The 57671-nt window shown below is 41.4% G+C and carries 56 protein-coding genes and 1 other annotated feature (1 of these 57 running past the window's edge); of the genes, 3 read left to right on the forward strand and 53 right to left on the reverse strand.

Features of this window, described 5'->3' with window-relative positions:
• From L634_RS30640 to spoIIGA, 25 genes are all read right to left on the reverse strand, one after another.
• Nucleotides 1-156 (reverse strand): IS200/IS605 family transposase (locus tag L634_RS30640; protein ID WP_034262012.1); only part of this gene is annotated, 156 nt, incomplete at its 3' end.
• Nucleotides 157-357: 201 nt separating this feature from the next.
• On the reverse strand, nucleotides 358-990 hold the full coding sequence (pyrE, locus tag L634_RS0104865) for an orotate phosphoribosyltransferase (RefSeq protein ID WP_026581468.1): 633 nt from the start codon (nucleotides 988-990) through the stop codon (nucleotides 358-360).
• The gene (gene pyrF, locus L634_RS0104870; RefSeq protein WP_026581469.1) at nucleotides 980-1696 is read right to left on the reverse strand and encodes an orotidine-5'-phosphate decarboxylase; all 717 of its coding nucleotides are present in this window, start codon (nucleotides 1694-1696) and stop codon (nucleotides 980-982) included. The genes pyrE and pyrF overlap by 11 nt, the downstream gene beginning before the upstream one ends.
• Complete coding sequence (locus tag L634_RS0104875; protein ID WP_026581470.1) at nucleotides 1668-2609, reverse strand: dihydroorotate dehydrogenase; 942 nt, start codon at nucleotides 2607-2609, stop codon at nucleotides 1668-1670. Before L634_RS0104875 ends, pyrF begins: the two co-directional genes overlap by 29 nt.
• Entirely contained in the window at nucleotides 2606-3385 is a 780-nt protein-coding gene (locus L634_RS0104880; protein ID WP_026581471.1) for a dihydroorotate dehydrogenase electron transfer subunit, read from the reverse strand. Before L634_RS0104880 ends, L634_RS0104875 begins: the two co-directional genes overlap by 4 nt.
• The gene (gene carB / locus L634_RS0104885; RefSeq protein WP_026581472.1) at nucleotides 3382-6594 is read right to left on the reverse strand and encodes a carbamoyl-phosphate synthase large subunit; all 3213 of its coding nucleotides are present in this window, start codon (nucleotides 6592-6594) and stop codon (nucleotides 3382-3384) included. The genes L634_RS0104880 and carB overlap by 4 nt, the downstream gene beginning before the upstream one ends.
• A complete protein-coding gene (locus tag L634_RS0104890) occupies nucleotides 6573-7679 on the reverse strand; it encodes a carbamoyl phosphate synthase small subunit (protein WP_026581473.1) in 1107 nt (368 codons plus the stop codon). The genes carB and L634_RS0104890 overlap by 22 nt, the downstream gene beginning before the upstream one ends.
• Nucleotides 7676-8962 carry a dihydroorotase gene (locus L634_RS0104895; protein WP_026581474.1) on the reverse strand — a complete coding sequence of 429 codons (1287 nt, stop codon included), beginning with the start codon at nucleotides 8960-8962 and terminating at the stop codon, nucleotides 7676-7678. Before L634_RS0104895 ends, L634_RS0104890 begins: the two co-directional genes overlap by 4 nt.
• The gene (locus L634_RS0104900; protein ID WP_026581475.1) at nucleotides 8925-9863 is read right to left on the reverse strand and encodes an aspartate carbamoyltransferase catalytic subunit; all 939 of its coding nucleotides are present in this window, start codon (nucleotides 9861-9863) and stop codon (nucleotides 8925-8927) included. The genes L634_RS0104895 and L634_RS0104900 overlap by 38 nt, the downstream gene beginning before the upstream one ends.
• Before the next feature lie 409 nt (nucleotides 9864-10272).
• Nucleotides 10273-11577, reverse strand: a complete 1305-nt coding sequence (locus tag L634_RS0104910) for a solute carrier family 23 protein (protein WP_026581476.1) — start codon at nucleotides 11575-11577, stop codon at nucleotides 10273-10275.
• 197 nt (nucleotides 11578-11774) lie between these two features.
• Entirely contained in the window at nucleotides 11775-12317 is a 543-nt protein-coding gene (gene pyrR / locus L634_RS0104915; protein ID WP_026581477.1) for a bifunctional pyr operon transcriptional regulator/uracil phosphoribosyltransferase PyrR, read from the reverse strand.
• Between the two features lie 228 nt (nucleotides 12318-12545).
• Nucleotides 12546-13457 carry an RluA family pseudouridine synthase gene (locus L634_RS0104920; RefSeq protein WP_026581478.1) on the reverse strand — a complete coding sequence of 304 codons (912 nt, stop codon included), beginning with the start codon at nucleotides 13455-13457 and terminating at the stop codon, nucleotides 12546-12548.
• Nucleotides 13429-13926 (reverse strand): signal peptidase II, encoded by a 498-nt coding sequence (gene lspA / locus L634_RS0104925; protein ID WP_026581479.1) that lies wholly within the window; start codon nucleotides 13924-13926, stop codon nucleotides 13429-13431. The genes L634_RS0104920 and lspA overlap by 29 nt, the downstream gene beginning before the upstream one ends.
• Before the next feature lie 79 nt (nucleotides 13927-14005).
• Nucleotides 14006-14293: a hypothetical protein gene (locus L634_RS0104930; protein WP_026581480.1), complete on the reverse strand. Its 288-nt coding sequence runs from the start codon at nucleotides 14291-14293 to the stop codon at nucleotides 14006-14008.
• Nucleotides 14294-14539: 246 nt separating this feature from the next.
• On the reverse strand, nucleotides 14540-17311 hold the full coding sequence (gene ileS / locus L634_RS0104935; protein ID WP_026581481.1) for an isoleucine--tRNA ligase: 2772 nt from the start codon (nucleotides 17309-17311) through the stop codon (nucleotides 14540-14542).
• 245 nt (nucleotides 17312-17556) lie between these two features.
• Nucleotides 17557-17821: a binding site (T-box leader), on the reverse strand.
• A 51-nt stretch (nucleotides 17822-17872) separates the two neighbouring features.
• On the reverse strand, nucleotides 17873-18391 hold the full coding sequence (locus L634_RS0104945) for a DivIVA domain-containing protein (RefSeq protein ID WP_026581483.1): 519 nt from the start codon (nucleotides 18389-18391) through the stop codon (nucleotides 17873-17875).
• Between the two features lie 135 nt (nucleotides 18392-18526).
• Nucleotides 18527-19300, reverse strand: a complete 774-nt coding sequence (locus L634_RS0104950) for a YlmH family RNA-binding protein (protein WP_026581484.1) — start codon at nucleotides 19298-19300, stop codon at nucleotides 18527-18529.
• A gap of 105 nt (nucleotides 19301-19405) precedes the next feature.
• Nucleotides 19406-19669, reverse strand: coding sequence for a YggT family protein (locus L634_RS0104955; RefSeq protein ID WP_026581485.1), 264 nt, complete (start codon nucleotides 19667-19669; stop codon nucleotides 19406-19408).
• A 6-nt stretch (nucleotides 19670-19675) separates the two neighbouring features.
• Nucleotides 19676-20122: a cell division protein SepF gene (locus tag L634_RS0104960; protein ID WP_026581486.1), complete on the reverse strand. Its 447-nt coding sequence runs from the start codon at nucleotides 20120-20122 to the stop codon at nucleotides 19676-19678.
• A complete protein-coding gene (locus L634_RS0104965; RefSeq protein ID WP_026581487.1) occupies nucleotides 20123-20812 on the reverse strand; it encodes a YggS family pyridoxal phosphate-dependent enzyme in 690 nt (229 codons plus the stop codon). It lies immediately after the preceding gene.
• 6 nt (nucleotides 20813-20818) lie between these two features.
• Complete coding sequence (gene pgeF / locus L634_RS0104970) at nucleotides 20819-21640, reverse strand: peptidoglycan editing factor PgeF (RefSeq protein WP_026581488.1); 822 nt, start codon at nucleotides 21638-21640, stop codon at nucleotides 20819-20821.
• Nucleotides 21641-21709: 69 nt separating this feature from the next.
• The gene (locus tag L634_RS0104975) at nucleotides 21710-21979 is read right to left on the reverse strand and encodes a YlmC/YmxH family sporulation protein (RefSeq protein ID WP_026581489.1); all 270 of its coding nucleotides are present in this window, start codon (nucleotides 21977-21979) and stop codon (nucleotides 21710-21712) included.
• A 127-nt stretch (nucleotides 21980-22106) separates the two neighbouring features.
• A complete protein-coding gene (gene sigG, locus L634_RS0104980; protein ID WP_026581490.1) occupies nucleotides 22107-22886 on the reverse strand; it encodes an RNA polymerase sporulation sigma factor SigG in 780 nt (259 codons plus the stop codon).
• 187 nt (nucleotides 22887-23073) lie between these two features.
• On the reverse strand, nucleotides 23074-23793 hold the full coding sequence (sigE, locus tag L634_RS0104985; protein WP_026581491.1) for an RNA polymerase sporulation sigma factor SigE: 720 nt from the start codon (nucleotides 23791-23793) through the stop codon (nucleotides 23074-23076).
• Between the two features lie 44 nt (nucleotides 23794-23837).
• Entirely contained in the window at nucleotides 23838-24776 is a 939-nt protein-coding gene (gene spoIIGA / locus L634_RS0104990) for a sigma-E processing peptidase SpoIIGA (protein WP_026581492.1), read from the reverse strand.
• 281 nt (nucleotides 24777-25057) lie between these two features.
• On the opposite strand from spoIIGA, the gene hmpA reads away from it, so the two are divergent.
• Nucleotides 25058-26287, forward strand: coding sequence for an NO-inducible flavohemoprotein (gene hmpA / locus L634_RS0104995; RefSeq protein WP_026581493.1), 1230 nt, complete (start codon nucleotides 25058-25060; stop codon nucleotides 26285-26287).
• Between the two features lie 156 nt (nucleotides 26288-26443).
• Here hmpA and ftsZ read toward each other — a convergent pair whose 3' ends face one another.
• From ftsZ to L634_RS0105125, 24 genes are all read right to left on the reverse strand, one after another.
• Nucleotides 26444-27586 (reverse strand): cell division protein FtsZ, encoded by a 1143-nt coding sequence (gene ftsZ, locus L634_RS0105000; protein ID WP_026581494.1) that lies wholly within the window; start codon nucleotides 27584-27586, stop codon nucleotides 26444-26446.
• A gap of 167 nt (nucleotides 27587-27753) precedes the next feature.
• Nucleotides 27754-29040 carry a cell division protein FtsA gene (ftsA, locus tag L634_RS0105005; RefSeq protein WP_026581495.1) on the reverse strand — a complete coding sequence of 429 codons (1287 nt, stop codon included), beginning with the start codon at nucleotides 29038-29040 and terminating at the stop codon, nucleotides 27754-27756.
• Between the two features lie 120 nt (nucleotides 29041-29160).
• Nucleotides 29161-29529, reverse strand: a complete 369-nt coding sequence (locus tag L634_RS0105015; RefSeq protein ID WP_026581496.1) for a small basic family protein — start codon at nucleotides 29527-29529, stop codon at nucleotides 29161-29163.
• Nucleotides 29529-30260, reverse strand: coding sequence for a DUF881 domain-containing protein (locus L634_RS0105020; protein ID WP_026581497.1), 732 nt, complete (start codon nucleotides 30258-30260; stop codon nucleotides 29529-29531). Before L634_RS0105020 ends, L634_RS0105015 begins: the two co-directional genes overlap by 1 nt.
• A gap of 81 nt (nucleotides 30261-30341) precedes the next feature.
• Nucleotides 30342-31076, reverse strand: a complete 735-nt coding sequence (locus L634_RS0105025) for a DUF881 domain-containing protein (RefSeq protein WP_051428241.1) — start codon at nucleotides 31074-31076, stop codon at nucleotides 30342-30344.
• The gene (locus L634_RS0105030) at nucleotides 31021-31815 is read right to left on the reverse strand and encodes a cell division protein FtsQ/DivIB (protein WP_026581499.1); all 795 of its coding nucleotides are present in this window, start codon (nucleotides 31813-31815) and stop codon (nucleotides 31021-31023) included. Before L634_RS0105030 ends, L634_RS0105025 begins: the two co-directional genes overlap by 56 nt.
• 495 nt (nucleotides 31816-32310) lie before the next feature.
• A complete protein-coding gene (murB, locus tag L634_RS0105035; protein ID WP_026581500.1) occupies nucleotides 32311-33219 on the reverse strand; it encodes a UDP-N-acetylmuramate dehydrogenase in 909 nt (302 codons plus the stop codon).
• Nucleotides 33220-33406: 187 nt separating this feature from the next.
• Complete coding sequence (murG, locus tag L634_RS0105040) at nucleotides 33407-34510, reverse strand: undecaprenyldiphospho-muramoylpentapeptide beta-N-acetylglucosaminyltransferase (RefSeq protein WP_026581501.1); 1104 nt, start codon at nucleotides 34508-34510, stop codon at nucleotides 33407-33409.
• A 402-nt stretch (nucleotides 34511-34912) separates the two neighbouring features.
• Entirely contained in the window at nucleotides 34913-36013 is a 1101-nt protein-coding gene (gene spoVE, locus L634_RS0105050) for a stage V sporulation protein E (protein ID WP_026581502.1), read from the reverse strand.
• Nucleotides 36014-36173: 160 nt separating this feature from the next.
• Nucleotides 36174-37526, reverse strand: coding sequence for a UDP-N-acetylmuramoyl-L-alanine--D-glutamate ligase (gene murD, locus L634_RS0105055; protein WP_026581503.1), 1353 nt, complete (start codon nucleotides 37524-37526; stop codon nucleotides 36174-36176).
• Nucleotides 37527-38501 (reverse strand): phospho-N-acetylmuramoyl-pentapeptide-transferase, encoded by a 975-nt coding sequence (gene mraY / locus L634_RS0105060; RefSeq protein ID WP_026581504.1) that lies wholly within the window; start codon nucleotides 38499-38501, stop codon nucleotides 37527-37529.
• A 2-nt stretch (nucleotides 38502-38503) separates the two neighbouring features.
• A complete protein-coding gene (locus L634_RS0105065; RefSeq protein ID WP_026581505.1) occupies nucleotides 38504-38950 on the reverse strand; it encodes a hypothetical protein in 447 nt (148 codons plus the stop codon).
• Nucleotide 38951: 1 nt separating this feature from the next.
• The gene (locus L634_RS0105070; protein WP_026581506.1) at nucleotides 38952-40412 is read right to left on the reverse strand and encodes a UDP-N-acetylmuramoyl-L-alanyl-D-glutamate--2,6-diaminopimelate ligase; all 1461 of its coding nucleotides are present in this window, start codon (nucleotides 40410-40412) and stop codon (nucleotides 38952-38954) included.
• A 282-nt stretch (nucleotides 40413-40694) separates the two neighbouring features.
• A complete protein-coding gene (locus L634_RS0105075) occupies nucleotides 40695-42614 on the reverse strand; it encodes a stage V sporulation protein D (RefSeq protein WP_026581507.1) in 1920 nt (639 codons plus the stop codon).
• 94 nt (nucleotides 42615-42708) lie between these two features.
• Nucleotides 42709-44931, reverse strand: coding sequence for a penicillin-binding protein (locus L634_RS0105080; protein ID WP_084028832.1), 2223 nt, complete (start codon nucleotides 44929-44931; stop codon nucleotides 42709-42711).
• A complete protein-coding gene (gene ftsL / locus L634_RS0105085) occupies nucleotides 44931-45296 on the reverse strand; it encodes a cell division protein FtsL (RefSeq protein ID WP_026581509.1) in 366 nt (121 codons plus the stop codon). Before ftsL ends, L634_RS0105080 begins: the two co-directional genes overlap by 1 nt.
• A 54-nt stretch (nucleotides 45297-45350) precedes the next feature.
• On the reverse strand, nucleotides 45351-46283 hold the full coding sequence (rsmH, locus tag L634_RS0105090; RefSeq protein ID WP_026581510.1) for a 16S rRNA (cytosine(1402)-N(4))-methyltransferase RsmH: 933 nt from the start codon (nucleotides 46281-46283) through the stop codon (nucleotides 45351-45353).
• A gap of 124 nt (nucleotides 46284-46407) precedes the next feature.
• Nucleotides 46408-46839, reverse strand: a complete 432-nt coding sequence (gene mraZ, locus L634_RS0105095) for a division/cell wall cluster transcriptional repressor MraZ (protein WP_026581511.1) — start codon at nucleotides 46837-46839, stop codon at nucleotides 46408-46410.
• Nucleotides 46840-47127: 288 nt separating this feature from the next.
• The gene (gene bshC, locus L634_RS0105100) at nucleotides 47128-48762 is read right to left on the reverse strand and encodes a bacillithiol biosynthesis cysteine-adding enzyme BshC (protein ID WP_026581512.1); all 1635 of its coding nucleotides are present in this window, start codon (nucleotides 48760-48762) and stop codon (nucleotides 47128-47130) included.
• Nucleotides 48763-49133: 371 nt separating this feature from the next.
• Entirely contained in the window at nucleotides 49134-49529 is a 396-nt protein-coding gene (locus tag L634_RS0105105) for a DUF3397 domain-containing protein (protein ID WP_026581513.1), read from the reverse strand.
• 13 nt (nucleotides 49530-49542) lie between these two features.
• Nucleotides 49543-50427, reverse strand: a complete 885-nt coding sequence (locus tag L634_RS0105110) for a 2-dehydropantoate 2-reductase (protein WP_026581514.1) — start codon at nucleotides 50425-50427, stop codon at nucleotides 49543-49545.
• A gap of 189 nt (nucleotides 50428-50616) precedes the next feature.
• Nucleotides 50617-52158, reverse strand: coding sequence for an acyl-CoA carboxylase subunit beta (locus L634_RS0105115; RefSeq protein WP_026581515.1), 1542 nt, complete (start codon nucleotides 52156-52158; stop codon nucleotides 50617-50619).
• 58 nt (nucleotides 52159-52216) lie between these two features.
• Nucleotides 52217-52429, reverse strand: a complete 213-nt coding sequence (locus tag L634_RS0105120) for a biotin/lipoyl-binding carrier protein (RefSeq protein WP_026581516.1) — start codon at nucleotides 52427-52429, stop codon at nucleotides 52217-52219.
• Between the two features lie 15 nt (nucleotides 52430-52444).
• Nucleotides 52445-53788 carry an acetyl-CoA carboxylase biotin carboxylase subunit gene (locus L634_RS0105125; protein WP_026581517.1) on the reverse strand — a complete coding sequence of 448 codons (1344 nt, stop codon included), beginning with the start codon at nucleotides 53786-53788 and terminating at the stop codon, nucleotides 52445-52447.
• A 264-nt stretch (nucleotides 53789-54052) separates the two neighbouring features.
• Between L634_RS0105125 and L634_RS0105130 the strand changes: the two genes are divergently transcribed.
• Nucleotides 54053-54526 (forward strand): N-acetyltransferase, encoded by a 474-nt coding sequence (locus L634_RS0105130; protein ID WP_026581518.1) that lies wholly within the window; start codon nucleotides 54053-54055, stop codon nucleotides 54524-54526.
• Nucleotides 54527-54648: 122 nt separating this feature from the next.
• Here the strand turns inward: L634_RS0105130 and L634_RS0105135 are convergent, their stop codons facing one another.
• The 4 genes from L634_RS0105135 to L634_RS0105155 form a co-directional block, all read right to left on the reverse strand.
• Complete coding sequence (locus tag L634_RS0105135) at nucleotides 54649-55281, reverse strand: RsfA family transcriptional regulator (protein WP_026581519.1); 633 nt, start codon at nucleotides 55279-55281, stop codon at nucleotides 54649-54651.
• Nucleotides 55282-55418: 137 nt separating this feature from the next.
• Nucleotides 55419-56174 (reverse strand): enoyl-CoA hydratase/isomerase family protein, encoded by a 756-nt coding sequence (locus tag L634_RS0105140; protein ID WP_026581520.1) that lies wholly within the window; start codon nucleotides 56172-56174, stop codon nucleotides 55419-55421.
• A gap of 282 nt (nucleotides 56175-56456) precedes the next feature.
• A complete protein-coding gene (gene rpmF, locus L634_RS0105145; protein ID WP_009791160.1) occupies nucleotides 56457-56630 on the reverse strand; it encodes a 50S ribosomal protein L32 in 174 nt (57 codons plus the stop codon).
• Between the two features lie 118 nt (nucleotides 56631-56748).
• Nucleotides 56749-57273: a YceD family protein gene (locus L634_RS0105155; RefSeq protein WP_026581521.1), complete on the reverse strand. Its 525-nt coding sequence runs from the start codon at nucleotides 57271-57273 to the stop codon at nucleotides 56749-56751.
• A 219-nt stretch (nucleotides 57274-57492) separates the two neighbouring features.
• Between L634_RS0105155 and L634_RS0105160 the strand changes: the two genes are divergently transcribed.
• A protein-coding gene (locus L634_RS0105160) for a nucleotidyltransferase (protein WP_026581522.1) crosses the window boundary here: on the forward strand, nucleotides 57493-57671 show its start. 1039 nt of this gene lie beyond the right edge of the window; 179 of the gene's 1218 nt are visible here — the first part of the coding sequence; the start codon lies at nucleotides 57493-57495; its stop codon lies beyond the right edge, outside the window.

Here is a 57671-nt window from a genome sequence, read left to right on the forward strand (position 1 = left end):
AATGATTTCCACATCTTTCATTTCACACAGCCTTCTCAATATCGCTCCTATATCTCGTCTCAACTTTCCATAAATTACTTTTCTTCTGTATTTTGGGATGAAAACGATGTGGTACTTACAATTCCACCTGGTATGTGATAAACTATTGTCACTCATGAGTACTGCTCCTTTCGTTATATAGAAGTTGGTTTGACGGCCAGTTTCTATTATAACGATAGGAGTTTTTTTATGTCACATTACCACTCTAGAAGCTTTGTTTTCACACGTGCAGAGCACGTGGTTTTAAAACCTATAATAAAAAAAAGCAAGCTCAGCCGCTTGCTTTTTTGTTTTACTAATGAAAATTCTTTAAAAAAGTTATTGTTTAACTTTTCCCCACTCAGCAGGATCTTTGCGCCACTCCAACAATTTCTCCATATCTTCTTCCTCTATATAGCCCTTTTCAATTGAAACCTCTGTCAGCGCCTCGATATCTGTCAAAGCGAATGCCTTAATGTTCTCTTCAGCCAGCATTTCTTTTCCCTTTTCAAGCTGGTATGTAAAGATTGCTGCAACACCCAGCACCTCACAGCCTGCTTCTCTTAAGGCTTTTACAGCAGTTATGGCACTTCCGCCTGTTGAAATTAGGTCTTCTACAACAACTACCTTCTGACCTTCCTCAGCTTTTCCTTCTATTTGCTTGCCTTTGCCATGCCCTTTTGCCTTGGAACGGACATAGCACATTGGCAGGTTCATCAAATCACTGACCCAGGCTGCATGAGGAATTCCAGCTGTTGCTGTACCGGCAATTAGCTCAGCTTCGGGAAATTGTTTCTTAATAATTTCCTGAAGGCCAGCTGCAATCTCTTTCCTAACCTCAGGGTAAGATAATGTCAAACGATTATCGCAATAAATGGGTGCACGAAGTCCTGAAGACCATGTAAATGGATTGTTTGGGTTTAATGCTACTGCCTTTATGTCCAATAATCTTTCTGCTATATTACGCTTCATTTAATACACCCTCCCATGATTGCTTGCATTGTAAATATTTCTTTAATGGATTTTCAGATTTGGTAATGGAGCGCCCCATAACAATAGCAGAGGCCCCTTCTCCTCTTGCGAACTCCGGTGTGGCAACTCTCTTTTGATCCCCAGAATCATCTGATAACAGCCTGATGCCCGGCGTTACAGTTAAAAAGGATTCTCCTAAGCGGGAGACAATGTCTCTCGCTTCAAAACTTGAACATACCACCCCATCCAGCCCTGCCTCTTTTGCCAGGCTGGCATAATGCAGGACGGATTGATTCAATGTGACGGGAATTAATTGCTCTGATTGCATTTGCGGTTCGGAAGTGCTTGTCAGCTGTGTCACTGCAATACAGTATGGTCTTTTAACTGCGCTGCCCGATTCCAGGCCTTCGAGTGCTGCTTCCATCATGGCTTTTCCACCGGCTGCATGTACATTCACCATATCACAGCCCAGACGCGCAAGACCTTTCATTGCGCTTTTTACCGTATTTGGAATGTCATGGAGCTTTAGATCCAGAAAAATATCATGTCCTTGGTCTTTTAAATCGTAAACGATGGAGGGTCCCTCCTGGTAAAATAATTCCATGCCGACCTTCAAAAATAGTTTTTCATTTTCAAAGTTTGCAAGAAAACGATTTACTTCTTCTTTCCCTGCAAAATCAAGAGCAATAATAAGCGGCTTTTTCATGCTTTTTCCAGCTCCTTCCGGTACACTCAGATATATGTTCATAGCCAAGGCCTTTAATCAGTTCAGGCAGCTCATCGATAATTTTCGGACAAACAAATGGATCTACAAAATTCGCTGTGCCTACAGCCACTGCACTTGCACCTGCATAATAGTACTCTATTACGTCCTCTGCTGATTCAATTCCGCCCATGCCAATGATTGGAAGGGATACATGCTGACTGACTTCATAAATCATCCTTAGAGCCACTGGCTTAATGGCTGGGCCGGAAAGGCCGCCTGTTTTATTCGCCAAAATCGGGTTTCCGGTTTTTAGATCCATTCTCATGCCAATAAGCGTGTTTATCATGGTTAACCCGTCTGCACCGCCGTCTTCAACTGCTTTTGCCATTTCTACTATATTCGTTACGTTTGGAGACAGTTTTACATATACTGGAACCTCCGAAACTTCCTTTACTCTTTTCGTTAAGTTTTTAGCTGTTTCAGGAATGGTTCCGAAGGCAATCCCGCCTGTTTTTACGTTTGGGCAGGAGATGTTTAGTTCAAGTGCATGCACATTCTTTGCAGCTGAAATTCTTTTGGCAACAGCCACATAATCCTCTTCCTGTGATCCGGCTACATTGGCAATAATAGGTACATCGAATTGTTCGAGCCAAACGAGCTCTTCATTCACAACTTTTTCGAGTCCGGGATTCTGCAGGCCAATCGCATTCAGCATACCTGCTGATGTTTCTGCAACTCTTGGTGTAGGGTTGCCAAATCGAGGCTCATGAGTTGTTGCTTTAATCATAATCGCACCGAGCTTACTTAAATCATAAAGCTGGCTGAATTCTCTTCCGAATCCAAAACAGCCTGATGCCGGCATAATCGGATTTTTCAGATCAAGCCCTGGAAGACTAATTTTTAATGAACTCATAGGACAACCTCCCCCGCTTTAAAAACTGGGCCGTCACTGCAGACCTTTTTATAGCTGTACCCATCCGGATCATCCCCGGTATGGCAGACACAGGCAAAGCATGCACCTATACCGCAGCCCATGCGTTCTTCGAGGGATAGGTACACATTTTTATTAGGATACTGCTTTTCAAGGGCCTTTAGCATTGGTGTCGGCCCGCAGGAATATAAAATATCGAAATCAATTTCATATTCCTCTATTACATTCGTTACAAAGCCCTTTGTTCCCATACTTCCATCCACAGTGGCAATATAGGTATCACCAAGCTTTGCAAATTTTTCTTTATAAAAAACTGCATTCGCTGATTGGAAACCAAGTACATGAATAACCTTTATACCGCGGCTAACAAGCTGCTTTGACAATTCATATAGAGGGGGAACTCCGATCCCTCCGCCAACCAGAAGTGCAGTATCGCCTTTTTTAGCCTCGTTGACTGAAAATCCATTTCCAAGCGGTCCTAGAACATCGACACGATCGCCAGCATTTTTTTCAGAAAGCTTTACGGTTCCCTTTCCTTCCGCACGGTAAATCATCTTAAATTGGCTTTTTTCCGGCAATATTTCTGCTATGCTGATTGGCCTTCTGAGCATAGGGTCATATCCATCTGCTACTTTTAAATGAACAAACTGGCCTGGTTCTGTCATTTCGTACACAAGCTCACCTTGAAGGGTGAGCTCGTAAATATTACTTGCAATTTGATTTTGTGAGATAACCGTGCATAGTTCCTGTTTGATCAAGACAGAACCGCCTCCTGAACTTGTTCAGTTTTATCCATCGCATCAGCTGAGAAATTCATAGATTCAATTACTTGAAGAATTGCTTCAGCAGTATCCAGAGAAGTTAGACATGGAATGCCATTTTCAACAGATTCGCGGCGGATTCGGAAGCCATCCCGGGCTGGCTGTTTGCCTTTAGTTAAGGTATTGATTACAAATTGGGCTTCTCCGCTTCTGATAACATCAAGCAGATTTTGCCCTTCAGAGCCGATTTTCCCAGTCACTTTGACAGGTATGCCAGCAGATTGAAGGAATAAAGCCGTTCCGCTCGTTGCCATCAGCCTGTAGCCGATAGACACAAATCGTTTCGCCAGCTGCAATGCTTCTTCTTTATCTTTGTCCGCCACTGTCATAAGAACGGTACCGAATGGCTGAACTTTCATGCCGGAAGCGACAAGTCCTTTATAAAGGGCTTTTTCGAGGGTATTATCTTTCCCCATTACTTCTCCAGTTGATTTCATTTCAGGCCCTAATGTGATGTCCACTCTTCTTAATTTGGCAAATGAGAAAACCGGAACCTTTACGAAGACGCCGCTTCTTTCCGGAAGAAGGCCTGATCCGTATCCCTGCTGGGTTATTGACTGTCCTAAAATAACCTTGGTTGCTATTTTGGCCATCTGCACATTAGTGATTTTGCTTAAAAATGGTACTGTCCGGCTTGAGCGCGGATTCACTTCAAGTACGTATACCTCACCTTTGGAGACTACATACTGGATATTGAGAAGGCCGATGATCCCAAGTCCCTTAGCCATCTTTTGTGTGTACTCAACCAGTTTTTCTTTGATTCCGTCCGAGATGTTCTGCGGAGGATAAACTGCGATCGAATCACCTGAGTGAACTCCCGCTCTTTCGATATGCTCCATGATGCCTGGGATGAGCACATTTTCTCCATCCGAAATGGCATCTACTTCTATTTCTTTGCCAGTTAAATAACGGTCAATTAATACCGGGTGCTCTGGATTAACTTTCACTGCATTTTCCATATAGTGAAGAAGTTCTTCTTCCTTATACACAATTTCCATCGCTCTTCCGCCAAGGACATAAGATGGGCGGACTACCACAGGGTAACCAATTTCACTTGCAATGGTGACTGCCTGTTCAACAGATAAAGCTGTCTTTCCTTTTGGCATCGGGATGCCAAGATCTGAAAGTGCTTGCTCGAATTTATCGCGGTCTTCTGCACGATCAAGATTCTCAAGAGATGTTCCTAGAATTTTGACCCCTCTTTCTACTAGCTTAGAGGCAAGGTTAATAGCAGTCTGTCCGCCAAACTGCACCACTACTCCTTCAGGCTGCTCCAGATCAATGATGTGCATGACATCCTCAATCGTCAGTGGCTCAAAGTAAAGCTTATCGGAGATGCTGAAGTCTGTTGAAACAGTTTCAGGATTGTTATTTATAATGATCGCTTCATATCCTGCTTCCTTAATCGCCCATACCGCATGAACGGTTGAGTAGTCAAATTCCACTCCCTGGCCAATCCTTATTGGTCCTGACCCGAGAACAACCACACTCTTGCGGTCTGTTACCAGTGATTCGTTTTCATCTTCATACGTTCCATAGAAGTATGGTGTTTCTGATTCAAACTCGGCAGCACATGTATCTACCATTTTGTATACTGGGACAATGCTGTTTGCTTTTCTCCAGTTGTAGACTTCCATTTCGCTGGTTTCCCAAAGCTTCGCAATTACCGAATCGGCAAATCCCATTTCTTTGGCCGTTTGTCCAGTTTCCTGGTCAAAAGGATTTTCTGCCAGTGCTTTTTCAAAGTCTATTATTTTTTTAATCTTGTGAAGGAAGAACAGGTCAATTTTGCTCCAGTCGTGAATCGTTTCAATGCTGACTCCTCTGCGAATGGCTTCACCTATATAAAACAAGCGCTCATCGCCTGCTTTTCGAATCCTTTTTTCAATCAATTCATCCGAGATCCGGTCAGCATCTTTTAGCTCCAGATGCTGGATATTTGCTTCAAGCGAACGTACTGCTTTTAAAAGGGATTCCTCAAGTGTGCGCCCGATTGCCATCACTTCTCCAGTGGCTTTCATTTGTGTTCCAAGTGAACGGTTGGCAGATTCAAATTTATCAAATGGCCAGCGCGGAATTTTTGAAACAATATAATCCAGGGCTGGTTCAAAGCAAGCATATGTTTTTCCTGTAACAGGATTCATCATTTCATCAAGCGTAAGCCCCACTGCAATTTTTGCTGCCAATTTCGCAATCGGATATCCTGTTGCCTTTGATGCCAGAGCAGACGATCGGCTAACACGCGGGTTTACTTCTATAATGTAGTAATTGAAGCTATCCGGATCCAGGGCAAGCTGGACATTGCAGCCCCCTTCAATCTCCAGAGCACGAATGATTTTTAATGATGTGTTTCTTAGCAGCTGATATTCGCGATCACTCAAAGTTTGGCTTGGCGCTACAACAATCGAATCGCCAGTATGGATACCAACAGGATCGAAGTTTTCCATATTGCAGACCACGATTGCATTGTCGTTCGAGTCTCGCATTACTTCATACTCAATTTCCTTGTACCCGGCGATGCTTTTTTCAAGAAGACACTGGGTAACAGGGCTGTTCTTCAAACCGCTTGTCACAATTTCAATTAGTTCTTCTTCATCGTGGCAGATTCCCCCGCCTGTTCCTCCAAGTGTGAACGCAGGACGTACAATTACCGGATATCCAATCTTGCTCACAAACTCAAATGCTTCCTCAAGATTATGGATAATTTCACTTTCAGGTACCGGCTCACCAAGCTCATTCATCAAACTGCGGAAAAGGTCACGGTCTTCAGCTTTTTGAATAGCGGATAATTTAGTGCCAAGTATCTCTACACCGCATTCCTCTAAAACACCAGACTCAGCCAGCTCTACAGCCAAATTTAATCCAGTTTGTCCCCCAAGTGTCGGAACCAGTGCATCCGGACGTTCTTTGCGGATGATGCGGCTGACGAATTCAAGGGTAAGAGGTTCAATGTACACTGCGTCAGCAATCTCAGTATCGGTCATAATCGTTGCCGGGTTGGAATTCACAAGGATTACCCGGTATCCTTCCTCTTTCAGGGCAATACAGGCCTGTGTTCCGGCATAATCAAACTCCGCCGCCTGGCCGATTACAATAGGTCCTGATCCGATTACTAAAATACTTTTTATATCTGTACGCTTTGGCATGCTGCAGCACCTTCCTCTTTATGTGATTCAATCATTTGCAGGAATTGTTCAAATAATCCATTAGCATCTTCAGGGCCCGGTGAAGCTTCCGGGTGATATTGGACTGTAAATGCCGGTACTTCCTTGTGCCTTAAACCTTCGATCGTTCCATCGTTTAATGCAATATGCGTAACTTCAAGCGGAGTACCTGCAATTGAATTTTCTTCAACTGAATATCCGTGGTTCTGTGATGTTAAGGCAACCTTTCCCGTGCGCAAATCTTTTACCGGATGATTGGATCCGCGGTGGCCAAATTTCATTTTTTCTGTATTGGCACCGCATGCAAGGGCAAATAGCTGATGACCCAGGCAAATTCCGAAGACAGGCACGTTTCCTAACAGGCCTTTGATCATTGTGATGGCTTCAGGAACATCTTTTGGATCTCCAGGGCCATTGGAAAGCATGACACCATCCGGGCTCAAGCTAAGAATTTCTTCTGCGGAAGTATTGTAAGGTACTACTATTACATCACAGTCCCGTTTATTTAACTCTCTTAAAATACCGTGTTTCATGCCGAAATCCACAAGGACTACTCTGCTGCCCCGTCCTGGGCTCGGATAAGGCGTTTTAGTTGAGACCTGTTTAACCTGGTCGTTACGTAGCTTTGTTGCCCGCAGCTTTTCAATAATCGTATCCGGGCTTTCATTTATGCTGCAGATTGCCCCTTTCAAAGTTCCATGCTGCCGGATAATTCTTGTCAGTTTTCTTGTATCAATTCCGGCAATACCAGGAATGTTCTTCATTCTGAAATATGAATCGAGTGATTGCTCATTTCTCCAGTTGGAAGGATAGTCGCTTGCTTCTTTAACGATAAAACCTGAAATGGCCGGTGAGATCGATTCGAAGTCATCTCGATTGATTCCGTAGTTTCCAATTAAAGGGTAGGTCAAAGTGACAATTTGCCCGCAATAGGACGGGTCGGAAAGGATTTCCTGATACCCCGTCATTCCTGTATTGAATACAACCTCGCCGATTGAATTCACATCGCTTCCAAACCCTTCCCCAATAAAAATGGTTCCATCTTCCAGAATCAGCTGTTTTTTCATGCTTTTACACTCCCTTTGTTCCAGGCAATTTTTCCATTTACCATTGTCATTACAGGCCATCCTTTACAGTTCCATCCTGAGAATGGGGTATTTTTACCTTTTGATAAAAACTGTGCAGGATCAATTTCTTCCTGATGGTTCAAATCCAGAAGGACTAAATCAGCCTCTGCTCCGGCCGATAATTCACTAAATGGAAGTCCAAATGCTTCTGCTGGCTTAACTGTTAAGTAATCGATCAGCTGCTTTAATGTGAAGATCCCTTTCTCTACAAAATGGCTGTAGAGCAGCGGAAAGGCAGTTTCAAGGCCAACAATGCCGAAAGGCGCCAGTGCCATGCCTTCCTCTTTTTCTTCTGCTGTATGCGGAGCATGGTCGGTTGCGATAAAATCAATCGTGCCGTCCAGCAGCCCCTCAATAAGCGCGTCTCTGTCATCCGAACCCCTTAAAGGCGGATTCATTTTGAAGTTTGAATCCAGCCCAGGGATGTCTTCATCACAAAGCAGAAGGTGATGCGGAGTTACTTCAGCAGTAACCTTAATCCCCGCACGCTTTGCATCTCTTACCACCCTTACAGATTCCTTCGTGCTAATATGGCAGACATGATAATGACAGCCGGCTGCTTCAGCAAGCAGGACATCCCGTGCAATTTGTACAGATTCACAGACGGAGGGAATACCGTTCAGCCCATGCTCTCTAGCAAAAACTCCATCATGTACAGATCCTTTATTAATAAGGGTATTTTCTTCACAGTGGGCAACAATCGGCATATTGATTTCTGCTGCGTTCTTCATCGCCTCCAGCATTAAGCTTGCTGACTGTACTCCCACTCCGTCGTCTGTAAAAGCAAACGCTCCAGCCTTTTTTAACTCTTTAAAGTCCGTTAATTCCTTGCCAAGTTCACGAATCGTAATTGATGCATAAGGAAGAACTTTGACGGCTGCGGTCTCTTCAATCCGCTTGTTCAATTTTTCAAGCTGTTCTTTCGTATCAGGAACTGGCCTTGTATTCGGCATTGCTGCGACCGTTGTAAAACCGCCTTTGGCTGCAGCTTTTGTGCCAGTTTTGATTGTCTCTTTCTTTTCTCCGCCCGGTTCACGCAAATGTACATGAAGGTCTATAAAACCTGGAGAAACCAGCAAGCCTTCCGCATCAATAATTTCTTGGGCTTCTTTTTGAATATTAGTGCCTATTTGAGCGATTTTTCCTGACTCTATGTAAATGTCAGTTTTTTGGAATTCCCCTTCATTAGTAAGCAACTGGCCATTTTTGATCAATATTGACATCGTTAGTGCCCCCTTTAATTTGTTCAATGGATCTTTTTAACACTGCCATCCGGATGAATACTCCATTTTGCATCTGCTTGAATATTCTTGAACGCCCGCATTCTACTAAACTATCTGCAATTTCAACTCCGCGGTTTACCGGGGCAGGATGCATGATTATGCTTCCTGGCTTCATTCTTTTTTCCCTTTCTTCTGTTAATCCGTAAGATAGGTGATATTCTTCAGCCGTACGATTCGCTTTAGATTCATGGCGTTCATGCTGGATTCTTAAAAGCATAACGACATCAGAAGTTTCAATCGCTGTGTCTACATCTTCATACACGCCATTCTCGAGCAGTTCTTCATCAAACCATTCTTTAGGGCCTGAAAAAACAACTTTAGCTCCCAGCCTGACAAGTGCATCCGCATTTGATCTGGCCACCCGGCTATGTGCAATATCGCCGATGATTGCCACTTTTAATCCTTCAAAAGATCCGAACTCCTGCTTGATCGTCAGCAAGTCAAGCAATGATTGTGTTGGATGGTGTCCGCATCCGTCCCCTGCATTCAGGATGGAAACCCCGCTCTTGCCTGCCAATTCATCAAAATACCGGTCCTGGCTATGGCGGATGACTACTGCATGAACCCCGATGGCTTCAAGCGTTTTTACTGTATCGTATAAAGATTCGCCCTTTGATACACTTGATGTGCTTACTTCAAAAGGGATGATATCCAGCCCAAGCCGCCTTTCTGCTACTTCAAAACTGCATTTTGTTCTGGTGCTGTTTTCAAAAAAGAGGTTGGCGACAAAAACCTTATGTTCGGGTGTCCATGTCCCGCCGTTTAAAAAGTACTGTGCGTCTCCCAGAATTTCATTAATTTCTTCTATCTGTAAATCCGAGGTAGTAAGCAAATGTTTCATGATTTCCCTCCTCTTTTTTTAGGCTCTGTTAAATTCGCCTGTTGATTTTCGCTCCAGGAGCTCGCTTTCCGCGGGCGGTCCGACGCTCCTTGGCACATTCGTGCCTGTGGGGTCTCCCTTTGACACGCTCCTCCCGCAGGAGTCTCGCACCTTCCGCTCCAATCAACAGGGTGCTAATAACCAACAATCAGCTTTAACACAGCCTTTTTTTAAAGAATATAATAAGGTTCTTTCAACCTTGGGTGTTGATTATCAACAGTTAGCTTTGAAACATCTTTCCAAAAAAGCACCCTGCCGATTTGGTCAGGGTGCTGCAGTTGAGGCAATTAGGCATACGGATACACGGGTTCCGCTTAGCCTGCTTGCCGCCAACACCCTTTTAAGACTCTCTGGACTTAGTTAAAAAGTGTTATGCTACGTTATTCTTTTTTTCGTTTTCAGTTTCAAACATATCTTCCTTGGCTTCTTCTCTGCCAGGAAGAATCAGGTTCAGCAGGACGCCGCTGATTGCTGCCAGGGCCATTCCTTCCAGTTTGAATGCCCAAATTTCAATATGCGCACCGCCGATTCCCAGTACAAGGATGACTGACGCAATTACCAGATTGCGGTTGTTTCCGAAGTCTACCTTGCTGTCAACAAGCATTCTCAAACCGGATGATGCTATGATTCCAAACAGCAGGATGGAAACTCCCCCCATTACTGGGGTTGGAATTGAACTGATAAGGGCTGTAACCTTTCCGATAAATCCGAAGATGATTGCGATAACTGCCGCACCTGCGAGTACATAGACACTGTATATTTTCGTGATAGCCAATACGCCTATGTTTTCGCCATATGTTGTTTTTGGCGGTCCGCCGATTAGTGCAGAGATCATTGTTCCTGTTCCATCTGCAAGAATGGAACGGTGCAAACCAGGTTCTTTAATATAATCTTTTCCGACTACTTTTCCAAGTACAAGCTGATGACCGATATGCTCCGAGATTGTCACCACTGCCACTGGGATCATCAGAAGAGCCAGGTCAAGAGTGATCCTTACTTCATAATCCGCGAAAGGAATCAAGAATTCCGGCATTTCAAACCATGCTGCCTGCTGCACTAGTGAGAAGTCGATGAGGCCAACTGCCAGTGAGTAAACATACCCGATGATAATTCCTGCGAGAATCGGCACCATGCTGAGCATGCCTTTTGCATAGATGGAAAAGATGATTGTTGCTGCCAATGTGATAAGAGCAGCTGAGAAATGCAGCATGCTGTATTCTCCCGTTTCAGGGTTATTCATTGCCATTCCAACAGCCGTACCCGCTAACGCCAAGCCAATTACGATAATAACAGGGCCGACTACAATCGGCGGAAGCAGATTCATAATCCATCTGTATCCTGCTTTTTTAATGATTAAGGCAACAGCACCGTATACAAGACCTGCCATGAAGCTTCCGATCATGGCAGCACCAGGGCCGCCAGCTGTTTTTGCAGCGATGATCGGAGCGATAAAAGCGAACGATGATCCTAAGTAGGCTGGCACCTGCCACTTAGTAATGATTAGAAATGCAATGGTTGCAAGTCCGCTGGAAATCAGCGCAATTGCAGGATTTAGACCAACCAAGTATGGCACTAGGATTGTAGCTCCGAACATTGCGAATAAGTGCTGTAAGCTTAGTGTCAGCCAGTGGGCTGGTTTTGGGACATCTTTTATATCCAAAATAGGTTTATTCATTCCGATCTCTCCTTTTGGTTGAAATGCTAAAGCGTTTTGCTAGACAGTTTTCCAGGGCCTAAAGGCCTCTCTCTTTTTTTAAAATAAAACCCTCTTTGCCAGAGGTGCAAGAGGGTACGAGAGCACAGCAAAAGACAGACTGCTTCTGCTGGGTTCCCCTTTGTCAGCCTCTCTGGACTGCATTTAAAAAGGGCTATTTATTTTTCAAATATGCTTACTTGATCGTCTTTATCTACTTCTTTTAGCTGGACAACTATTTTCTCCGAACTGGAAGTTGGTATGTTTTTCCCAACATAATCAGCTCTAATCGGAAGTTCTCTATGCCCCCGGTCTACAAGGACAGCGAGCTGAATTTGAGACGGCCGCCCAATATCAATCAAAGCATCCAAGGCCGCTCTTACTGTTCTGCCTGTGTAGAGGACATCATCCACCAGGATAACCTTTTGGTCATTGATATCATGCTGGATATCTGAACCTTTAACAAGCGGTTCCTGATTTTCAGTTTTTTTCGTAAGATCATCTCTATATAATGTGATATCGAGCTCGCCCACTGCGATTTGTGCTCCTTCTATTTGTTCGATCCGTTCTGCCAGGCGATTTGCAAGGTAAATTCCCCTTGTCCGGATGCCAATCAGGATACAATTCTCGATTCCTTTGTTCTTTTCTATGATTTCATGGGCAATCCTTGTCAATGCTCTTCTGATTGCTTGATCGTCCAGTACAATTGCTTTTTGCTGCATTTTTGAATCACCTCTAGTAATTAAATTGCTCGGAACGCCTGTTTTTTCCGGCGGGGAAGTTATCAAAATAAAAACCCTCCCGCCGATTGGGCGAGAGGGTAAACGAGTCGTCTGACTGCAGAATAAGGATACAATCCCCTATTCTTATCCGTTTCCTTCCCAGCCTCACGGGACTGTTTTAAAGGACTTATTCAACTATAGTCATCTTATAGCAGATATCGAATATTGTCAACGATTATTTGCAAGTTTGTCTAAGAGTTCCTGAAAATATGCAGGAAGCGGTGCTTCAAATTCCAGGTACTCACCTGTTCTTGGATGGTCAAATCCCAGAACACCCGCATGAAGGGCCTGGCCTCCAAGATCCGGTGTCTTTCTTGGTCCGTATTTCGGATCTCCAGCAAGGGGGTAGCCGATATACTTCATGTGGACACGGATTTGATGGGTCCTGCCAGTTTCCAGCTGGCATTCCACCAGGGTAAAATCCTTAAATCTCTCCAGAACATGAAAGTGAGTGACTGCATGTTTCCCATTATCCACTACTGTCATGCTTTGGCGGTCCTTTGGATCCCTTGCAATCGGTGCATCAATTGTTCCATAGTCATGTGGAATCACACCGTGGACGATGGCACGATATTTACGTGTAACGGTTTTATTCATCAGCTGATTGACAAGACTTTCATGGGCCAAATCATTTTTAGCAACCATTAATAGCCCGCTTGTATCCTTATCAATCCGATGGACAATTCCGGGCCTCATTACACCATTTATACCTGAAAGATCTTTGCAATGTGCCATAAGTCCATTAACAAGGGTGCCTGTCCCATGACCTGCTGCCGGATGGACAACCATTCCTTTAGGCTTATTTACGACCAGGACATCCTGATCCTCATAATAAATATCCAAATCCATTGCTTCAGGAACAACATCCAATTCTTCAGGTTCAGGTATTGAAATTTCAATCCGGTCATTTAATGAACATTTATAATTGGTTTTTGGCTTTGTTCCATTTACAAGAACATTGCCGTCTTTAATCCATTGCTGAACTTGGGTTCTGGACCATTCAGCATTAAGTGTGGATAAAACTTTATCTATTCTTTCTCCTGCCTGTTCATCAGGAATGATGTGTTCCATTTTCTCCATAAGATTTCTCCTTCTTCTTTGCTTCTCTCTCCTCAAGCAGCATCTGGATCATCAGCATCCCTACTCCAATCACCAATGCCGAGTCAGCAATATTGAAAACGGGGAAGTCATAGCCAAAAATATAGGTGTTGATAAAATCAACTACTTCTTTCCTATATACCCTGTCAATAAAGTTTCCAATCGCTCCGCCAAGCATTAAGCCCAAAGAGACACCCAGAAGCAATTTGCCTTTAGCTGCTTTTTGAATGTAAAAAATAATTCCAATAATGACAATGACGGTTATTACATAGAAAAACCACATTTGGCCCTGCAGGATTCCCCAGGCCGCACCACGGTTTCGGTGTGATGTAATATAGAGAAAGTCTTCGATAACTTTTACACTTTCCCCCAGTTCAAAGTTCTTTACAATAAGCCATTTTGTCAGCTGGTCAAGAGCAATCACAAACAAAGCGATTATGTAATAAAACACAAAGGCAACCCCCATATCTCATATCATTACCTTTGCATTTTAGCACAAACTGAATAAAAAACACAGCACACGCTTAAACTCAATGGTAGATTGACTTTCGGTAGTACTTACCGAGCTTGGTGCAATCCTCCATCGTTTTTAAAGTTGGAATCATTTCGAGCAAGTCTGCAGGCAAAAGCTCACCTGAAATTTCACATTTCCCAAAATTTCCATTCTCAATCTTTTCCAGCGTCTGTTCAATGTCATGCAGTTCTTCCAATAAAATTGGCTTAATAAGAACGGAACTATTGCCTTCCATCAGCCTTTCCAATATTTCCTGTCTCGTATTACGGAGTTCTGAATAGAGCCTTTCTGCTTTTGCATCCATGCCTTTTCCTCCGTTCTATGGTGTTTCCTTTATTATTTCTCCAAGGCGATTTCAGACACGGGCAAACTTTTAGCAAACGGCTCAACATTTAGTGAAGGTGGAATTATTTATAAAAAGGAATTGGAGGACTATACCAAGGGCAAACCTGTATAACACTCTTTCATTATAGTCAAGCTAAAATATAAAGTTCGGGCAGGATCAATGCATATAAAAACAGCCCCCTATTCAGGGAGCTGTTTCTTATTTTTATGCCAAGTGGCTGTAATTATGTTTTACAACGTCAGCACAGCGAGGACATAGTGTCTCAAAGCCTTCTGTTTGGCCAACTTCCGGTGTTACTGTCCAGCAGCGCTCACATGTTTCGCCTTCCGCCTTGGAAACAACAATTGCTGTGTTTTCAAATTTCATTGCATTTTCAGGAGCTTCATTCAGGCTGCCTGCTACTTCAAAGCCTGAAACGATAAAGATCTGCTGCAGATTTTCCTGGATCGAATCCAGCAGGTTTTTAGCTTGATCGTTAACATAAAGAGTAATCTTGGCAGTCAGCGATTTACCGATTACCTTCTCATTTCGGGCTTCTTCCAATGCCTTTAAAACGTCATTGCGCAGCTTCATGAATGCTGTCCACTTTTCTTCAAGCAGCTTGGCATTCGGAAGCTCTTGATATTCTGGCATATCCGTTAATTGCACACTCTCTTCCTCTACATTAGGGATAAAGCTCCAAACTTCATCGGAAGTATGAGAAAGAATTGGCGCTACAAGTTTTGTAAGAGCAATCAAGCTTTCATAAAGCACAGTTTGGATTGCCCGGCGATCGGCATGATCTGCTGCTTCAATGTAAAGAACATCCTTTGCAAAATCAAGATAGAACGCGCTAAGGTCCAATGTACAGAAATTATTGACTGCGTGGTAGATGCTTGCAAACTCATAGCGGTCATAAGACTCTCGCACGCTCTTGACTAATTTGTTCAGCTTTACAAGCATAAACTGGTCAACCTCACGCAGATTTTCAAAAGAAACCGCATCAGTTACAGGGTTAAAGTCAGCAAGATTCCCCAGCAAGAAACGGAAAGTATTGCGGATCTTTCTGTATACTTCAGCAACCTGCTTTAGGATGGCATCGGATACACGAACATCAGCCTGGTAATCCACTGATGCAACCCATAGACGAAGAATGTCTGCACCAAGCTGGTTCATGACTTTCGCCGGGACAACTACGTTTCCGATGGATTTACTCATCTTTCTGCCTTCGCCGTCCAGCGTAAATCCATGGCTTAGCACACCTTTATACGGAGCTTTTCCTGTTACCGCTACTGAAGTTGATAAAGAAGAGTTGAACCATCCTCTATATTGGTCAGATCCTTCAAGATATAAATCTGCAGGACGCTGTAAATCGTCACGTTCTAAAAGAACTGCCTGGTGTGAAGAACCGGAATCGAACCAAACGTCCATGATATCCGTTTCTTTCGTAAACTGGCCATTCGGGCTGCCAGGATGGGTAAAGCCCTCAGGAAGCAATTCTTTCGCTTCCTTTTCGAACCAGATATTTGAACCATGTTCACGGAATAGGCTAGATACATGTTCAATGGTTTCGTCTGTAATAATTTCTTCACCATTTTCAGCATAAAAGACAGGAATTGGCACTCCCCAAACACGCTGGCGGGAGATACACCAATCTCCGCGATCTCGAACCATGTTGAATAGTCTTGTTTCACCCCATGCCGGATACCAGTCAGTTTCCTTAACAGCATCTAAAAGTTCATCCCGGAAATCCTTAATGGAAGCAAACCACTGGGCAGTGGCACGGAAAATAACAGGCTTCTTTGTTCTCCAGTCATGCGGATAGGAGTGAGTAATGAATGTAAGTTTCAGTAAAGCCCCAACTTCCTCTAGCTTTTCTGTAATTGGCTTGTTGGCTGCATCATAAAACAAGCCTTCAAAGCCAGGAGCTTCGCTTGTCATGTTTCCTTTATCGTCTACCGGGCACAACACGTCAAGTCCGTATTTCATGCCGACATGGAAATCGTCTTCTCCATGGCCAGGAGCTGTGTGAACACAGCCAGTACCTGCGTCTGTTGTTACATGCTCGCCAAGCATAACAAGGGAATCACGCCCATAAAGAGGATGCTCTGCAATTACATGCTCAAGCTCGCTTCCTTTTACTTTGCTGACAACCTCATGATCTTCCCATTCAAGCTCTTTAGCTACTGCTGATAATAAGTCTTCAGCTACAAGGTACTTTTGGCCAGAGGCTTTGGCTACAACATAATTCAGTTCTGGATGAACAGAAATACCAAGGTTGGCTGGGATCGTCCATGGAGTTGTTGTCCAAATGACAATTTGCGTATCATGATCCAGAACGTTCTTTCCATCTTTTACTTTAAATCCAACGTAAATGGACGGAGAGCGTTTGTCCTTATATTCAATTTCCGCTTCGGCCAATGCAGATTCTGATGAAGGGGACCAATAAACTGGCTTTTTACCCTTGTAAATATAGCCTTTCTTCGCCATTTCACCGAACACTTTAATTTGCTGCGCCTCGTACTCAGGCTTCAGTGTGATATATGGGTTCTCCCAATCACCGCGAACTCCCAAGCGCTTAAATTGGCCGCGCTGGCTGTCAATTTGATCGTATGCATATTCTTCACATAGTTTGCGGAACTCCGCAACGCTCATTTCTTTGCGCTTTACCCCTTTATTAGTCAAGGCCTGCTCAATTGGCAAACCATGTGTATCCCAACCAGGAACATATGGTGCATTGTATCCAGTCATTGACTTTGAACGAACGATGAAATCCTTTAAAATCTTGTTCAGTGCATGGCCGATATGAATATCGCCATTAGCATATGGGGGGCCATCGTGCAGCACGAACATCGGACGGCCTTTTGTGCGTTCCTGAACCTTTTCATAAATATTCATTTCTTCCCATTTAGCCTGGATTTCAGGTTCGCGCTTTGGAAGATTTCCGCGCATTGGGAATTCTGTTTTAGGCATTAATAAACTATCTTTGTAATCCATTTCATTTCCTCCTGTATAAAGTAAAACTTCAATCAGTGGGGATCTTCTTCACCCCCACTGATTGTTAGTTGAACCAATCGGGCCTTTACGGGGCAGTTTGACTCCCACTTATCCTCCTTCGATTCCTCTGAGTCTTGTAGTGGGAGTCTTACTGCCCGTTAGACTGCGACAAACTCATTAAATACCATGATAGCCAATGAAAGAGAGATAAATCCCGGATAACACAAAAAACCTTCTCATCCCAAAAAAGGGACGAGAAGGTTTTAATTCTCCCGCGGTACCACCCTTGTAGACGGAATATTTTTTATTCCATCCGCTCAAAGCATTCTTAACGTGAATGATTCGCCTTGGCCTAATAGTTCTTATGAATGTTCGGCAAGGAACTCAAGGGTGATTTTCCAGCTTTCCGCTTATCCCCGGGCTTCCACCGCCCCCGGCTCGCTAACAGAGTGCGATGCACTTCTGCAATTAAGCTAAAAAAAACTGTACTGTCCCTCTCATCGTTCATAATCATTGTATTTACCTTTGTTTTAAAATTATATGCGATATTTCCAGCTTTCGTCAAGCCAGGGATTCTTCTTCTTCTTTTAATGATTTAAGATCTGTGGAATCTAGCTTATATTCCATCATATGGTCCCAATCATCGTTGTTCAGCATATCGAGCTGGGCTTCCACGAGCATTTTAAACCGTGTTCTGAATACTTTGGATTGTTTTTTTAAATCTTCTATGTCCAAGGCAATTTTACGGGCTTTGGACAGTGATTCATTCACAATCCGATCGGCATTTTTCTCCGCTTCTTTAATAATCAGCTTAGCTTCCTTATGAGCATTACGCTTTACTTCTTCAGCGGCTTCCTGTGCGACCACAATCGATTTATTCAGAGTTTCTTCAATTGTGGTAAAGTGGCCAATGCGATCGTTCACTTCATTGAGCTTTTCTTCAAGCTCCTTTTTCTCCCTGATCAGAATCTCGTAATCCTTAATGATTTGGTCGAGGAACTCATTTACCTCATCTTCATCATATCCGCGGAATCCTTTGCTGAATTCCTTGTTATGAATATCTAACGGTGTTAATGGCATCTGTGCCACCTCCCAGGTCAGTTGATCTTATGTAATATTGTCTTAGCATGCTGGTACTTTTTCATTATAACAGACTGCACTATCTTTTGATTTATTTATTCGACAGGTTGCATCAATTTCCTTCATCATTTTAAATTATTTTTGCCTTCCAGCAAGAATTCTCCACTTTTCCTTCTTCGTTTTCCCCTCAATCTCCATAATTTTTGAACGTCCTTGTCCCCGTACTGAGATCATATCCCCTTCTCTGCATTCAAAGGAAGGATTTTCAATTAATGTCCAATTTACTTTTACTAGACCCTGTTGGATAAACAGCTGGGATTTTTGCCTGGAGATATTATAAATTGCTGAGATGACTGTATCTAATCTTAAGGATGAAGAAGTAACAGAACATTCCCTCCATTCCTCATCGGCAGTTATCGCTTCAGCAAATGGTTTTTTATTAAGAGTAACGGAAGCTCTGCCGATTGATTCAAGCTGCAATCGAACATATTCTTCAATTTCTTCCGTTACAAAAAACTGTATCCTATCATCTTCAAAAAGAATATCTCCAAATTTCCCCCTTTTTAGCCCAAGTGACATAAGACTGCCAAGAACCTGGGGATGTTCAATAGAAACAAATTTTTTGGGATAATCTATTTCAAAAAGGCAAATCAGAAAATCTTCCTCATCGCTTTCATAATAATCCGGAAAGATAAGAGCCCTCTTTCGCTCTGTATTAGGAGTACCGCCAAATAAATCCGCCAGGATTCCGGAATGTTCGCCAATAATGCTTTTAAGAATTAACTGCTCTCTTGGATCAAGAAAATCAGTGAGCTTTGGAGCATATGTATTTTCCACTTGATCCTTCCAATTAAGGACCTGGTCAATAAACTCTTTTTCTTCCGGACGAAAATGCTGGTAGACGCTCATTAATTTATCAAAAACCTCCTTTTTTAGGCTCCTTTAAATTGATTACCTATCCAACAAACTGGAGCTAAAAAATAAAAAAGGGCCGTCATAGCCCTATTTTAATGCTTATGCAATCCACTGGTATAACTGGTGCAATCCTCCTGTAGCAAAACGGAGAACCAAAATAGCCACGATTGGAGAAATATCAATCATGCCAAGCGGAGGAATGATCTTCCGAAATGGCTCAAGATATGGTTCACAAATCCTTGCCAGAAATTGGCCAATAGATGACTCTCTGGCATTTGGGAACCAGGAAAGCAGAATATAAATGATTAATGCCCATGAATAATAGTAAATTACATTAGATAGGATACCAAATAAAAATTCCATTAAAAATTACCACCTCGTATTTTCAAATTCTTGTTCTTTCATTAACTGTGAGATACTTCCTGATACTTCCACATTATCAGGCGTACATAGGAAAATATCTGTTCCGACCTTTTGAATATCTCCTCCAATTGCATAAACAGTGCCGCTTAGAAAATCTACAATCCGTTTTGCTTGATCTTTTTCTATCCTTTGCAGGTTCACTACAACGGCCCTTCTGTTTTTCAGCTGGTCGGCAATATCTTGTGCTTCTGCATATACCCGGGGTTCAACAAGGACTACTTTAGAAGACTTTTGGACACTTTGAAGACTTACGATATTTTGTTTTTGAACTGGCTGCTGAGGTTTTTGTGACTGTCTTACCGGCTCTCTTTCCTCTTCGATGGTTTCCTCTTCTTTATAGTCATATTCATCATCCAGGAAGAAAAATGTTTTAAATTTAGATTTTATACTCATTTATTGAACCTCCTGATCCTTTTCACCTACTAAAGCCGTTCCGATTCTCACCATGGTAGCCCCTTCTTCAATGGCTATAGCAAAATCATTGGACATGCCCATTGATAGCTCAGTGCAAGGAGCAAACTTATAGCCCAGGTCCCTTACTTCTTTTTGAAGATCCTTCAGCCTGCGGAAGCAGGAACGCAGCAGATCTTCGTCGGATGTGAACGGTGCCATTGTCATTAGGCCGATTACATGAATGTTCTTATAATCTGCCAGGCTGGAAATAAAATCAGTGACCTCTTCAGGTTCTATTCCCTGTTTGGACTCTTCACCTGATACATTCACCTGGACAAAACAATTGATTTTATTCGCTGCCCTTTTATCAATTTCCTTAGCAAGGGAAATCCGATCCAGTGAGTGGATAAAATCCACCTTATCAATTATGTTTTTAACCTTGCGGGTTTGAAGAGTACCAATAAAATGCCAGGTTGGCTTGTCCCTCAAAACTTCCCACTTTGCAAGAAGCCCATCATCTCTGTTTTCGCCTAAATGATTTATCCCAGCTTCCAGGGCTTCCTGGGCCCTTTCTACTGATACATACTTGGTTACCGCAATCACTTTTACGTCCTCAGGATCGCGATTTGCCTTTTCACATGCTTTTTGTATAGCAGATTTAATATGCTTTAAATTCTCTTCGACTTTCATTTAGCTTCAGACTTCCTCCTTCCAGCCAATAAAGCTCATCATTCTGCCTGTTCTTCCTTTATCTCTCCTATGGGAGAAGAAATAATCCTGATGGCAGCTTGTACAATATCCCGTGATCATTATATTATTTTCTTGAATTCCTGCATTCAAAAGAATTTGCTTATTTAGCTTTTTCAAATCAAGATGATATTGATTATCCTTAACTAAATTATATGGCTTTGCATCGACATCTTCTAGTATTTTTTGCACTTTAGAAATGACACGATCATCTACAATATAACATTTTTCGCAAATGGAAGGCCCAATTACTGCCTGTACTTCACTTAATTCAATTCCTTCATTTCTATAGAGCTTAGCCATTTCTTTGCAAATTCCGCTGACTGTCCCCTTCCATCCTGCATGTGCAATACCAATTGCTCCTGTTTTTTCGTGCAAAAAGTAAATCGGCACACAATCTGCATAACAAAGAGTTAGCAAAACACCTTTATCGTATGTAAAAAAGCCGTCAGTAGCCGGAAAGGAATCATCATAAATCAAAGCCCCTTTCCCTTTGTCACTGTTGGAGACCTTTCGGATTCTTACTTCATGGGTTTGCTCTGCACCAACCCATTTTTCCGTAGAAAAACCAAGCAAGCCAGCCAGATGTTTTCGGTTTTGGCTGACCGCTTCATGACTGTCATTAACGTGAAGCCCTAAATTCAGGGTATCGAATTCATTTTGGCTGCATCCGCCATTCTTGGTTGTAAATCCTGCTGTTAAATTTGGGAAACGCTTTTCCCATTCCTTTATAATAAAAAACTCTTCATTTTTTAGTAAAAACGGCTCCATCACTTTTACCCCATCTTATTTTTCTATAGTTTACCATACAGTTAGCGCTGATTACAGCTAAACCCTTCTTTAAGCCTCTTCCTCTATATATTTAATTTCTGCTGTTTCTTTGTAGCGTACTAAAATAACATCTTCACCGATTTTTAATATGTTCTTCCACGGGATAATAATATCCTCATCCTTTCCAAAAAAGCCCAACACTTTACCTGCTCCGCCTATAATAACGGCTTCGATTTTGCCTGTGTTTATATTTATGTCTATATCCCCTATATTTCCAAGCTTTCTGCCATCCGCAACATTTACAACATCCTTCACTTGAAATTCGGATATTTTCACCATCGAGACTTCACTCCCAATTTTATATGTTCTTATTAAATATATGTTTGAAGCTATATGAAAAATGTTAGAATGGACCGAAAAGTACAAGCTTTATGCAAGAAAAGCAAAAAGCAGCCAAAGTGGCTGCTCAGCTTTGAATATTTTTATTCATTTGTTTAATGGCTGCTTTTTCAAGCCGGGAGACTTGCGCTTGTGAGATGCCAATTTCCTCAGCAACCTCCATTTGGGTTTTGCCCTGGAAGAAGCGTTTTCTAAGAATCAGCTTTTCCCTTTCATTTAGTCTCCGCATGCCTTCTTTTAATGCTATTTCTTCAATCCATTGAATATCCTTGTTTTTTTCATCACTTAATTGGTCCATTACATAAATTGGATCTCCGCCATCGTTATAGATTGGTTCAAATAAAGAGACAGGATCCTGGATCGCATCCAATGCGAAAACAATTTCCTCATGTGGGACATCGAGTTCTTTAGCAATTTCTTCAGCCGTAGGTTCTCTTGAGGTTTTGCTCATTAAACGTTCTCGCACTTGCAGCGCTTTATAAGCAATATCCCTTAATGAACGCGATACACGTATCGGGTTATTATCCCTTAGGTACCTTCGGATTTCTCCAATAATCATTGGAACTGCATAGGTGGAAAACTTAACGTTTTGACTTAAATCAAAATTATCAATAGATTTCATGAGACCGATACAGCCGACCTGGAACAGGTCATCAACAAATTCGCCTCTGTTATTAAATCGCTGAATCACACTTAATACGAGGCGCAAGTTGCCGTTGACGAGTTTTTCCCGTGCGGTTATATCCCCCTTATGCATTTGCTTGAAGAGCTCTCTCATTTCTTCGTTTTTTAAAACTGGAAGCTTTGAAGTATCAACACCGCAAATTTCTACTTTATTTCGAGTCAATCCATTTCCCTCCTCACAGGAGCTGCTGTACAAAAAACAGTATCTCCTTGAGGAGGAAAAATATGCACCGGCTATTTTATCCACAGAATGGGCAACGGCTCAAAACATCATGAACACTAGGTTTTTGACTTGCAAATTTTTGTAAAAAATTTATCAGCAAGAATGGTTCAAAACTGTTCTGAATTTTCTAGACCATTTTATTAAACTCTTTCTTCAGCCTTTTTATGATTCTTTTTTCCAAACGTGAAATATACGATTGGGATATCCCCAGCATATCAGCCACGTCTTTTTGTGTTTTTTCTTCACCGGATCCCAGGCCGAACCGTAATTCCATAATCTGCTTTTCCCTGTCTGAGAGCTGATGCAACGCCTTAATCAAAAGCTTTTTATCCACATTTGCTTCAAGATCCTTGGTAATTATGTCATCTTCGGTTCCAAGAACGTCAGACAGCAGCAATTCATTCCCATCCCAATCGATGTTTAAAGGCTCATCGAAGGAGACTTCAGATCGGATTTTATTATTTCTTCTTAAGTACATTAGAATTTCATTCTCAATACAGCGGGAAGCATATGTAGCCAGCTTAATTTTTTTCTCAGGATTAAAGGTATTGACCGCTTTGATCAATCCTATAGTTCCAATGCTGATCAAGTCCTCAATATTGATGCCTGTGTTTTCAAATTTTCTCGCAATATAGACAACTAGCCTGAGATTTCTTTCAATCAGAATAGACCTTGCAGCTTTATCTCCTTTCGGGAGCTTTATCAGCAGCATTTCTTCTTCTTCCTTGCTGAGAGGAGGAGGGAGTGCTTCGCTGCCGCCTATATAATAAACTTCATCAGTCTTGATCCCCAGTTTAATTAACAATTTATACCAATAGTAGGATAAGCGAAGTTTTAACTTTTTCATGATTTGTCCTCCTTCTAAATTATGTTTTTGCAGAGTATAGTATATTAACTTACCTTTGTATCAGGCTTCATTTTACTGGCACCTGTAAGCATTTTAGGATGAACGATACATTGGAAAGCATCATCAGCCGAAAGCTGCTGCAAGGAAAAGGAAACAAGTCCCTTTTCTGCCTCGATTATTTCATTATCTTTTTCCAGAACAATGCGATCGGGTTTATAAGCAATGATCAGCTGATGTTCTTGTCCTACTACCTTGCATGGAATAACCCTCATTTTATGCTCCCATTCTCCGCCTATAGATTCATTTCCCATAATAATATCTTCAGGGCTGCCGGCAATTTTAATTATTTCATCGGGAAATTCTTCCAGCCTGTCTTTAATTGAAATAAACATGACAGGCATTTTCGAGATAGGGTCATAAAGCTGATTGCCGCTGTCTATCAAACCTTTGAAGCGATATTCGATTTCATTAATAACAACCTTCACTTGAATCAGAGAGTCGTATTGGATTTTGGTCATTTCCATTCCTTCTATATTCCTTTTTGAAAAATGCCATGCAAGCGGAAAGCCCAACAGCACGAAAAGCCAGCTGATCGGGTCTCCAAAACCTTTAACACTCGCCAGCATAACAGACGATGAAAGCTGAAAATCAAATTTTATAAAATAATGAATACCGATTAAAGATCCGCCAATTAAAAAAGTAGCAAAATAAAAAGTCATTAGCCCTTTAAAAAAGTAACGCAAACGCTTAAAGCCAAAAGCAGTAAGTACCATGGCTACAGAGAATAATAATTTTGTAATTGGGTGCCCTGAGTAGGCACTTAATGGAGTAAAAACTAATAAAATAATAACCGAGCCTATTAAGCCTCCCGCAAAAACTCTCCAGAAACGTACTTCTCTTTTTAAAATAATGGCTGTCAAATAAAGGAGGAGGCTATCAAACATGAAGTTTAATGCCCAGATAATATCTAAATAAACTGCCAAATATCTTCCCCCTTTTTAGAAAAGCACAAGTGCCTCGCTCAGCCCCGAAAAGTTATAATCCTATTATTCTGTTGGAAAAAGTATAGCGCACAACAGCAGTTAAAGTGTGTCACTTTCTGTATGCAAAATGAAAGAAATTTTCCCTATTCCGTTCGGATTTTGTCACTATTTTTCCTATTTTAGATTCTTAACAATTTTTTATGGTGTGATATACATCACATATTTCCTTTTTTAAATGAACTATAATTACAGTGAAAATATAAAAAAGGAGTTTTGCTGTGATGCTAGACACTAAAACTATTGAAATTATTAAAAGTACCGTACCTGTACTCGAAAAACACGGCGAGGATATCACTAAAACTTTTTATAACCTAATGTTTACAAATCACCCTGAATTATTAAATATCTTTAATCATGCAAACCAAAAGCAGGGGCGCCAGCAAAAAGCGCTTGCAAACTCTGTATACGCCGCTGCAAAGTATATTGACCAGCTTGAGGCCATCCTTCCGGTTGTGACTCAGATCGCCCATAAGCACCGCTCTTTGGGTGTTAAGCCGGAGCATTATCCCATTGTTGGAGAGCATTTAATTCTTGCAATTAAAGAGGTTCTAAAGGAAGCTGCAACTGAAGAAATTATTGAGGCATGGACAAAAGCATACGGAGTTATTGCAGATGCTTTTATCGGGCTGGAAAAGAGCCTTTATGATGAAGCTGCTCAAAAACAAGGCGGCTGGGATGATTTCAGAACATTTTCTGTTACAAAGAAGGTAAAAGAAAGTGATGTAATTACCTCTTTCTACTTTAGCCCAGCAGATGGCAGAGAAATTGCAGATTTTCTTCCTGGCCAATATATTAGCTTGAAAGTAAATATTCCTGGCGAGGAATATACACATATCCGTCAATATAGCCTATCTGACTCTCCCGGAAAATCGTATTACAGGATTTCTGTAAAGAAAGAAGAGGGTACGAATGAGAAGCCTGAAGGAAAAGTATCCAATTACCTTCACAATGAACTAAAAGAAGGTGATCATATCAAAATAAGCGCTCCAGCTGGGGAATTTGTTCTAGGGCAGACTAATAAACCCATCGTTCTCCTAAGCGGCGGCGTTGGCATCACTCCAATGCTTAGCATGCTTCACCATCTGGATGCTACAGGAATTCAAAGCGAAACGAAGTTTATCCATGCTGCTATTAATGGTAAGGTACATGCCTTTGCTGATGAAGTGAAGACTATCACGGATAATAATTCATTGGTAAAAGCCTATTTCTGCTACGAAAAACCGACTGTAAAAGATAAGGAAGAAATGGCCTATGATAAAGAGGGCTATATTACATCCGAATGGCTCTCAGCAGCAGTATCCAATAAAGACAGCCTGGTTTATATGTGTGGACCTGTTCCGTTTATGCAAGCTATGTACGAAGCCCTGCTCGAAGCAGGTTTCCAAAAAGAAAATATTCGTTATGAATTCTTTGGACCTTCTATGGAACTTAAAGAAGCTCAATCTGTATAAAGATACGAAGCATGGCCCATTTGGGGACCATGCTTTTTCACGCAAAAAACACCCAGTTTTCTCCTTTCCTATAAAAAGGATGATAGAAAACTGGGTGTTAATTTATCCCGCATTAACGGGCAGTAAGACTCCTGCTAATGGAAGTTTCACTTTATATTATCTTCTGCGGTTGCGATTGCGGAGGAAAGTTGGTATATCCAAAGCTTCTTCCGGCTGATGGGATTGACTGCTTCTTACAGGCTCTTGTGGAGATTCTTCCCTCTTTTGCTCACGCTTCACAGTTCCCATGCTTGGCGCAGCCTTTGGCTGTCCGAAGGATGGTCTTGTTGGTTTAGGCTGAATAACTTCTTCATTAAAACCTGTTGCAATAACCGTTACAACAATTTCATCTTTGAGATTTTCATTAATTACAGAACCGAAGATCATATTCACGTCCTGGTCTGAAGCTGAAGCAACAATATCAGCAGCTTCCTGAACTTCATATAGGCTCAGGTTTGATCCGCCAGTGATATTCATAAGTACCCCTTGTGCTCCGTCAATCGAAGTTTCAAGCAATGGTGATGATATGGCTTTCTTTGCCGCTTCAGCAGCACGGTTCTCCCCAGCGGCAACACCGATTCCCATTAGAGCAGATCCTTTATTTGACATGATTGTTTTTACATCTGCAAAGTCAAGATTGATAAGTCCTGGTACAGCAATCAAATCCGAAATACCCTGTACACCTTGGCGGAGAACATTATCCGCTTCACGGAATGCTTCAAGCATTGGAGTGCTTTTATCGACAATTTCTAATAGCCTGTCATTCGGAATAACAATAAGCGTGTCAACAGCTTCCTTCATTGAAGCAATACCGCCGGCAGCCTGTGTAGAACGTTTTCTGCCTTCAAACGTGAACGGCCGTGTAACAACCCCAACAGTCAATGCTCCTAAATCACGGGCGATTTGGGCGATAACCGGGGCTGCACCTGTTCCTGTTCCACCACCCATTCCAGCGGTGACGAATACCATATCAGCGCCTTTAAGCGCTTCCTCAACCTGCTCTTTGCTCTCTTCGGCTGCTTTTTTTCCTACTTCTGGGTTTGCTCCTGCGCCAAGGCCTCTCGTAAGCTTTCCTCCGATTTGCATTTTCACTTCTGCTTTAGATAAGTTCAACGCCTGGGCATCAGTGTTAACAGCAATAAACTCGACACCTTGAACACCGTGCTCAATCATTCTGTTTACTGCATTATTACCGCCGCCTCCAACGCCGATGACTTTTATAGTAGCTAATGAATCTAAATTAGTATCAAATTCTAACATGACAAATCCTCCTAATTCGTCGATATTCCTAAGAACACCTTTTTCTGATTCGCTTTTTTATTGCACCCGGGAAACAGGCTTGCTGCCTATTCTTCCGTGCTCATTTTATTTCCGTTAGCCAAATGGCTGGTTATTCCGTTTCCAAAACCCATGCGAATCAAATCAAGTTATTCGAAAAAGTATCCGAGGAACTTTTTAACTCTTGATGTGATTTTTTCTTCCGGCTGTTTTTCCGGCTTTGTTTTTGGTTGCGGTTGTTGTTTTTGAACTCTTTTTTCCTTTGATTCCGGAACAGTTACCGGCTGCTCCATCTTCCTGCCCTGTATCTTGGCATTTTTGTATGCAAACTTGATCAGTCCTACTGCTGTTGTATACTGAGGTTCCCTGACCCCGATATAATCAGGAATTGCGATGCGCACCCGATTCTGGAATACAACCTGTGCCAATTCTAGTATTCCCTGTGTATTTGCCACACCCCCGGTAAGGACGTAGCCCCCAGGAAGATCCTTTGCACCAAGGCGCTTCACCTCATGCTGAATCAGATCAAATATCTCTTCCATCCTAGCTTCGATAATGTCCGAAATTTCAAGCTGGTTAAATTGCTGGTGCTGGTCGCTTCCAATAATTGGAACACTGAATACTTCATCTTCAGATGCATGATCATAGAAGGCATAGCCGTGTTTAGTCTTAATTTTTTCTGCATCTTCAGTTGATGTGCGCAGGCCGATTGATAAGTCCTTTGTAATATGGTCTCCGCCAACTGGAAGGACACTTGTTGCCTTTAAAGCACCGTTTTCAAATAAAGCAATGGTCGTAGAACCGCCGCCAATATCTACTAGTGCCACTCCGAGATTTTTTTCATCTTTTGAAAGGGCAAAAGCTCCTGCAGCCAGCGGCTGCAGCGAAATATCCATAATTTCAAGTCCAGCGCGTTCTACACAGCGGAGTGTGTTATGTAGGATGGTTTTGGATCCAGTAATGATTGTGCCCTCCATTTCCAGGCGCACACCAATCATTCCGCGGGGATCGCTAATCTCATCCAAACCATCAACGATAAACTGTTTTGGGATTACATCGATGATGTCTCTTTCCGGAGGGATGGATACAACCTGTGCCGCATCAATAACTCTGGCAACATCCTCGTCCGTGATCTCCCTATTTTCACTGGAAACTGCTACAACCCCATGAGATGGCTGAAGCATAACATGATTGCCGGTTATTCCTACAATCACATTCTTAATCTCCATTCCTATCATTCTCTCAGCCTGTTCTATTGCCTTTTTAATAGAATGAACGGTTTCGTCTATATCAACAATGGAGCCTTTGCGTAAACCTTCAGACTGCACATTGCCCACACCAATAATATTTAAAGAGTCGTTGACCATTTCCCCAATGATTACCTTCACACTGGATGTACCGATGTCAAGACTAACATATATTTCGTTGCTGTTCATTCTTTGGCACCTCCTTTTTTTGCAATTCCAATTATTGAACAACAATCATTTTTTTGTTGTTTGTGTAAAATAAGTAGTTTATCTATAAAATTATTCGTCAAAACTAATTTATTCCCTTTTTTAAATATCATTTTTTTCTGTTTTTTCTTTTTTTTGGGACCATTTCGCGATGAGAATTCGCCTTATAACCGCGATATTTTGGAAAAGCCTTACTCCAAACGCAAAAACTGCTGCTAAGTACAAGTCTACACCAAGATGGACACCCAGAAAAGCTAAACTTGCTGCCAGCAAAATATTAAAAAAGAAGCCGGAAACGAAAACTTTTTCATCATAAATGCCTTGAAGCTGTGCCCGGATTCCGCCAAATAAAGTATCTAATGCAGCAAGAACCGCAATGGATAAGTAATTGGAGTATTCATCAGGTATTTTAATGTCTGTCAATAGTCCAAGGATAACCCCTATGATTAATCCTAAAATAGGAAGCCACATTATGATTTGCCTCCTTCTTCAGGTTTCACAGGCTCCATATATCTGATTCTAAGTGCTTCGTCATAAGCAGGAACTGTTACAGGCTCTGCTGGTTTATGTACTTTTACCCGCAGATTGTCAATGAAAAATTCTTCCGCTGATTTTGATACTTGCATGCGGTTGAAAAGCTTTTCGGCTGATTGTGCATTCTCTGCTATAACTTTTATTTCAATTGGCAGCCTGCTTAGAGCATATCCGTCTATCATGGTTTCCTGATTGATGTCCCTGATGACGGTTGTGTTGATAACCCGTCTCCCTCCAATGGAAATATGCTGGGCGTCGTACATATTCAGTTCGTTAACCAGTCTTTTCAGCAAATCAGGCGAGACAGATTCCACTTGTTTGCCTAAGAGCAGCTCTTCATAAACCGGTTCAATCGTTAAAATAATCCCTGGTCCGGTGACCTCACTTAATCCGGCTTCCATTTTTAATTCCTCCAGCGTCTCACGCAGCACTTGCTCCTTACTTTGTTTACGCTTTGTTTCGTATTGGGCAATTTTCTCTTCGTTTGAACTGATCTCGCGAAGAAGCTTTAATTGTAATTCTTTTTCTTTCAGTAAATCTTCTCTAAGCTGCCACGTATCTCTTGTATCACGAACAACAGGTTCTTTTAACGTTTGGAACTGTATGGCAACCATAAAGCCAATGATGGCCGCAATAAAAGCAAAGCTGAGTTTCTTTTTGCTGTCCACTATAATTCCACCTTACTTTCCTGCATAGATCCTTTTGTGGACACATCGTAAAATCTTTTGGCGAGAAATTCCTGATTGGCTTTAAGTACCCAGTAACGGCTCCATGATAATTTCAGCTTTTTTTTCCAAAGTGAATTGGATGTTCTCATCTACTAATGTATCCTTTACTCCACCTGTTAAGTTGAGGGCAGAGGTGAGTACATCCGCATCACCTATAGCACTAATAACAAAGGGTGCTGGATGCTGATATCCATCAATTTCAATTACTGGGCCATTGCACACTACATAGGAACTGTGGGATAGCCTCTGACCATTAATGGAAACAGCAGCTGCTCCGGAAATATAGAGTTCATTAATAACCTTAAATACGTGGTGCTCATGAACTATATAGTTATTAATATTTTCCTCATCCGGATTATAGTCACCGTCTGCAAGAGTCACCTCTACACCTTCACCTTTGACTTTAACTTTTCCGAGATGCATTCTGTACTTCTCTGCATCTTCAGCCAAGTTGAAATATACCTGTGCTTCCTGTGACAGTTCTTTTTCAATTTCCAGGACCGTTTCCTGTTTTTCATTAAGCTCTTTTTGAAGTGCCCTATTTTTTTCCTCCAGCTCTACCAGCTGATTTCGCAGTTCCAAATCTCTTTCCCATTGCTTTCCTGTCATTGAAGGTTTATCATTATCCCCCTGTGTAAGGTGGTAGGAAAAAGCCATCATATATCCCAGCACAAGAAAGACCAATGAGAGAATCACATGATTACCCTTCACCTTCATTTTCTTCTTCTTCAACCTTTTCAGCTCCCTCATTTTCATAAGGCGTAAAATAAGAGCCTACTTCCAAATCAATGATGCCTTTTTGTTCCGGATCCAGCTGGCTTACAATCGAAGGGTAATGTGCCATTTTCTCTGAAAAGCTTCTTAAAGTTGCACTAACCTCAAACCCATCATTCATATATAAAGTAATATGATAAGAGTCAGTATCATTGGGAGTGTGCTGTATTTCGGATATGGAGTTTAAAACCTCTTCAGGCAAAGTCTCAAGCTCCCCAATCATCATGTCAAGAATAGCCCCTTCGGAGAATCCAATTAGTATAGGAGCGTTAACCGGAATCTCGGCGACCTTTTCATCCTTTAGAATCTTTCCATTTTCCATAACCGGCAAATAATGCTTCTCTTTTGTTATGTAGGCAATGCGTTTTAGCTCATCCACCTGTATTTCAACTGTGTTTGGCAGGTGAATTTTCACACTGGAAGATTTTATTTCGGGCAACTCTTTTAGTTTACCCTCTATAACCTCTTCCTCAACCTTCCAAATATTTGTTTTTTCGGTAATACCGCTGATTTGTATTATTTCTTCTTTATCATATATTGAATTTCCGGTTACCCTGATGTGTTTAATATGACTTAAGGGCGATTGAAAGTAAATGACTAAAAGAATTAACGAGAAAAAAAGCAAAAGCAAAAATATCAGCCTTCTGTTCGCTTTTTTACGCCTCTGCTGTTTCAGCTTCGGTATTCGGTCCTCAAGCGAGACAACCTTACTTTTCTCCACTATAAATTCACCCCACATAGAAAAAGCATAAGGCTTCCGCCCAATGGAGATATACAGACAAAAAGTGCTGCTTTCCAAGAAAAGCTATTGCTTCCGTTTGAAACGATGCTCTTCAAGAGGACCCGTCTGTATTCGCCGCACAATAAGGGCCTTAAGGTCCCTAGCCCAAAGAGCGTTGGACATATAGGCAACATCAGTATAAGTTGCCTTATTTTAAAGAACAAGGCGGTCTAATTGTGTCCTGCTTTAGAAATATTTTCTTAGAAAAAGGCTCTTTTCTCATAATAGACTTCATTAGCCGCCTGAAAAGCAGCAAACCTTACGAAAACAGCCTGGAAAAAAGAGTATCTTAACGGCTTGTCCATTTCTTTTATTAATTGAATTTATAAGGGAAGAGAACGGCATGCTTTTCCATGCCGTTTCTATTACCGTTTTTTGTATATCTAAGAAATTATTATATCACAATAAATGGAATTCGTAAGGTATAAATCCCCGTTACTTTCGGCCGATTATTTCAACTTCTGTTTCCATTTTTACACCATACAATTCAAAGATTGTATCTTTGATGTGCTGGATCAAAGCAAGGACATCTTCTGCTTTTGCATTACCGGCATTGACAATAAAGTTTCCGTGCATTTCAGATATTTGAGCCCCGCCGATTGAATGTCCTTTCAAGCCTGCTTTTTCAACAAGCTGACCTGCATAATCAGGAAGCGGGTTTCGGAAAATACTGCCTGCACAAGGATAATTCCAAGGCTGGGTATCCTTGCGGTAATCTTTGTTTTTTTGCATTGCAGAAGAAATCAGTTCCCTGTCTCCCTCTTTAAGCTGGAAGACAGCTTCAGCAACCACTCCTGGACGTTTTTTCTGCAGGACGGAAGTTCTATATGAGAATTCCATCTCCTCATTTGAGAGCCATTCCATCTTTCCATCTTCAAAAAGGATATGAGCCTTTGTTAAAATTTTGGAAATATCAGAGCCATGGGCGCCTGCATTCATATATACCGCCCCGCCGACAGACCCTGGAATACCGCTCGCAAATTCAAGTCCTGACAAACCCTTTTTGCTAATAATGGTTGATAGGGCAACTAAAGAGTAACCTCCCCCTACCTTTAACTCCGTACCATTCAGGTCCATTTCATCCATACCGCGGCCCAATTTGATTACCGCACCTTCAATTCCCTTATCCAAAACAAGCAAGTTGGACCCTCTTCCAATAGCCGTCCACTTAATTTTATACTGCCGGATCAGTTCCATCGTCTTTCCAAGATTTTCAATGGATGAGGGCTCAATAAACAAGTCGGCAGGTCCGCCGATTTTCATAGTTGTGTGGTTGGCCATAGGCTCGTTTTCTTTGATTGTGCCAACATTCAATTCTCTAAGTTTGTTAATAAATTCGTCCATATATACCTCCCTTTCTCCCAATAGCAAATTCGGAAAGCAATCCCCTTTAAAACCATTTGATGGGAAAAATGCAATAAACGTCCGATTTGTTAATGAATCATTACTAGCTAAAAACGTATTTACATCTGAAAGTTTCTTTTTTTCTCAACCTAAATTTATTTATTCTATGCATATTAGGCAGTCAAGGCTACTTTACCTTTCCGGATACCAATTCGTCCATTAAATTATAGACTCTTATTGCTGCGTCCGGAATTCCCAACTTACCGGAAGCGGTCCTCATGTCCTTCATTTTATTAGAATCAAGGAGAATTTTATCAATGCTATCAATAAGTTTTTTGCCTGTTAATTCCTTTTCATGAAGCAGCTCTGCAGCACCGTGGTCACTTAGGGCCCTCGCGTTCTTTTCCTGGTGGTTATTTGTTACATATGGGCTTGGAATTAGTATGCTTGGCACTCCCAGCGATGTGATTTCCGCCAGTGTTGTAGCACCTGCCCGGGAAACAACCAGGTCCACTCCTGCAAGAACTTCAGGCATATTATGAATGAATGGTTTGATGACTACATTATCCGGGCTGCCAACCAGCTCAACCTCTTTCTTAACATCCTCATAATGGACATCGCCGGTAATATATAAAACCTGGTAAGGTTTTTCTCCCAGTTCGGCAAGTGTCTTTATTACAGCTTCATTAATTGGCCTGGCCCCTCTGCTACCGCCAAAAATTAAAACAGCAGGTATCCCGGTCTTTAAACCAGCCGATAGCCTTCCTTTGATTCCATCTTTCCCCAGTACTTCAGATGCACGCGGATTGCCTGTTAAAATCGTTTTATTCTTAGGAAAGAAATCTTTTGCCTCTTCAAAACAGACAGCAATTCGGTCGACATATCTGCTTAGGAACTTATTGGTTAATCCCGGGACACTATTTTGTTCATGGATGATGGTCGGGATGCCAAGCTTTGCCGCTGCATAGACAACTGGCCCGCATACATAACCGCCCGTGCCAATTACAACATCTGCTTTGAAATTTCTAAGCATTTTTTTGCTGTTGCGGACTCCTTTTAAAAACCTTAACACTGTTTTCACATTTTCTAAAGAAATCTTTCTTCTAAAACCGGTTATATGTATAGCTTTAAAAGGTATGTCTTCACGTTTGACGATCGTACTTTCCAATCCTTTTTCAGTGCCTATATAAAGAAATTCGGCATCTTTATGTTCTTTCTGTATTTCTCTAATAAGCGCAAGAGCCGGATAGATATGTCCGCCGGTCCCTCCGCCGCTAATCGCTATTTTCATTCTTTCACCTCTTAAAAGAGTCGTATATAAAGACTTTGTTAATTTTCCTGTTGGCTCTGCTTCCAAAAAAATAGTGTCAGAATCAACAATCTGCTTTAACAAAGTCATAAAAAAAGAAAAGATTAAATTGCCCAGCTCTTTTCTTTCCGCGAGATGATTATCCAATGGCAGAGTGAACATCCATATAAAAAATCACTCCCCCGCATTACCCTATTCTACTATATTTAAAACAGATAGATAGGAGCAGAAAACATAATGTTAAAGAAATGTAATAATGCATAACCTTTTAAAGATTGCCTTTAAAGGAATCATTTTAGCTGGAACAGCTTTTTTCTGCGCTAGATTCCAAAAAAGAAACCCTGCATGGCAGGGTTTCACAAAAACGCATGATCAGAACTGCTTCTAGTAGCGTGCATAACGGCTGATATTAAGCAGAACGCCTATAGCCATAAGCATAAGGGTTAGTGATGAACCTCCATAGCTCAGAAAAGGAAGTGTAATGCCGGTAACGGGCATCAGGCCAGTAACAACACCAATATTAATCATTACTTGTATGGCAACCATAGCGATAATTCCAACTGCCAGAAAGCTCCCATAAAGGTCCGGTGCCCCTAATGCAATTCGTATTCCACGCCATAGAAGGAGCGCAAATAATAATAGTACAAACGAACCTCCAATAAAACCCAGCTCTTCTGCCAGAATTGCAAAAATAAAGTCTGTTTGCGGCTCTGGAAGGTAAAAGAATTTTTGTCTGCTTTGCCCCAGCCCCAAACCGAATAATCCTCCTGGTCCGATCGCATAAAGGGATTGAATAATTTGGAATCCGCTCCCCAAAGGATCTTCCCATGGATCAAGGAAGGAGGTAATGCGCTTTATTCTGTATGGCGCTGATAGAACAAGTGCTACAAACCCTGCCAATCCCGCTATCCCAAACCATACAAAATGGCTTATTCTCGCACCTGCAATAAAAATCATAACCACGCAAGTTCCGACCATAACGGTCCCTGTTCCCAAGTCAGGCTGAAGCATAATCAATCCGAAGGCTAAAAAAACAAGTCCCAAAGAAGGGACAAGCCCATTTCTAAAAGACGTAATGAGTTTCTGTTTTTCGGACAGGAATTTTGCCATAAACACAATCATGGCCAGTTTCATAAATTCCGAAGGCTGTATGGAGAATGCCCCTACACCAATCCAGCTCCTTGAGCCGTTTCGAACATTTCCGATCCCCGGAATCAGCACCAAAAGCAGGAGGACAAAGCAGACTATAATCAGCGCTTTAGCCCATGTCCTCCAGGTCCAATAATCTACATTCATAATAAAAAACATGGCTATAATTCCAACCCCTGCAAAAAGCATTTGCCTCTTTGCAAAGAAAAATGAATCATCAAATTTATAATCTGCCCAAATCGCACTTGCGCTATAAACCATAGTTAAGCCTACAGCAAGCAGCATAAAAGTGACAATCATTAATATAAAGTCGGGAGTGGTTTTTTTTGTCGGCAACCCAATACACCTCGAATGCAAGTTTTAGGGCTAATCTAGAAAGCATTCCGAACCGGCAATTTCCCCCGGCCTTCTCTGCTGTTCCGTTTAAAAGCTCTAAATGTGCCGCGAAGCAGATGTATGCCTAAGCTGTTCTCCCTCTAGTCCCGCAGACAAGCCCTTATTTAAGCTTATGCACCGCATCTATAAACATGTCTCCCCGAACCTCAAAAGTTTTATATTGGTCCCAGCTTGCACAAGCCGGAGACAGCAAAATCACATCCCCAGGCTCGGATAGCTTTAAGGCAGAAGGTACGGCTTTTTCAACATTATCGACACGCTCGATTATTTTTATTCCAGCTTCAAGAGCAGCCTTCTCAATCTTTTCTGCAGTTTGTCCAAAGGTTACAATGGCTTTGACTTGCTTGAGCGACGGAATGAGTTCTTCAAAGCCATTTCCGCGGTCAAGTCCGCCTGCAAGCAGAATAACAGGATCACTAAAAGCCGATATGGCATTTTTCGTTGCCAAAATATTTGTTGCTTTAGAATCATTATAAAATTTTCTGCTCTGGAATTCTCCAACGTATTGCAGACGGTGTTTTACTCCGGCAAATGTGCCTAATATGCTGATAATTGCATTATTTTCTACACCTGACAGCTTTGCTGCTGCCACCGACGATAAAATATTCTCAAGGTTATGTGCTCCTGGCAAGCTTACATCTCTTCTTTCCATCACCTTTTCACCATTGAAGCAGATCCATCCATCCTTTACATATGCCCCTTCATCCAGTTCCCTTGTGGTTGAAAAAGGGACAATTTTTGCTTTTGAGGCCGCAGCCACTTCCATTACTTTATCCTGATCGGCATTCACTATAAAATAATCACTGCTTGTCTGATTCATAGTTATATTTGCTTTGGCTGCATGATATTCTTCCCTGGTGCCATGGTAGTCCAGGTGTGCATCATACAGATTTGTCAAAATGGCAATTCGGGGCCTGAACTCCTTTATGCCCATAAGCTGAAATGAAGACAATTCAATAACGATATTGTTTTCCTCAGATGCTTCCTGGGCAACTTCAGAAGCTACAGTCCCGATATTTCCAGCAATCAGGGGTTTTTTGCGGCCTTCCTGAAGCATTTCAAATACCAGTGTAGTTGTCGTGGTTTTTCCATTTGTCCCAGTAATTGCTATAAAAGGAGCTTCAGAAACCTGATAGGCAAGCTCCACCTCTGTAATAACCGGAATGCCTTTTTCCTGAGCCCCTTTAATCATGGGATTATGGTATGGAATTCCAGGGTTTTTAACAATCAGCTCAAACCCCTCTTCCAGCAGCTCAATCGGATGGCCTCCGCAAATAACAGTGATTCCTTCCTCCAGCAGCCCCTGGGCTTCTGGGTTTTCAGCCAGCGGCTTAAAATCATTGACAGTCACAAATGCTCCGAGTCTATGTAATAGGGAAGCTGCACCAACCCCACTTTTTGCCAGACCTAAAACTAATATTTTTTTATGACGATAGCGATTCGTTTCCTTCACTTACACCCACACCTCAATATATATTCCGAGAATGGCAAACAGGAGGCCAACAGTCCAGAAGGTTACAACTACGCGCCATTCAGACCATCCCACCAGCTCATAATGATGATGGAGCGGACTCATCCGAAAAATACGCTTCCCGGTCGTTTTAAATGAAGCTACCTGTAAAATAACGGATAGTGTTTCGATAACAAAAACACCGCCGATAATTATTAAAATAATTTCAAGCTTAGTTAGTATAGCAATCGTTGCAATTGCACCGCCTAAAGCCAGGGAGCCAGTATCACCCATAAATACCTTCGCTGGATGGGCATTAAAAACAAGAAAGCCCAATACTGCCCCTACAACAGCGACGGAAAAGATCGAAATTTCAAATTGTGACTGATTCCATGCCAATACCGCAAATGCTCCAAATGCAATCGCCGCAGTACCTGAAACAAGACCATCAAGGCCATCTGTGAGGTTCACTGCATTAGAGAACCCTACCAGCCAAAAAATAATAAAGAATACATACCACCAGCCCAAATCAAAAGAAAGGTCTGTAAGCGGGATATGTACTTCCGTGGAAAATTCATTTTGCCTGAAAACAAAATAAAAAATAACCGAAATAAGAATCTGGCCCAGCAGCTTTTGCTTAGAAGTAAGTCCCAGATTCCGCTTCAAAGCTACCTTTATAAAGTCATCCAGGAATCCAAGAAGACCAAAACCCAATGTCACTAATAATAATAAATAGGTTTTAACGGTAGGTTCTGAAAATTTCCCTGTCATCAGCAAAGTTGTTGCTGTAATGGAGAGAAGGATCATGATTCCGCCCATCGTCGGGGTACCCGTTTTTTTCTGATGGGATTTAGGCCCTTCTTCACGAATGCTTTGCCCGAATTTCAATCTTCTTAAGAAGGGAATAAAGATGGGAGACAGCAAAACTGTTATTAAGAAGCCTGCCAATATCGTGAAGAAAACAACTTGCTCCATCATAATTATCCCCTCCTTTCCTGATTTGCATTTCCGGCAGCTTCATTCAATTTTTCTGCCATCACAGCAATATCATATGTTGCTTCGTTTTCTTTAAGACTTTTTTCATCTAAAAAAAGGAATTTAGTTGTGTTTATCATTTGTGCTTCGCTAATTTTTTCTAAATATAATTCCATGATATCCTTTAAGCCTTTCGTTAAGTCATTTGTATAAAAAATAGGAAAATGATTAGGTGTATATGCCGGTACCTGGTCTTTCTCAATCCACAGGGCAGCTACTGCCCCATTTCCAATTGCTCCTTTGAGATTCGCTGATTCTTCAATAGGAAGATAGATTCCTTTTGGCTGAAGGATCGCAGAGGAAGCAGCTACCGTATGAAAATACAGCTCATTGTCCTTTATCCCAGATGTCTTTGGAAACAATTTCGCTAAATCACCATACGTTAAATACATTTTATCGCTCCTCTATCGCCTCTTTAGCAACAAGGCGGTCATCAAAATCAAACACCTGATTTCCAATTTGCTGATAAGTTTCATGACCTTTGCCTGCTATTAAAATCACATCGCCCTCACCGGCATTTTTCACTGCATAGTGAATTGCCTCTTTACGGTCAACGATTGTCTTATATTTTTCACCCTTTACTCCCTCTTCCATATCCCTTAAGATCTGATGCGGATCTTCACTGCGGGGGTTATCTGAAGTGAAGATCGGGTCGGTGCTATACTGGCATGCAATTTCTGCCATAAGCGGCCTTTTGGAACGGTCTCGGTCTCCACCGCAGCCGACTATTGCAAAAATTCTTTTCTCTGCAAATTGCTTAACAGTTTCCAAGGCGTTTTTCAAGCTGTCTGGGGTATGGGAATAGTCAACTATTACTGAAAAATCCTGACCTGCGTCAACCGTTTCGAACCTGCCGGAAACACCTTTTACTTCCTCGACAGATTTTATAATTTGTGCTATCGGTATCCCAGAGGCAACTCCAGCCCCAATACTCGCGAGGACATTGTACACGCTGAATTTGCCAATCATTTTAAGCGACACTTTGTGCTTGCCAAAAGGGCTAATCAATTCGAAAGCTGTACCTGCTGAAGACATTTCAATATTGACGGCACGAAGGTCTGCTTCATGATCAATGCCATAAGACAATACATGGGCTGCAGTTGATTTTTCATATTCCTCTGAAGCCGGATCATCCGCATTCAATACAGCATACTTTGGCTGTTCATGATTAAAAGCACTGCCAAGCTGAGCAAAAAGCAGCCCCTTAGCCCTGCGGTAATCATCCATCGTTTTATGGTAATCCAGGTGATCCTGAGTCAAGTTTGTAAACACGGCAACATCAAAATCACAGCCATGAACACGGCCTTCATCCAAGGCATGGGAAGATACTTCCATAACAGCAGAGCTGACCCCAGCATCTTTCATTTTTTTGAATGTGCTTTGCAGGGTGAGACTTTCAGGTGTTGTATTTTTCACTTCAAAAGTCTCCTCGCCAATTTTCGTATACATGGTGCCTATTAATCCCGTTTTCTGACCTGCATCAGAAAGAATTTTTTCAATGAGATGGCTTGTTGTCGTTTTACCATTAGTGCCTGTAATTCCGATAAGATGAAGACTTTGGCTTGGCTGCCCGTAGAAAGCATCAGCAAGGACGGCCATTGCTCTCCGCGTATTTTTCACAAGAATTACTGGTATGTTCAAATCCAATTCCTTCTGAGCAATAACGGCAGCTGCTCCTTTTTCTGCAGCAGAAGCAGCAAAATCATGTCCATCAACCGTATAGCCTTCTATACACACAAATAAGCTGCCATCTGTTACTTTCCGGTTGTCGTTGACAATGGATGTAATTTCTGGATTTTCCCCGCTGTAAGACATATATGGCTGCAAATATTGCAGCAGCGTATGTAATTTCATATTTTTCATTCCTCTCATTCTAAAGCAACGCTATCTGTTTTCCTCTTTAAATAGCAATCTGGATTCCTTGCAGATTTTTAAGATCTATTTGCCGGCAGGAGAAGAATAATCAAAAGTTTTGGAATCTTAATTGAACTTCCCCAAAATCATGGCGTTATATATTGTACATGATAATTGCCTTTTTAGCCATTTAATCATTCACCTTTTCACAATGTATGTTAAAGTATTCTTCTCAAAACACAAAAATTCAGGCGGCGCAAATTGTGCCGCCCTTTTTGGCTGTTATTCCTGATCACCGAAATACAGGCGGATGGTTGATCCTTCTTTAAGCTTTATACCCGGCTGCGGCGTTTGCTTAACCACTGTATTGCCTGTTCCGCTTGCATCGATTTTCAAGTTCAGATACAGCTCTCCCAAATCCTTCTTAGTCATACCAACCATGTCAGGAACTTCAATCATTGGGGAGTCCATCCAGGTCAGCTCCTTTTCGATTTGGTCTTTTCTTGGCTTTACCCCCATAGCGCGCAGACTGTCCCCCATTATTTCACCAACAATAGGTGCGGCAACGACTCCCCCAAACTGAACAGTTCCCTTCGGATTATCAACTGCCACATATACAACCAGCTGCGGGTCATCGGCTGGAGCAAAACCGATAAAAGAAACAATATGATTATTTTCCAGGTAACGGCCATTTTGAGCTTTTTGGGCAGTACCTGTTTTTCCTCCAACCCGGTAACCGTCCACGAATGCCTTTTTACCAGAACCTTTCGCAACTACATTTTCAAGGGCATACCTGATTTCATTTGATGTTTCCTCTGAGATTACTTTTCTTTTCGCCTCTGGAGACTTTTTCATCAGTATTTCACCGTTAGCAGGATTAATCAGCTCTTTGGCAATATAAGGCGTATAAAGGGTTCCGCCATTGACGGCTGCTGAAATAGCCGCTACCTGCTGGATCGGCGTGACAGAAACACCCTGTCCAAATGCAGTAGTTGCTTGCTCAACAGGTCCCACACGATCAAGGTTAAACAAAATCCCCTTTCCTTCACCCTGAAGGTCAATGCCCGTTTTTTCCCCAAAGCCAAAGTCACGGATATATTTAAATAATTTTTCTTTGCCCAATCTTTCTCCCAGCTCTACAAAGCCAGGGTTACAGGAGTTTTGTACAACTTCAAGGTAGGTCTGGCTGCCATGTCCGCCTTTCTTCCAGCACCTTAGCCTTGCACCGCCAACTTCAACGAACCCCGGATCATGGAAATGATCTTTTTCCAAATCCACCTTTCCTTCTTCCAAGGCTGCAGCCAGAGTAATGATCTTAAAAGTGGACCCCGGTTCGTATGTACTCCAGATTGGAAGGTTCCGGTTGTAAATTTCAGGCGGAACGTTTCTAAAATTGGCAGGATCAAAATCCGGCCTGCTCGCCATAGCAAGGATTTCCCCATTATTGGGGTTCATGGCAATAGCAATAATTCCATCAGGGTTATATTCAGCCTGGGCAATATCAAGCTCCCTCTCAACAATCGTTTGGATTTTTGAATCTATCGTCAGTTTTAGATCCATTCCATCCACTGGAGGCTTGTAGTCATCAGCCATATCATTCATGCGCTCCCCTTTGGCGTTTGCATAAAATTTTACCGAGCCTTCTTTTCCTTTAAGTTCTTTATCGTAATATAACTCAAGGCCCATTAGACCCTGATTGTCAATTCCTGCGAAACCGAGCACATGGGAAAGGTAATTCCCAAATGGATAATGGCGTTTGGAATCTTCTCCAATATAAATGCCTTCTATTTCCAAAGCACGGATTTCTTTTGCTTTTTCATGGGAGATTTTTCGCCCTTCAGGAATTTTTACACTGGATGCTTTTTTAGTAATAAGCTGGTAGGCTTTTTCTTTTGACATATTTAAGACGGCCGCCAATTTTTCCGATGCATCTGCCGGATCCTTTATTTGCCTTGGAACTACATATACAGTTGGTGCACTGACATTAGTGGCAAGCGGAACACCATTCCGATCCACAATTTCCCCTCTCTCAGGTTCGAAAGGGATATCTCTGCTCCAAAGCTCCTTTGCACCATCCGTAAGCATATTGCCAAGAAAAAACTGTACATACCCAAGGCGCAAATCAATAATAAAAAAGATAAGAATACCAACGAACAAAGCTACAGTCAACCGTTTCCGAACGGTTACATTTGAAACACGCATGTACGAACGAACCTCCTTAGATTATGGCTCGTTCCAATATATGCTTGTACCTATATGAATAGAACGCACTGCCTCACAGTCAGTGCGTTCCAGCTTAATCTAAGACCTCTTCCGTTTCTTCCTGTCCAGCTTCTTCTATTTCCGGATCTTCCGTAAATTTTTGTACAGGCCGTTCAAGTTCGACGACTAAGTAATCTCCTTCTTTTAAAGGGGCGCCTGCATTCAAATTTTGTTTTACCACATAGCCATTGCCAACTGTATTAAGCTTTAAGTTCGCCAATTTTGCTACTTTCATTACGTCTCTTAATGACCAGCCATTCATGTCGGGTACTGTTAATTCGCCATCTGTTTTCAGGACAACTCTTTCTCCTTCAAGCAAATTATACATATTCCCGGGAACCTGCCTCTCCACTTTATTTCCTTTCCCAAGCACAATAGGTTCAAATCCGGATTTCTCCAATACCTTTTTTGCCTCTTCAACTGTTTGCCCTTCCACTTCCGGTGTATGTTCCGAATTGATCTTTTGTTTTTTGGAAGGTTCAATATTCAGATATTGCAAACTGCTTTTCATTACAGGAGTGAAAATTTTGGAAACCGGCTCAGCACCATTTGTGCTGAGATCTATGTCAGGCTGCTGCACAGCAACATAGATAATCAATTCGGGATCATCTTTTGGCGCCATGCCCAAGAAGGAAAAGATAAAGTTTTCATGACCGGTTAGATATCCCCCTCCATTAGGATTAGGAATTTGTGCGGTACCCGTTTTCCCGGCTACCTCATAGCCTTCAATGTTATAGCGTTTATAGCCTGTGCCATTTTCAGAAGAAACCACTGTCTCCAGAATATCTCTTGTTTTTTTCGCTGCCTCCGGTGATATTGGGTTAGCTTTTACCTTTGGCTTTGATTCTTTTACTACTTCTTTTTTATCGCTATCTACAATTCTGCTGATTACATAGGGCTGCATCATTTTTCCGTCATTGGCGATGGCTGTAGCTGCCTGTATTTGCTGAATAGGTGTAATGGCAGAGCCCTGGCCGAATCCGGTAGTAACCTTATCAAGAGGCCACTCGTATACGATATTCCCTCCTGTTTCATTTGGCAGATCAATTCCTGTCGGATCTTCAAATCCAAATTTTGTTAGATATTCTCTATACTTCTCATATCCAAGTTTTTCTTTAACTATTTTAGCAAAAGCCACATTGGAAGAGCGCTGGACGCCTTCAAGATAAGTAATATTTCCCCATCCTCGTCCCTCATTATGGTCACGAATCGCCGGGGAATTTTCTGTTACTTTATAGCTGCCTGATTTATACCATTCATTCGGGTTAAAAACCCCCTCTTCAATGGCCGCTGCCAATGTGAAAATTTTCATTGTTGAGCCTGGCTCATAAGAGTTTTCAATAACTTCATTATGCCAGGTTTTTTCAATGCCTTCTTTTGTTTTTGGGTGGAAGGAAGGCCTTTGTCCCATAGCGAGGATTTCACCTGTTTTGGCATCAGCAACAACGGCAACCATTTTCTTTGGCTTATACTCCTTGTCCACTTTATTCATTGAGTCTTCAAGGAAGGTTTGGATTTTTTTATCAATTGTCAAATAGACATTTTTCCCATTTTGGGCTGGCTTGATCATTTGATCTCCATTAGGAAGAAGGTAGCCCCAAATGTCACTTTCATAGCTGAACTTCCCATCCTTGCCTGTCAGAATATCATTTAGACTCTGCTCCAACCCCAGCATTCCTACAGTATCCGTTTTATTTTTGCCGTTTCCCTTCTTTTCTACGTACCCTATTAAATGAGAAGCAAAGACTCCATTAGGATAGAAACGCTTGGAGTCTGTAATAAATGTTATTCCTGGCAGTTCCATGTCTTCAATTTTACGCTTTGTATTTAATGGAAGATCCCTGCCGGCTTTGCCGAATTCCACCTGAAAGGGAGTCTCCCCATCTTTTGTTTTCTTAGTGAGAGTTCTATAAATCTCCGACTCTTCCATATCGATTACATCAGATAGAGCCTTTGCTGTTTTTTCAGGATCCTTCACGTAATCAGGCTTCATGCTCTTGTCCAATATCGCTACAAGCCTGTAGGAAACCGTATCCTCGGCAATAACCTCTCCATTTCGGTCAAAAATGGTACCCCTGCTTGCTTCAATCGTTTTTTCCCGTTCATATTTTTGCTGGGCTTTGGCAGCAAGGACTTGCCCATCAGCTTCTCCGGTTACCTGGATAGATAAAAAACGGAAAAGCAATACAAAAAAGAGCAGGCTGAATATTAGGAATAATATCGCTGCTCCAAAATTTATATTTGGCTGTTTTTTCATCAATCTTCCACAACCTTGACATTATTTCCGCTAAATTTTAATCCCATTTCTTCTGCTTTAGCCTTGATACGCTCATATGTACTTAGCTCGCTGACCTGCATTTTCAGATCCCCATTTACCTTCATCTGGTCCTGAATTGCTTTTTCGGTTTGCTGAATCTCTTTATTCACTTCGTAAATGGCGGCTTGGTTTGATACCATTTGGACTGCACCGAAACAAACGATGCCGGTGAAAGCAAGACCAAGAATCTTTTCGCCCGGAGAGAGCCAAGGCTTTTTTGATTTTAACTTTTTGGGGGCTTCGACTGGTTGGGTTTGCTGCTGGAATTGCTGTTCTTCCTGAATTTTTCGTGCTAAATTGCTCATAATTTCCCTCCTGCTTTTTAATTTTTATCTTAATCCTTGATAGACCGTGATTGCTTATAGTTTTTCCGCTATTCGCAGCTTTGCAGATCTAGCGCGGTTATTGTGTTCCAGCTCTTCCTCTGAAGGAAGGATCGGTTTTCTGTTAATTAGCTTTAAAGCTGGTTTATATTCGTCAGGAATAATCGGCAGGCCTGGAGGCAAATTCGGTGTTTCACTAGCTTTTTTAAATGTAGCTTTGCAGATTCTATCCTCTAATGAATGGAAAGTGATGACACTGATCCTTCCCTTCGGATTCAGAATATCGATGGCCTGCTGCAGTGAATTCTCAAATACGCCAAGTTCATCATTAACAGCAATCCTAATAGCCTGAAACACTCTTTTTGCAGGATGTCCGCCTTTCCTCCTCGCAGGAGCAGGTATGGCATCCTTGATGATTTCAACAAGCTGCCCTGTAGTTTCAATAGGAGCTTCCGCTCTGGCCGCTTCAATTTTTCTCGCAATTTGCTTAGAGAACTTTTCTTCTCCATAGCGGAAGAAAATTTTTACAAGTTCTGCATAATCCCAGCTGTTTACCACATCATAGGCTGAAAGCTCTGCATCTGTGTCCATCCTCATATCCAGCGGGGCATCATTGTGATAACTGAACCCCCGTTCCGGTGTATCCAGTTGAGGGGAAGAGACGCCAAGATCGTATAATACACCGTCAACTTTTTGAACACCCAAATTATCCAATTCTTCCTGAAGATACTTAAAGTTGCTTTTAATAATTGTTATTCTGTCTCCATATTTAGCCAGTTTTTCTTTTGCATGGGCGATCGCTGTATCATCCTGGTCAAAAGCGTATAGCTTTCCATTATCAGAAAGCTGAGAAAGAATAAGCTCACTATGGCCTGCACCACCAAGGGTACAATCCACATACACTCCATCGGGATGAATATTTAAGCCATCGACCGTTTCCTTTAATAGTACTGTTGTATGATCAAACATCGTTGTTTGTTTCCACCTTTCCAATTCCGAAATCTTTAGATGCCTAAAGCCAGCATCTGGAGCTAGATAGCCATCTTTGCAAGAAAATAAATATACGGGAAATTATATTAATAAAACATTCCCATTATATATCAAACCCAATCATATTTTCTGCAATATCAGCAAAAGATTCCTCTGATTCTGCAAAATAATCTTCCCAAAGATTCTTGCTCCATATCTCAATCCGATTGGAAACGCCCAGTACTACACATTCTTTTTCCAATTTTGCATATTGCAGAAGCGGGGAAGCAATATTTATTCTTCCTTGCTTGTCTATTTCACATTCAGTGGCACCTGAAAAGAAAAAACGGGTAAAGGCACGGGCATCTTTCTTTGTAAGAGGCAAACCTTTTAATTTTTCTTCAAGCAGCCTCCACTCATCCATCGGGTAGCCAAACAAACATTGATCAAGTCCCCGGGTCAAAACAAATGTCTCGCCCAAGTTATCACGGAACTTGGCAGGCACAATAAGACGGCCTTTATTATCAACGTTATGATGGAACTCACCCATGAACATACCCACTGCACCCACTTTCTAACTCAAATGTACCACAATCCCCCACTTTCCTCCACATGTTTTTAATTATTCTACCACTCCATTTAAAATCCTGCCTCCTTAAGGCTTTTCTCCATTTTTCCGTTCGTCTTTTTATTACAATTTCTTTAAGGGCTTTACTATTTTTTCAAACCCTGCAACAAACTTCTTAAATGTTGGCATATTAAGATTTAGTTGTTTTTTCCTTTCAATTAATAAGATAAAAAAAGCCTTATCCAGATGGATAAGGCAGAAGAATATTAGCGAATATTAAATTTTTATGACTTTGTGTGTCCCATCAAACTTAAATGGATTTTCGAGCAAATCATGCAAAAAGCCCAAGCCATATTTGTTGATGTAGTAAAATCCGTTCCATACCCTCTCCTGTGGAGATCCAGCCGGCCTTAAGGAATTTCCTACTTTTTCATATTTTTTGGTGATTACTTCATGCTTTTGCTGTATCGCCATTTGGATCCTTTTCTCCATAAAATCCATCTGCTTAATGAGAAGTTCCTCGTTTTTCTTTAACATTGGAAGCATGGAATGTGCTTCCATCTCCGTTAAATCCTTTATGAACTTATAATTATTCTGTAATTGTTCTTTTGTTTTCCTGAACTGCTCTTCTATGCTTTCATTCTTTATATGCTCCAGATAATTCTCTTTTTCCTCTTCAATGCCTGAGGAAAGCACTTTTTGCAAATCAAGATCTAATTCCTTCAAGTCGCTTTCAATCGACCGCTCCAGAAAGGTTATATTTAGCCGCGGCACAATTGGGGGCATTTTCATTCCAAAACACTCAAAAGCAGTCTTGAGCTCCGCCCAATAGGCAATTTCCCCCGGCCCGGCTATAAATGCCAGCGTTGGAAACAGACATTCCTGTGTAATAGGCCTTGTCACAACATTATTGCTTAACCTTTCAGGGTATTTTTCAGCCACCGCCAAAAGCTCTTTCATTGTAAATTCGTGGAAGCATTCCTTTCCTGTAAACACATTTTTTTCTTGATTGTATTCAAGAAGTATTCTTTCCTTATGCTTCTCATCATAATAGAATAGGTTTGCTGCATTCTCACGAATCTCAATTGTGTTAGGAAATCCGGCAAGACCTAACTGATTTTGCTGATCTTTCACCCTTTTGGTTATTTCCCCATAGCTTTCAATCTGTTTTGCAAAAATGTCTCTTTCAAGCATCCGCAAATTGGGATCACCCGAATCAACAAGCAGCAGTCCGGTATCTTTAAACAAGTGCATCATGATTCCTGCAAAAAAGTCAACAAAGCTTTCAGATTGATTGATTGTTTCATTCAATATTTCAAGAAGGCCTTTTGTATATTGAGTTTCACCAAATGATTCAATGATCCCCTCGACCCATACCTTGCACTTTTCACGATCCAAATTAATAGCAGAAATCATTCTCTTCTCAAGTATCTTTTCAGGATAGATCACTTTTTCCATTTTGTTATTATTTTCAATAAAGACATGGTTGACTTCCTGATAATCATGGTCCTCACCTGCTATCCAGAACACGGGTATCACTGGAACACCTAACTCTTTTTCCTTTTGTTTAGAAAGTGAGATTATTGAAATGATTTTATGTATGGTATAAAGCGGGCCTGTCAAAATACCAGCCTGCTGTCCGCCAATAATAACCGTACTATTGTCTTGTTTCAGCCTCTCAAGTGACTTTTGAACAGCTGAAGATCCCGGAAAGCGATCCATAAACTTTCCAATACAATCAGAAAGTTCATTTCTTTTAAATGACCGATCCTTCAATTCACTTAACCGTACTTTAAAATCCGAGGAAGAGTTATAGCGATAGTGGAAAAACTGCATAAGTTCTTCTGCTTGGGCAGTATAATCTGTTGCAAACCGGTTTGTAGCCGGCAATGAGAGATTAAGAATCTCCATTAATGAACTTCCTTTCTCATAAACATTTTTCAAGGGCTGTTCAAAAAGTCCGGGAAAAATTGCAGCCGAATCTCATTGCACCCGATGTGCTAATCCGCCTTTCGCCACAGGATGCAGCGCCCTTTTTATAGGACAGCGCCTACCGCTCTTGTATTACTCCTAGCTTTTTCCTGAGAGCGATGATTGTTCACAGGGAGCTTTACTTGGTGCTCTAAGCTGCACTTCCTTGACCTTCTCGGCTCTTTTTGTCTTCCTTTTTTGAACTCAATTAACTTTTCATCTTCTGAGTATATCATTGTCTTAAATGAAAAGAAAAAAACTTTGCTTACCTAAAGGTTTTAATTCTAGATGTTCAGGTCTTTATCCTATATTTAAGGGATAAATACAACCGCTGTTACCCTTTGAACCAGCCCAACAATGACGAGGACAACATACGCAGTAAAGTATAATAAAAAGTTGAATCGCCAAAACCCTTTAAACATTTTCCTCAGGTTTATTTCCTGTTTTGCCTTCCAATGAATAATAATAAAGATTACGGCTGTAACAAGCAATGATAAAAGAATGATCCACAAAAATGATTTATCCCAAATCACGATGATTAAAAAATGGACAGATAATATAAATAATAAAGTGCTGACATCCAAAGCAATATGAACCGACCTTTTATGTTTTTTTGTTATTTGCTTGCTGATAATAAAAACAGCCAGATATCCCAAAAGCGGAATAGTAACTAAAGTCGCAATAAAAGCTGAAAACACTGTATTCAACTTATCCCCCCCTTTACTCCTTCCCTTTTATAAGGCAATAAAGACTTTCAGAATATGGTGCAGCCAGCTTCCTATTATTTGCTTCTTCCAGGATGTACCCCAGGATGGCATCTATTTCTGTAGGCCTCCCTTCTTCAATATCCTTGAGCATAGAAGATTGGTTATTCCCAGTAGTCCTGCAAACCTTTTTCACATGAATAAGAGCTGCTTCTTTATCAGTGACCTCTATTATTGTGCATATCTCATCAAACAGTTTTAAAAACAGGCGATAATAAAATTCATTTTCCAGCAGTTCTCCATTTCTGACACGAAGGACAGCAGTCAACGGATTAATAATCGAGTTAACGATCAGCTTTTCTGTTAGCATCTCTTTATAGTTATCATGAAAAACAAAAGGGAAATCATTTGATTCAGGTTCAGAAATTTTTTGTAAAAAAGCTGCATCTCCCTTTATAGCAGCCAGCTTAGTTACGCCTATACCCGTATGCTTAACAGCATCTATTCCCGCTTTCAAAGCGCCATGTTCCACACTCCCTACAAAAATTTGCTCCGCTTGAATGGTTTTTATCCATTTCAAATGCCCCATCCCATTTTGGAGAAACAGCAATGACAGAGGACGAATAGGACAGGTTTTCTGTATTCTGCCAACAATATCTGGAATGCTATACTGTTTCACAGCAATGATTGTCAGTTCTTCCTCCCCAGCCCATTCTGAAATAAGCTTGGCGTGAATAGGTGCAGCAACTGTTTTTCCATCTCTTTCAAAAATAAGCCCCTCTGCATTCAGCCTTTTTGCCTGGCTGATATTTCTAACATAGATTCGGACGTTATGATGTTCGTTTAAGTAATAGGCAAATAAAAGGCCTATGGCGCCTCCGCCAATAATCGCAATCTTCATATCCAGCTCCAAAAATGTATTTATTTATATATGTTATATTTTATCAAAATCAACATAAAAAATGGATAAATTGGAATGTTTACACTTTTTTATGCCAGTTCTTAATTTTAAATTCCATCTTGAATTCAAGAATTCCTCTAAAAAAATCCCTTTTTCGGGAATCGAAAAAGGGATTTTTTCTGGATACTATTAAACCGGGTATACCGGATGCTTCCGTACACTAAATGTCAACTCTTTTGTTTCATATAAACCAAAACGGTTAATCAATACATTTCTAAGTTCTGATGGAGAAACAATATCGTCCACAATTAATTCAGAGGCAAGCTTATAAATATCAATCGTTTCTTTGTATTCCTGCTGTTTTTCCTGAACATACTTAATTTTTTCTTTCGGATCTTCTATAGCATTAATTTTGTTGGAATACACCGCATTGACAGCAGCTTCAGGCCCCATAACCGCTATTTGTGCGGTAGGGAGCGCAATACAGCAATCAGGCTCGAATGCTGGTCCAGCCATCGCATAAAGCCCTGCTCCATATGCTTTTCTAACAACAACCGAAATTTTAGGTACAGTAGCTGAACTCATGGCTGCGATGAGCTTCGCACCATGCCGGATAATCCCAGCTCTTTCTACTTTCGTTCCAATCATAAATCCGGGAACATCTGCCAGGAATAATAATGGAATATGGAAAGCATCACAAAGCTGAATAAACTTCGCGCCCTTATCAGCAGAATCCACAAACAATACTCCGCCCTTCACTTTCGGCTGGTTGGCAATGATCCCAACTGTCCTTCCGCCGATTCGTGCCAGACCTGTAATTAGTTCAGCTGCAAAAAGCTTTTTAATTTCAAAAAAGCTGCCTTCATCGATTAAAGAATCAATACATTCATACATATCAAACGGTGCATTTTGGTTCTTAGGAATAATCTCTTCCAGATCGCGTCCAGCCTTTGGCTGAATTTCCTCAAACTTCGCGGGCTTTTCTTTAAAGCTCGCCGGGAAGTAGCCCAAATATCTTCTCGCATATTTAATAGCCTCTTCCTCGCTATAGGCAAGCACATCTCCACATCCGCTGACTGAACAATGCATTCGGGCTCCGCCCATTTCTTCAAGAGTAACCTTTTCGCCGATAACCTTTTCAGCCATTCTCGGTGATCCCAGATACATGGATGCATTCTGGTCTACCATGATGACAATATCACAAAATGCCGGAATATAGGCTCCACCTGCAGCTGAAGGCCCAAATAATAGACAAATTTGCGGCACCATGCCTGAAAGTTTTACTTGATTGTAAAAAATCCGGCCTGCCCCTCGCCTATTTGGAAACATATCAAGCTGATCTGTAATGCGGGCCCCTGCTGAATCAACAAGATAAAGAATGGGAACTTTTAATTTTTCAGCGGTTTCCTGAATTCGGATGATTTTCTCAACTGTTCGGGCTCCCCAGGAACCTGCCTTAACTGTTGAATCGTTTGCCATCACGCAAACCGTCTGCCCATTGATTTTTCCAATGGCCGTTACGACGCCATCTGCAGGCAGATCCTCTTTCTGGCAGTTTGCAAACTTGCCATCCTCCTCGTAGAATCCATCGTCAAAAAGCAGCTCAAGACGTCTTCTGACAAAGAGTTTATTTTGTGCTTCATTCTTCTCATGATACTTTGGATGTCCGCCGGCTTCGATCTCACGGCTTCTTTCCTGCAGCGTTTCCGTTAATGTCTTTGCAGTGGTCATTCTCTTCCTCCTAAAATAAGATTTTTATCAAAGGCCAGTTTTGGATTTTTCGCAGACCTTATTCAAAAACAATAAGAACATCGCCTTCGTTTACGAAGTCTCCAACGTTTACTTTGACTTCAGAAATTTTACCGGAAGCTTCACTCTCAACTGGAATCTCCATCTTCATGGATTCAAGCATGAGCACTTCCTGACCAGCAGAAATCTCCTGGCCCGACTCAACCATAATATTTAATACTGTACCTGCCATAGATGATGTAATTTCTTTCATTAGTAATTCCTCCTTTTATTTGACGGCGAATGCCTTTTCTGTTAAGAATGCTGTTGTATACTCCCCATTGCGGAAGTCTTCGTCTCTTAAAATCTCTTTAAATAAAGGCGCATTTGTTTTAATGCCTTCCAACTTTAGTTCATCAAAGAATTGCACCGCTTTTTCGATCGCCTCTGTTCTTGAATCACCATGGATAATGCATTTTGCAATCATTGGATCATAAAACGGGCTGACGGCTGTACCAGAAATATATCCATAATCTACGCGTATGCCTGGCGAGGTTTTCCATTCAAACATGGACAAATTCCCAGGTGAAGGAAGAAAGGTTTTAGGATCCTCAGCATATAGCCTGAACTCGATTGAGTGGCCCTGCTGTTTAATTTCATTTTGTAAAAGGGGAAGCTTTTCTCCAGAGGCAACCAAGAGCTGCCATTTCACTAAATCAAGGCCTGTAATCTGTTCCGTTACCGGATGCTCAACCTGAAGCCTTGTATTCATCTCAAGAAAATAAAAATTCTCTTTTTCATCTACGATAAATTCAATCGTTCCTGCATTCTTATATTGAACAGCCGCTGCCGCAGTCAAAGCAGTCTCACACATTTTTTGCTTGGTCTGTTCTGTAAGGAAAGGTGATGGTGATTCCTCCACAACCTTCTGGTGCCTTCTCTGAATGGAGCAATCTCTTTCAAATAAGTGAACAATGTTGCAATGAAGATCACCGAACACTTGGATTTCTACATGTCTGGCATTTTGAATGTATTTTTCTACGAATACTTCTTCTGATCCAAAGTAGGCTTTAGCACGGGCTTTTGTAGAATCAAACGACTTAGCGAGCGCTTGCTCATTTTCACAGCGTACCATGCCAATCCCTCCGCCTCCGCCGCTGGCCTTCAGCATAACCGGATAACCCATTGAATCTGCAAGCTTAACGGCTTCCTCTAGCGTTGAAGTGCCCTCACCGCTTCCTGGAACGACCGGCACCCCCGCTTCCATCATTGTTTTGCGGGATAAGATTTTGTCCCCCATCATCTCAATCGTTTCGGGATCAGGGCCAATAAAAGCAATGCCCGCATCTATAACTGCTCTTGCAAAGCTAGCGTTTTCAGATAAAAAACCGTAGCCTGGATGGATCCCATCAACTTTCTCCCTTTTGGCTATTTCCAGGATGGCATCAGTTTTTAAATAGGACTTATTAACAGGCGGTTCACCTATATGGAATGCATATGTAGCTTCTTTAGCAAAAGGCAGGTCTTTATCTGCATCAGAATAAATGGCAACAGTTTCAATTCCCATTTCCCTGCAGGTCTTAATAATGCGCAAAGCAATTTCTCCCCTGTTTGCAATCAATATTTTTCGCACAATCGATCCCCTTTCTAAGCATAATAATCCTGCTATAATATATATTTCTACAATCTTCTGCCTTTTTCCTGCTAATTTTGAAAACGCTTTCTGATTTTTATAAAAAAACTAAAAATATATTAAGTTTTTTCTAAGTGCAGAATTTTTTGTTTACTTGTTATATAATAATAGACAAAGAAAGAAACTTCCGAGAACGGAAGTTAATTATTTAAGCGGTTACATCAATAAGAATCTTTATACATCATTGGCTAAGGGGGAGATTACATGAATTATAAAGTTGAAAAACTTAAGGTTAACTACAAGACTTTGGAAGAGTTTAAAAAATTTAAAGAGTATGGGCTTCAGGAATTGTCCATGCTTGAAGACCTTGAAGCTAATATTATAGAGAATGACAGTGAATCGCCTTTCTATGGCATATATTTCGGTGATAAGCTTGTAGCCCGCATGAGCCTTTATCAGATTGATGCAAGATTCGACCGTTATTTCGAGCCTGCTCAGGATTACTTGGAACTTTGGAAGCTCGAGGTTCTTCCTGACTATCAACATAAGGGCTATGGCCAGGCGCTTGTAGAATTTGCAAAAGGTTTCGGACTTCCTATTAAAACGAATCCTCGTGTAAAATCAAAGCCATTCTGGGAAAAGATGGGCTTTTCTGCAGTACAGTATGACATGGAGCGTGACCTTGGGGAAAACCCGCTTGTATGGTTTCCTGCAGGCGTTAAGGAACAGACACATTAACAGCAAGCAACCCTTCTATGCTGAAAATGGCAAGATAAAGCGGACAATCGAATGTCCGCTTTATTTACGTTGATTGTCTATTTCAATACCTCTATTTTAATATAAATTACGGGGTACCTATACTATTTCTCAACTTTCTCAAGCTTGCTGTTTGGATCGACAGTAAATTTAACATTTTTCTGCCGGTCTCCATCTTTTAACCCAACAAGCTTGCGGGCGCTCTCCATAATTTCTACTAACGCTTTATAATCCTGCTCGATTGTGTTTAGTTCTTTAATTAATCTCTCATTTTCAGCTGCAAGGTAAAACATCTGTTTTTCCAATTCCTTAATGCGTTCTTTTGGTGCATTTCCATCAGGCTCCCCATTTTTTTGGGCTTTATTATATAAAGCTTTGAGAAAGCTGACTAATTCATCAAACTCAATAGTATTCTGATCATTTTGGTCAGTGTTTACGGAATGATTATTTTCCTTAGCAGCAGGCTCTTCCAAAAATCCTTTCTCATTTTCAGATGCCTGAGGATTTTTTTTCATTTCTTTCCTCTGCTTTTTAGCCAACTCAATTCCAGATTTATATTGCTTTCTGACAAATGAGTTCCAGCGAAAGCCGCAAGCTGCTGCAGTTCTGCTTAACTGTTTGCCTACTTCTTCAAATGCTTGAAGCTGTGTTCCTCCTTCTCTAATATGGCGGAGCACCACTTCAGCCAGCAGTAAATCTTCATCTTGTGACCAAGCATCCTGACGAGTTGAAGACATCAGTATATCCCTCCTAGTGTTTTTTCTTTATACATATGCCTCTGCTAGAAAAGATAGACTGATATCATTCTATAAAAGTAAAACTTTATTCTGGCAAAGCCCTCTTCAAGTGAAATTTCAGGCTATAATCTTGCCTTTTATTTATTCATAAAGCGGTCAACCTGGTTATGATGCGCTTCTCCTTCCCACAAAATGGCACATTGGCGCACTTCCTTGTCAATCCTTCCTTCTATATTATTCATCTTCCATTTTCTAATTAGGATATCTTTATATGCCATCAGGACATCACTCTCCATCAAGAGCATCTTTTGCAGAAACCTTCTGGCGGCTTCAATTGATTCTCCTGCATAAATAGCTTGGATAAAGCCCATTCCTTCTAATTCTTCGGCTGTGTATACCGCTGCTTCCGTTAGCATCTTCATTGCATTACCCGGAATCATTTTTTCCATTAGCATAGTCCCGCCTCCCCAGCCAGTTGTAATGGCCAAGGTTCCTTGAATAAACCCTGCTCTGGCACCAGCTTTGGCAATGCGGTAATCGCAGGCAGCTGCCAGCTCGCAACCGCCTCCAACCGCGGTTCCGTTTAGTATTGCCAAAGTCGGCTTAGGCAAGAAAAGCAGCTTTTTCAGAAGCTCAGCCATTCTGCTAAGCATTTCAAAAGCTTCCTCCTCCGTTTTCAAACGATGGAAGGAAGAAAGATCACCTCCGGAGCAAAATGACTGGTTCCCTGCTCCTGTAATTGCAAGGGCTTTATACGACTTTCTTCCAGCTCTCTCTAAGACCTCTTCCAACCCATCCATCACTTCATAACTTATTGCATTTCTTTTTTCAGGCCTGTTTATTGTAAATACTAAAAGCCCATCTTCATGTTCTTCAATTATGTACGGCTTCATAGCTGCCTCCTTTTGGTATTAAGCTCTGTTAAGCCTGTCCGTTGATTTCCGCTCTGGAGATTCTGTAAACCCGGGGCGGAAGGTCCAGCGTTCCTCGTCAACTTCCCCTGGTTAGTATCTCGCTTTAAACCTTCTTCCTGAACAGCCTCGCTCTTTAAAATAGCTATCCAATAATTTTAATATTAGCAAAACTTTTTGCATACTTGTACTCATAAAGAAGAAGTTATCCCATAAAACGACAAAAGCACAAGAACTAAGTTCTTGTGCTTTGTATCTAAAGGATTAGTCATTTACTACTTCTTTTCCTTTGTAAGTTCCGCAAGCTTTGCAAACGCGGTGAGCAAGTTTCATTTCACCACAGTTTGGGCATTCTACCATACCAGGAACCTGTAATTTAAAATGGGTACGACGTTTTCTCTTCGCAGTTTTAGATGTTCTTCTAAAAGGTACAGCCATTCTTCCCACCTCCTTAAAGAGTATTAGAGGATGTCCAATGGGCTTGGACACACCCATTAAGAAAGTTATGAAGGCCAGATCATGCTGGTTTCTTCAAATGCTTCTTGTTTTTCTTCCGTTATGAATCGGAAGAAGGATCATTTTGATCAAAAAATTGAGCAAGTCCGGCAAGACGAGGATCTACTTTATCCTGTTTATCTTGCTCCTGAATGACCTCCCAGTCCTTACCGGATTGGGGAGCTCCTTCTTCACTGCTGTCTTCGCAGAAAACTTGCATTGGGACTTCGAGCAAAAGGATCTCATGAAGGATCGGATTAAGATCGATCACATCACCTTTTACCTGGTGAACTTCCTCTTCAGTCTCATAATCCAAAGCTTTTAAGAGGAAAGTTTCTGTTGTTTCAACATTAATTGGATAATTTACGTCAACTAAAGTACGAGAACAAGGCAGAATTAAATGACCCTTTATATTTAAATGAAAAGTCACTTTGGCCGAATCGATATCCGCACGGCCTGTCACGTGCATTGGTGAAGCTCCGCGAATGTCCGGATCCAATTTCATGACCTCATCTACATTGACAGTTTCATCAATGGGAAAATCCTTGCTTCGATATTTTTGTAACTGACTTAAAGTCCATTTCATACGAATCACCCCAAGGCAACAAAGGTAATTATAGCCTTCCTATAATTATTTGTCAATATTTTTTCTTTACACTATAATGTAGCTAATATCATACACTAAAGGCTATTTTCTTAGCAGTTTTTTTGTGATTGGCAATTTTTCCGTTTACATTTATTTAGGCTTTCTTTTTACTTTTGCCAATACATATCTTTTTAAACCTTTTCGAGGAGTATGTCAAATATGGATGCAGTTGGAGTAATTGTAGAGTATAACCCTTTTCATAATGGACACGCCTATCATTTGGATCAGGCAAAGCAGGCTTCCGGTGCAGAAATTGCAATTGCCGCTATGAGCGGCAATTTTCTGCAGAGGGGAGAACCAGCGCTTATATCCAAGTGGAAACGAACTGAAATGGCATT

This window comes from Bacillus sp. J33, from assembly GCF_000518885.1.
Classification (GTDB): Bacteria; Bacillota; Bacilli; order Bacillales; family Cytobacillaceae; genus Cytobacillus.

Bases quoted from the DNA above. Each gene is read 5' to 3' on its own strand.
- rsmH (WP_026581510.1), bottom strand. From the start codon at position 46,283: ATGTTTGATCATACAACAGTACTATTAAAGGAAACGGTCGATGGCTTA.
- ftsZ (WP_026581494.1), bottom strand. From the start codon at position 27,586: ATGTTAGAATTTGATACTAATTTAGATTCATTAGCTACTATAAAAGTC.
- L634_RS0105115 (WP_026581515.1), bottom strand. From the start codon at position 52,158: ATGACCACTGCAAAGACATTAACGGAAACGCTGCAGGAAAGAAGCCGT.
- L634_RS0105110 (WP_026581514.1), bottom strand. From the start codon at position 50,427: ATGAAGATTGCGATTATTGGCGGAGGCGCCATAGGCCTTTTATTTGCC.
- L634_RS0104895 (WP_026581474.1), bottom strand. From the start codon at position 8,962: ATGTCAATATTGATCAAAAATGGCCAGTTGCTTACTAATGAAGGGGAA.
- L634_RS0105135 (WP_026581519.1), bottom strand. From the start codon at position 55,281: ATGTCTTCAACTCGTCAGGATGCTTGGTCACAAGATGAAGATTTACTG.
- L634_RS0104950 (WP_026581484.1), bottom strand. From the start codon at position 19,300: ATGAGCGTCTACCAGCATTTTCGTCCGGAAGAAAAAGAGTTTATTGAC.
- L634_RS0104960 (WP_026581486.1), bottom strand. From the start codon at position 20,122: ATGAGTATAAAATCTAAATTTAAAACATTTTTCTTCCTGGATGATGAA.
- L634_RS0104875 (WP_026581470.1), bottom strand. From the start codon at position 2,609: ATGAGTTCATTAAAAATTAGTCTTCCAGGGCTTGATCTGAAAAATCCG.
- L634_RS0105120 (WP_026581516.1), bottom strand. From the start codon at position 52,429: ATGAAAGAAATTACATCATCTATGGCAGGTACAGTATTAAATATTATG.
- ileS (WP_026581481.1), bottom strand. From the start codon at position 17,311: ATGGATTACAAAGATAGTTTATTAATGCCTAAAACAGAATTCCCAATG.
- pyrR (WP_026581477.1), bottom strand. From the start codon at position 12,317: ATGCAGCAAAAAGCAATTGTACTGGACGATCAAGCAATCAGAAGAGCA.
- pgeF (WP_026581488.1), bottom strand. From the start codon at position 21,640: ATGGAGCCGTTTTTACTAAAAAATGAAGAGTTTTTTATTATAAAGGAA.
- L634_RS0104920 (WP_026581478.1), bottom strand. From the start codon at position 13,457: ATGGAGAAAATGGAACACATCATTCCTGATGAACAGGCAGGAGAAAGA.
- L634_RS0105025 (WP_051428241.1), bottom strand. From the start codon at position 31,076: ATGAAAATGAGGGAGCTGAAAAGGTTGAAGAAGAAGAAAATGAAGGTG.
- L634_RS0105065 (WP_026581505.1), bottom strand. From the start codon at position 38,950: ATGTATTTAACGTATGGTGATTTAGCGAAATTGTTTCCAAAGACATCT.
- murG (WP_026581501.1), bottom strand. From the start codon at position 34,510: ATGAAAATAGCGATTAGCGGCGGAGGGACCGGCGGACATATCTATCCG.
- pyrE (WP_026581468.1), bottom strand. From the start codon at position 990: ATGAAGCGTAATATAGCAGAAAGATTATTGGACATAAAGGCAGTAGCA.
- L634_RS0104955 (WP_026581485.1), bottom strand. From the start codon at position 19,669: ATGGAATTTTTATTTGGTATCCTATCTAATGTAATTTACTATTATTCA.
- rpmF (WP_009791160.1), bottom strand. From the start codon at position 56,630: ATGGCTGTACCTTTTAGAAGAACATCTAAAACTGCGAAGAGAAAACGT.
- sigE (WP_026581491.1), bottom strand. From the start codon at position 23,793: ATGAAAAAGTTAAAACTTCGCTTATCCTACTATTGGTATAAATTGTTA.
- murB (WP_026581500.1), bottom strand. From the start codon at position 33,219: ATGGACGAATTTATTAACAAACTTAGAGAATTGAATGTTGGCACAATC.
- L634_RS0105155 (WP_026581521.1), bottom strand. From the start codon at position 57,273: ATGAAATGGACTTTAAGTCAGTTACAAAAATATCGAAGCAAGGATTTT.
- L634_RS0105140 (WP_026581520.1), bottom strand. From the start codon at position 56,174: ATGAAGCCGTACATAATTGAAGAACATGAAGATGGGCTTTTAGTATTT.
- L634_RS0104930 (WP_026581480.1), bottom strand. From the start codon at position 14,293: ATGGATGCAAAAGCAGAAAGGCTCTATTCAGAACTCCGTAATACGAGA.
- L634_RS0105070 (WP_026581506.1), bottom strand. From the start codon at position 40,412: ATGAAATTACATACGCTGCTGCAATATTTGCAGCCATATATGTCTTAC.
- L634_RS0105075 (WP_026581507.1), bottom strand. From the start codon at position 42,614: ATGCGTGTTTCAAATGTAACCGTTCGGAAACGGTTGACTGTAGCTTTG.
- L634_RS0104965 (WP_026581487.1), bottom strand. From the start codon at position 20,812: ATGAAAGTCGAAGAGAATTTAAAGCATATTAAATCTGCTATACAAAAA.
- carB (WP_026581472.1), bottom strand. From the start codon at position 6,594: ATGCCAAAGCGTACAGATATAAAAAGTATTTTAGTAATCGGATCAGGA.
- L634_RS0104890 (WP_026581473.1), bottom strand. From the start codon at position 7,679: ATGAAAAAACAGCTGATTCTGGAAGATGGAACCATTTTTATTGGGGAA.
- pyrF (WP_026581469.1), bottom strand. From the start codon at position 1,696: ATGAAAAAGCCGCTTATTATTGCTCTTGATTTTGCAGGGAAAGAAGAA.
- L634_RS0105080 (WP_084028832.1), bottom strand. From the start codon at position 44,931: ATGAAAAAACAGCCAAATATAAATTTTGGAGCAGCGATATTATTCCTA.
- L634_RS0104900 (WP_026581475.1), bottom strand. From the start codon at position 9,863: ATGAAACATTTGCTTACTACCTCGGATTTACAGATAGAAGAAATTAAT.
- bshC (WP_026581512.1), bottom strand. From the start codon at position 48,762: ATGGAGATTCTTAATCTCTCATTGCCGGCTACAAACCGGTTTGCAACA.
- L634_RS0104975 (WP_026581489.1), bottom strand. From the start codon at position 21,979: ATGGTGAAAATATCCGAATTTCAAGTGAAGGATGTTGTAAATGTTGCG.
- mraY (WP_026581504.1), bottom strand. From the start codon at position 38,501: ATGATGGAGCAAGTTGTTTTCTTCACGATATTGGCAGGCTTCTTAATA.
- mraZ (WP_026581511.1), bottom strand. From the start codon at position 46,839: ATGTTCATGGGTGAGTTCCATCATAACGTTGATAATAAAGGCCGTCTT.
- L634_RS0105015 (WP_026581496.1), bottom strand. From the start codon at position 29,529: ATGTGGCTTCCTATTTTAGGATTAATCATAGGGGTTATCCTTGGACTA.
- hmpA (WP_026581493.1), top strand. From the start codon at position 25,058: ATGCTAGACACTAAAACTATTGAAATTATTAAAAGTACCGTACCTGTA.
- ftsL (WP_026581509.1), bottom strand. From the start codon at position 45,296: ATGAGCAATTTAGCACGAAAAATTCAGGAAGAACAGCAATTCCAGCAG.
- L634_RS0104910 (WP_026581476.1), bottom strand. From the start codon at position 11,577: ATGAATAAACCTATTTTGGATATAAAAGATGTCCCAAAACCAGCCCAC.
- ftsA (WP_026581495.1), bottom strand. From the start codon at position 29,040: ATGAACAGCAACGAAATATATGTTAGTCTTGACATCGGTACATCCAGT.
- L634_RS0105130 (WP_026581518.1), top strand. From the start codon at position 54,053: ATGAATTATAAAGTTGAAAAACTTAAGGTTAACTACAAGACTTTGGAA.
- L634_RS0104945 (WP_026581483.1), bottom strand. From the start codon at position 18,391: ATGCCATTAACACCGTTAGATATTCATAACAAGGAATTCAGCAAAGGA.